52 protein-coding genes (2 of these 52 running past the window's edge) are annotated in these 55788 nt (G+C 61.1%); 21 read left to right on the top strand and 31 right to left on the bottom strand.

The features are described from left to right. The 8 genes from V3C40_RS18275 to mnmG all read right to left on the bottom strand — a co-directional run. On the bottom strand, window positions 1-86 hold the beginning of the coding sequence (locus V3C40_RS18275; protein ID WP_034752697.1) for a F0F1 ATP synthase subunit B. Its footprint begins 385 nt before the window's first position; only the first 86 of its 471 coding nucleotides appear in the window; it begins with the start codon at window positions 84-86; its stop codon lies beyond the left edge, outside the window. Window positions 87-129: 43 nt separating this feature from the next. Beyond that, a complete protein-coding gene (atpE, locus tag V3C40_RS18270; protein WP_034752695.1) occupies window positions 130-408 on the bottom strand; it encodes a F0F1 ATP synthase subunit C in 279 nt (92 codons plus the stop codon). Window positions 409-467: 59 nt separating this feature from the next. After that, entirely contained in the window at window positions 468-1277 is an 810-nt protein-coding gene (gene atpB / locus V3C40_RS18265; protein WP_046681851.1) for a F0F1 ATP synthase subunit A, read from the bottom strand. 51 nt (window positions 1278-1328) lie between these two features. After that, window positions 1329-1697: an ATP synthase subunit I gene (locus V3C40_RS18260; protein ID WP_034752692.1), complete on the bottom strand. Its 369-nt coding sequence runs from the start codon at window positions 1695-1697 to the stop codon at window positions 1329-1331. 270 nt (window positions 1698-1967) lie between these two features. After that, entirely contained in the window at window positions 1968-2855 is an 888-nt protein-coding gene (locus V3C40_RS18255) for a ParB/RepB/Spo0J family partition protein (RefSeq protein ID WP_034752690.1), read from the bottom strand. A 64-nt stretch (window positions 2856-2919) separates the two neighbouring features. Then, window positions 2920-3690, bottom strand: coding sequence for a ParA family protein (locus V3C40_RS18250; protein WP_034752687.1), 771 nt, complete (start codon window positions 3688-3690; stop codon window positions 2920-2922). Window positions 3691-3848: 158 nt separating this feature from the next. Then, window positions 3849-4493, bottom strand: coding sequence for a 16S rRNA (guanine(527)-N(7))-methyltransferase RsmG (gene rsmG, locus V3C40_RS18245; protein WP_331778196.1), 645 nt, complete (start codon window positions 4491-4493; stop codon window positions 3849-3851). Beyond that, window positions 4490-6427 (bottom strand): tRNA uridine-5-carboxymethylaminomethyl(34) synthesis enzyme MnmG, encoded by a 1938-nt coding sequence (gene mnmG, locus V3C40_RS18240; protein ID WP_331778195.1) that lies wholly within the window; start codon window positions 6425-6427, stop codon window positions 4490-4492. The genes rsmG and mnmG overlap by 4 nt, the downstream gene beginning before the upstream one ends. 328 nt (window positions 6428-6755) lie before the next feature. Here mnmG and V3C40_RS18235 point away from each other — a divergent pair, with 328 nt between their 5' ends. The 4 genes from V3C40_RS18235 (at window position 6756) to V3C40_RS18220 (ending at window position 9526) form a co-directional block, all read left to right on the top strand. After that, window positions 6756-7076 (top strand): DMT family transporter, encoded by a 321-nt coding sequence (locus V3C40_RS18235; protein WP_331778194.1) that lies wholly within the window; start codon window positions 6756-6758, stop codon window positions 7074-7076. 11 nt (window positions 7077-7087) lie between these two features. Next, window positions 7088-7447, top strand: coding sequence for an NADH-quinone oxidoreductase subunit A (locus tag V3C40_RS18230; protein WP_139092060.1), 360 nt, complete (start codon window positions 7088-7090; stop codon window positions 7445-7447). 85 nt (window positions 7448-7532) lie between these two features. Further along, window positions 7533-8690, top strand: a complete 1158-nt coding sequence (locus V3C40_RS18225; RefSeq protein WP_331778193.1) for an iron-containing alcohol dehydrogenase — start codon at window positions 7533-7535, stop codon at window positions 8688-8690. A gap of 44 nt (window positions 8691-8734) precedes the next feature. Further along, window positions 8735-9526 (top strand): EAL domain-containing protein, encoded by a 792-nt coding sequence (locus tag V3C40_RS18220; protein WP_331778192.1) that lies wholly within the window; start codon window positions 8735-8737, stop codon window positions 9524-9526. A 46-nt stretch (window positions 9527-9572) separates the two neighbouring features. On the opposite strand, the gene V3C40_RS18215 is transcribed toward V3C40_RS18220, so the two are convergent. The 7 genes from V3C40_RS18215 to V3C40_RS18185 all read right to left on the bottom strand — a co-directional run bounded on the left by V3C40_RS18215 (window position 9573) and on the right by V3C40_RS18185 (window position 18308). Further along, entirely contained in the window at window positions 9573-11633 is a 2061-nt protein-coding gene (locus V3C40_RS18215; protein WP_331778191.1) for a 3-hydroxybutyrate oligomer hydrolase family protein, read from the bottom strand. 76 nt (window positions 11634-11709) lie between these two features. Next, window positions 11710-12690 (bottom strand): branched-chain amino acid ABC transporter permease, encoded by a 981-nt coding sequence (locus tag V3C40_RS18210; protein ID WP_034752665.1) that lies wholly within the window; start codon window positions 12688-12690, stop codon window positions 11710-11712. A 31-nt stretch (window positions 12691-12721) separates the two neighbouring features. Continuing rightward, window positions 12722-13606, bottom strand: coding sequence for a branched-chain amino acid ABC transporter permease (locus V3C40_RS18205; protein ID WP_034752662.1), 885 nt, complete (start codon window positions 13604-13606; stop codon window positions 12722-12724). Between the two features lie 159 nt (window positions 13607-13765). Further along, on the bottom strand, window positions 13766-14974 hold the full coding sequence (locus V3C40_RS18200) for an ABC transporter substrate-binding protein (protein WP_072456017.1): 1209 nt from the start codon (window positions 14972-14974) through the stop codon (window positions 13766-13768). Between the two features lie 76 nt (window positions 14975-15050). Further along, window positions 15051-15779, bottom strand: a complete 729-nt coding sequence (locus tag V3C40_RS18195; protein WP_034752656.1) for an ABC transporter ATP-binding protein — start codon at window positions 15777-15779, stop codon at window positions 15051-15053. Beyond that, window positions 15779-16549 carry an ABC transporter ATP-binding protein gene (locus V3C40_RS18190; protein WP_034752653.1) on the bottom strand — a complete coding sequence of 257 codons (771 nt, stop codon included), beginning with the start codon at window positions 16547-16549 and terminating at the stop codon, window positions 15779-15781. The genes V3C40_RS18195 and V3C40_RS18190 overlap by 1 nt, the downstream gene beginning before the upstream one ends. 133 nt (window positions 16550-16682) lie before the next feature. Next, window positions 16683-18308: a GMC family oxidoreductase gene (locus V3C40_RS18185; RefSeq protein ID WP_331778190.1), complete on the bottom strand. Its 1626-nt coding sequence runs from the start codon at window positions 18306-18308 to the stop codon at window positions 16683-16685. A 1463-nt stretch (window positions 18309-19771) separates the two neighbouring features. Here V3C40_RS18185 and V3C40_RS18180 point away from each other — a divergent pair. Then, window positions 19772-20548, top strand: a complete 777-nt coding sequence (locus V3C40_RS18180; protein WP_331778189.1) for a 5'-methylthioadenosine/adenosylhomocysteine nucleosidase — start codon at window positions 19772-19774, stop codon at window positions 20546-20548. A gap of 165 nt (window positions 20549-20713) precedes the next feature. Here V3C40_RS18180 and putA read toward each other — a convergent pair whose 3' ends face one another. Then, the gene (putA, locus tag V3C40_RS18175; protein ID WP_331778188.1) at window positions 20714-24367 is read right to left on the bottom strand and encodes a trifunctional transcriptional regulator/proline dehydrogenase/L-glutamate gamma-semialdehyde dehydrogenase; all 3654 of its coding nucleotides are present in this window, start codon (window positions 24365-24367) and stop codon (window positions 20714-20716) included. A gap of 207 nt (window positions 24368-24574) precedes the next feature. On the opposite strand from putA, the gene V3C40_RS18170 reads away from it, so the two are divergent. Together V3C40_RS18170 and V3C40_RS18165 are read left to right on the top strand one after the other, a co-directional pair. Next, window positions 24575-25030, top strand: a complete 456-nt coding sequence (locus V3C40_RS18170) for an Lrp/AsnC ligand binding domain-containing protein (RefSeq protein WP_010393827.1) — start codon at window positions 24575-24577, stop codon at window positions 25028-25030. A 203-nt stretch (window positions 25031-25233) separates the two neighbouring features. Next, window positions 25234-26793, top strand: a complete 1560-nt coding sequence (locus tag V3C40_RS18165; protein ID WP_070303219.1) for a methyl-accepting chemotaxis protein — start codon at window positions 25234-25236, stop codon at window positions 26791-26793. Window positions 26794-26844: 51 nt separating this feature from the next. On the opposite strand, the gene V3C40_RS18160 is transcribed toward V3C40_RS18165, so the two are convergent. Next, window positions 26845-27825 (bottom strand): LysR family transcriptional regulator, encoded by a 981-nt coding sequence (locus tag V3C40_RS18160; RefSeq protein WP_034752642.1) that lies wholly within the window; start codon window positions 27823-27825, stop codon window positions 26845-26847. A gap of 206 nt (window positions 27826-28031) precedes the next feature. On the opposite strand from V3C40_RS18160, the gene V3C40_RS18155 reads away from it, so the two are divergent. Then, window positions 28032-28337 carry a hypothetical protein gene (locus V3C40_RS18155; RefSeq protein ID WP_034752641.1) on the top strand — a complete coding sequence of 102 codons (306 nt, stop codon included), beginning with the start codon at window positions 28032-28034 and terminating at the stop codon, window positions 28335-28337. 60 nt (window positions 28338-28397) lie between these two features. Here V3C40_RS18155 and V3C40_RS18150 read toward each other — a convergent pair whose 3' ends face one another. The 5 genes from V3C40_RS18150 to V3C40_RS18130 all read right to left on the bottom strand — a co-directional run bounded on the left by V3C40_RS18150 (window position 28398) and on the right by V3C40_RS18130 (window position 31611). Then, on the bottom strand, window positions 28398-28994 hold the full coding sequence (locus V3C40_RS18150; protein WP_331778187.1) for a chalcone isomerase family protein: 597 nt from the start codon (window positions 28992-28994) through the stop codon (window positions 28398-28400). 112 nt (window positions 28995-29106) lie between these two features. Next, window positions 29107-29373, bottom strand: a complete 267-nt coding sequence (locus V3C40_RS18145) for a YfhL family 4Fe-4S dicluster ferredoxin (protein WP_034752637.1) — start codon at window positions 29371-29373, stop codon at window positions 29107-29109. Window positions 29374-29387: 14 nt separating this feature from the next. After that, window positions 29388-29885, bottom strand: a complete 498-nt coding sequence (gene coaD / locus V3C40_RS18140) for a pantetheine-phosphate adenylyltransferase (RefSeq protein WP_034752633.1) — start codon at window positions 29883-29885, stop codon at window positions 29388-29390. A 100-nt stretch (window positions 29886-29985) separates the two neighbouring features. After that, window positions 29986-30645 (bottom strand): 16S rRNA (guanine(966)-N(2))-methyltransferase RsmD, encoded by a 660-nt coding sequence (rsmD, locus tag V3C40_RS18135; protein WP_152988600.1) that lies wholly within the window; start codon window positions 30643-30645, stop codon window positions 29986-29988. A gap of 69 nt (window positions 30646-30714) precedes the next feature. Next, window positions 30715-31611 carry a DUF6279 family lipoprotein gene (locus V3C40_RS18130; RefSeq protein ID WP_072456027.1) on the bottom strand — a complete coding sequence of 299 codons (897 nt, stop codon included), beginning with the start codon at window positions 31609-31611 and terminating at the stop codon, window positions 30715-30717. 25 nt (window positions 31612-31636) lie between these two features. Between V3C40_RS18130 and glmU the strand changes: the two genes are divergently transcribed. Further along, the gene (glmU, locus tag V3C40_RS18125) at window positions 31637-33013 is read left to right on the top strand and encodes a bifunctional UDP-N-acetylglucosamine diphosphorylase/glucosamine-1-phosphate N-acetyltransferase GlmU (RefSeq protein WP_072456029.1); all 1377 of its coding nucleotides are present in this window, start codon (window positions 31637-31639) and stop codon (window positions 33011-33013) included. 652 nt (window positions 33014-33665) lie between these two features. On the opposite strand, the gene V3C40_RS18120 is transcribed toward glmU, so the two are convergent. After that, window positions 33666-34139 (bottom strand): Lrp/AsnC family transcriptional regulator, encoded by a 474-nt coding sequence (locus V3C40_RS18120; protein WP_331778186.1) that lies wholly within the window; start codon window positions 34137-34139, stop codon window positions 33666-33668. A gap of 161 nt (window positions 34140-34300) precedes the next feature. On the opposite strand from V3C40_RS18120, the gene glmS reads away from it, so the two are divergent. Then, complete coding sequence (gene glmS / locus V3C40_RS18115; protein WP_331778185.1) at window positions 34301-36130, top strand: glutamine--fructose-6-phosphate transaminase (isomerizing); 1830 nt, start codon at window positions 34301-34303, stop codon at window positions 36128-36130. A gap of 67 nt (window positions 36131-36197) precedes the next feature. On the opposite strand, the gene V3C40_RS18110 is transcribed toward glmS, so the two are convergent. Together V3C40_RS18110 and V3C40_RS18105 are read right to left on the bottom strand one after the other, a co-directional pair. Beyond that, window positions 36198-37064, bottom strand: a complete 867-nt coding sequence (locus tag V3C40_RS18110) for a methylenetetrahydrofolate reductase (RefSeq protein WP_331778293.1) — start codon at window positions 37062-37064, stop codon at window positions 36198-36200. A 13-nt stretch (window positions 37065-37077) separates the two neighbouring features. Beyond that, window positions 37078-37959, bottom strand: a complete 882-nt coding sequence (locus tag V3C40_RS18105; RefSeq protein ID WP_331778184.1) for a LysR family transcriptional regulator — start codon at window positions 37957-37959, stop codon at window positions 37078-37080. A 127-nt stretch (window positions 37960-38086) separates the two neighbouring features. On the opposite strand from V3C40_RS18105, the gene msuE reads away from it, so the two are divergent. Genes msuE through V3C40_RS18090 form a run of 3 tightly spaced genes read left to right on the top strand, consistent with a single transcriptional unit; the run spans window position 38087 to window position 40759 of the window. Continuing rightward, a complete protein-coding gene (gene msuE, locus V3C40_RS18100) occupies window positions 38087-38668 on the top strand; it encodes an FMN reductase (protein WP_331778183.1) in 582 nt (193 codons plus the stop codon). A 60-nt stretch (window positions 38669-38728) separates the two neighbouring features. Then, window positions 38729-39706 carry a DUF1852 domain-containing protein gene (locus V3C40_RS18095; protein WP_331778182.1) on the top strand — a complete coding sequence of 326 codons (978 nt, stop codon included), beginning with the start codon at window positions 38729-38731 and terminating at the stop codon, window positions 39704-39706. A 27-nt stretch (window positions 39707-39733) separates the two neighbouring features. Beyond that, window positions 39734-40759 carry a methionine synthase gene (locus V3C40_RS18090; RefSeq protein ID WP_331778181.1) on the top strand — a complete coding sequence of 342 codons (1026 nt, stop codon included), beginning with the start codon at window positions 39734-39736 and terminating at the stop codon, window positions 40757-40759. Between the two features lie 352 nt (window positions 40760-41111). Here V3C40_RS18090 and V3C40_RS18085 read toward each other — a convergent pair whose 3' ends face one another. Next, window positions 41112-42779, bottom strand: a complete 1668-nt coding sequence (locus tag V3C40_RS18085) for a methyl-accepting chemotaxis protein (RefSeq protein ID WP_331778180.1) — start codon at window positions 42777-42779, stop codon at window positions 41112-41114. Between the two features lie 268 nt (window positions 42780-43047). On the opposite strand from V3C40_RS18085, the gene V3C40_RS18080 reads away from it, so the two are divergent. After that, window positions 43048-45471, top strand: a complete 2424-nt coding sequence (locus V3C40_RS18080; RefSeq protein WP_331778179.1) for a DUF3772 domain-containing protein — start codon at window positions 43048-43050, stop codon at window positions 45469-45471. A gap of 10 nt (window positions 45472-45481) precedes the next feature. Here V3C40_RS18080 and V3C40_RS18075 read toward each other — a convergent pair whose 3' ends face one another. Next, window positions 45482-45970 carry a DUF2938 domain-containing protein gene (locus V3C40_RS18075; RefSeq protein WP_331778178.1) on the bottom strand — a complete coding sequence of 163 codons (489 nt, stop codon included), beginning with the start codon at window positions 45968-45970 and terminating at the stop codon, window positions 45482-45484. A 59-nt stretch (window positions 45971-46029) separates the two neighbouring features. On the opposite strand from V3C40_RS18075, the gene V3C40_RS18070 reads away from it, so the two are divergent. The 4 genes from V3C40_RS18070 (at window position 46030) to V3C40_RS18055 (ending at window position 50104) form a co-directional block, all read left to right on the top strand. Next, on the top strand, window positions 46030-46674 hold the full coding sequence (locus V3C40_RS18070) for an ArsR/SmtB family transcription factor (protein WP_331778177.1): 645 nt from the start codon (window positions 46030-46032) through the stop codon (window positions 46672-46674). Next, window positions 46674-47186, top strand: coding sequence for a ClbS/DfsB family four-helix bundle protein (locus V3C40_RS18065; protein WP_331778176.1), 513 nt, complete (start codon window positions 46674-46676; stop codon window positions 47184-47186). The genes V3C40_RS18070 and V3C40_RS18065 overlap by 1 nt, the downstream gene beginning before the upstream one ends. Before the next feature lie 93 nt (window positions 47187-47279). After that, window positions 47280-48995, top strand: a complete 1716-nt coding sequence (locus V3C40_RS18060) for an NAD+ synthase (protein ID WP_331778175.1) — start codon at window positions 47280-47282, stop codon at window positions 48993-48995. Beyond that, on the top strand, window positions 48992-50104 hold the full coding sequence (locus V3C40_RS18055; protein WP_331778174.1) for a bifunctional nicotinamide-nucleotide adenylyltransferase/Nudix hydroxylase: 1113 nt from the start codon (window positions 48992-48994) through the stop codon (window positions 50102-50104). The genes V3C40_RS18060 and V3C40_RS18055 overlap by 4 nt, the downstream gene beginning before the upstream one ends. On the opposite strand, the gene V3C40_RS18050 is transcribed toward V3C40_RS18055, so the two are convergent. Both V3C40_RS18050 and V3C40_RS18045 read right to left on the bottom strand, forming a co-directional pair. After that, complete coding sequence (locus V3C40_RS18050) at window positions 50073-50888, bottom strand: hypothetical protein (protein WP_331778173.1); 816 nt, start codon at window positions 50886-50888, stop codon at window positions 50073-50075. The genes V3C40_RS18055 and V3C40_RS18050 overlap by 32 nt on opposite strands. A gap of 115 nt (window positions 50889-51003) precedes the next feature. Continuing rightward, window positions 51004-51906 (bottom strand): LysR family transcriptional regulator, encoded by a 903-nt coding sequence (locus V3C40_RS18045; RefSeq protein WP_331778172.1) that lies wholly within the window; start codon window positions 51904-51906, stop codon window positions 51004-51006. Between the two features lie 127 nt (window positions 51907-52033). On the opposite strand from V3C40_RS18045, the gene V3C40_RS18040 reads away from it, so the two are divergent. From V3C40_RS18040 to V3C40_RS18030, 3 genes are all read left to right on the top strand, one after another. Continuing rightward, the gene (locus V3C40_RS18040; protein ID WP_331778171.1) at window positions 52034-53455 is read left to right on the top strand and encodes an MFS transporter; all 1422 of its coding nucleotides are present in this window, start codon (window positions 52034-52036) and stop codon (window positions 53453-53455) included. Beyond that, a complete protein-coding gene (locus tag V3C40_RS18035; RefSeq protein WP_034752591.1) occupies window positions 53452-53856 on the top strand; it encodes a hypothetical protein in 405 nt (134 codons plus the stop codon). Before V3C40_RS18040 ends, V3C40_RS18035 begins: the two co-directional genes overlap by 4 nt. Before the next feature lie 88 nt (window positions 53857-53944). Next, on the top strand, window positions 53945-54118 hold the full coding sequence (locus V3C40_RS18030) for a hypothetical protein (protein ID WP_161781496.1): 174 nt from the start codon (window positions 53945-53947) through the stop codon (window positions 54116-54118). A 21-nt stretch (window positions 54119-54139) separates the two neighbouring features. On the opposite strand, the gene V3C40_RS18025 is transcribed toward V3C40_RS18030, so the two are convergent. Together V3C40_RS18025 and V3C40_RS18020 are read right to left on the bottom strand one after the other, a co-directional pair. Beyond that, window positions 54140-54604 (bottom strand): DUF2269 family protein, encoded by a 465-nt coding sequence (locus V3C40_RS18025; RefSeq protein WP_331778170.1) that lies wholly within the window; start codon window positions 54602-54604, stop codon window positions 54140-54142. Further along, window positions 54592-55788, bottom strand: partial view of an SDR family oxidoreductase gene (locus tag V3C40_RS18020; RefSeq protein WP_331778169.1) — the 3' portion only. It continues 114 nt past the right edge of the window; only the last 1197 of its 1311 coding nucleotides appear in the window; its start codon lies beyond the right edge, outside the window — the gene reads right to left on this strand; it ends in the stop codon at window positions 54592-54594. The genes V3C40_RS18025 and V3C40_RS18020 overlap by 13 nt, the downstream gene beginning before the upstream one ends.

Raw genomic sequence — 55788 nt, 5'->3', positions numbered from 1 at the left:
AGCGCTGGAAATACGAACTTCATCGAGAACCAGACCAACACCGCGAAGGTGATCATCTGGCCGATGAGCGACATATTGATGTCCATACCTTTGCTCCTAACTAAAAGTTTCTCCTAGGGTTGGAGCGAATTACTGAGCAACAGCCGTCAGAGCGGACAGGAACGGGTTAGCGAACGTGTACAGCAGAGCAACACCAACGCCGATCATCGAAATAGCATCCAGCAGACCAGCGATAACGAACAGTTTGGTTTGCAGTTGTGGCATCAGTTCTGGTTGACGTGCCGAAGCTTCCAGGAATTTGCCACCCAAGATAGCGAAGCCCAGAGCGGTGCCGATTGCGGCCAGGCCGATGATGATTGCTGCTGCCAGAACGGTCATGCTTTGTACTTGTGCGATCAGAGCTTGCATAAAATTCTCCTAAATTTAAAAACGAAAGATACTAAAAAAACAAAATATAAAGTTAATGATTAATGTTTCTCAACCGCAAGGCTCAGATACACAACCGTCAACGCCATAAACACAAAAGCTTGCAAAGTTACAATCAAGATATGGAAAATTGCCCATGGACCACCCAACGCCCACTGTGCCCACCAAGGCAACAACGCGATCAAGATGAAAATCAGTTCGCCGGCATACATATTGCCGAACAGTCGCAGCGACAGGGAGATCAGTTTTGCAACCAGCTCAACCATTTGCAGCAAGAAATTGACAGGTGCCAGGGCGATCGTGCCGATCAGGCCGCTCGCATGGAACGGTGCCGTGAACAGTTCCTTGATCCAGCCGCCCAGGCCCTTGGCCTTGATCGAGAAGGCGATCACGCACAGCACGACCGACAGCGACATGGCGAAGGTGTGGTTGACGTCGGCGGTCGGCACGGCGCGCAGTTTATGCACGCCAAACCAGCTCAGAATCTTCGGCAACAGGTCAACCGGCAGGAAGTCCATCGCGTTCAGCAACCAGACCCACACAAAAATTGTGATGGCCAGCGGCGCGATGACCTTGCTTTTCGCGTGGAAGGCCCCATTAATAGTGTCATTGACGATTTCCATGACCATTTCGACGAAGTTTTGCAACTTGCCGGGGACACCAGCCGTCGCGCGGCGCGACGCCATATAGAAAACAGCCAGGAAAACAAAGCCCAGAATGGCCGAAATCCAGAACGTATCCAGATTGATCATGCCGTCGGCACTTCTCAGGTGGGCCAGATGGTGACTGATGTATTCTGTGGCGTTGGCCGGGGCAGCATGGCCCGCTTCAATAGCGTGTTCTGTGGTCATAATGAATTTAGATTTGTCGTTTCAGAGCTCAACAGGCCCCAAAACCAATGATTAAACAGCGAGCAATGAAAACCAGTATGCTAAGGTTGCCACCGCGAAACCCAAGATCAGCCATAACCAGGCGGCCGACTGAAACAACACCAGTGCCAATATAAACAGCACCGCTGTGATAAATATTTTCACCACTTCTGCGCGCAAATGCGCCCGGAATGCCTTATTGGCGTCGCTAGAACCGCGAACTACCAACAGGGCATACACCAGGCTACCGATGACTGCGATAGCGCCGCCGTATGCGGCGGACCAGCCTCTGACACTGCCACCGAAAAACAGGGTGACCGTGGCAAAACTGATAGCGATTGCTAGCTGCAAGGCAACTACTTTGTAGACTGGCTTGGCAATACTTTGTTGTGAATCACTCAATTGCCAAGTTCCCAGAAAAATCTACACACGCAAAGACACGGGATTATAGTTGGCTTTGATCTATAGAGTCAAACGTTGCTGCACCGCAGCAGGGCAATTGCTGCGTGAAACTGACGCTTTACCGACTATTCGCCGCCATTTGCACCACTATATGGCAAAGCCGCTTGTCTGGCCGCTCCCAGCCGTGTTATCAAGGAATCACGTGGTGCATCCGGAAAGCATGGCCCGATTGTCCACACCCGCATGGCCCCTGTCTTTGCAGCTTGCTATTTAACCACGCAAGCGGGTCAACAAACCATCCAGTACGTCAAGATCCGCAAAATCAATCACCAATTGGCCACGGCCCTTGTTGCCCATCTTGAACACCACGGGCGTGGCCAGCGCATCGGACAGCTCTTCTTCCAGGCGCGCGATGTCGCCCGACTTTTCCTTTTGCCGCGGCTCGACCGGGTTGGCCGCTTCCTCGACCGTGCGCGTGACAAGCTTTTCCGTTTCGCGCACGGACAGGCGCTTGGCCACAACCTGATTGGCCAGGGTGATCTGGCTGGCCGCATCGACGGCCAGCAGCGCGCGCGCATGGCCCATGTCGATATCGCCGGCCATCAGCATGGTTTGCACGGGAGCGGCCAGGTTCATCAAACGCAACAGGTTCGACACGGCGCTGCGCGAGCGTCCCAGCGCAGTGGCCGCTTGCTCATGCGTAAAACTGAAGTCGGCGATCAGGCGGTGAATGCCCTGCGCTTCTTCCAATGGATTGAGGTCTTCGCGCTGGATATTCTCGATCAGCGCCATGGCCGCGGCGGCCAGGTCGTCCACATCGCGCACCAGCACCGGCACTTCCGTCAGGCCGGCCAGTTGCGAGGCGCGGAAACGGCGTTCGCCGGCGATGATTTCATATTTGACAAGTCCGCTCAAGGTGTCTTGCCCGATCGGGCGCACCAGGATCGGCTGCATCAGCCCTTGCGCCTTGATCGAGGCGGCCAGTTCGTTCAAGGCCCCCTCGTCCATGCGCGTGCGCGGCTGGTATTTGCCCGCTTGCATTTGCGACACGGGCAAGTTCGACGGTTGATTTGTGTCCGGACTGGCGAAGTCGCCGCCACCGCCGCCCAACAGGGCGTCGAGTCCGCGACCCAGTCCTTTTAATTTTTTCGTAGCCATGCTGTCCTAATCGTGTTTTCAGAGTAAGCGCTCACACCATATTGTGCAGACGCTCGCCCCTTGTTTACATATGTTTGATGCGTTCGACCATCTCGGCGCCGAAGGCGATATACGCCTGCGCACCTTTCGAGCTCGGGTCGAAGGTCACGCCGGGCAAGCCGTACGACGGCGCTTCGGCCAGGCGGACGTTGCGCGGGATGATGGTGTTGAACACCTTGTCGCCGAAGTGCTGTTCCAGCTGGGCCGACACTTGTTGCGATAATGTCATGCGTGGATCGAACATCACGCGCAGCAGGCCGATGATCTTCAAGTCCGGGTTCAGATTGGCGTGCACCTTCTTGATGGTGTTGACCAGGTCGGACAAGCCTTCCAGCGCGTAGTACTCGCACTGCATCGGGATGATCACGCCATGCGCCGCGCACAGGCCGTTCAGGGTCAGCATCGATAATGCCGGTGGGCAATCTACCAGGATGAAATCGTATTCGCCGTCCACTTCGGCCAGCGCATCCTTGAGGCGGCGTTCGCGGTTGTCCAGTTCGACCATCTCCACTTCCGCGCCGGCCAGCTCGCGGTTCGACGGCAAGACATCGAAGCGCCCCGCTTCCGAACGCTGGCGTGCCGTCTTGACATCGGACTCGCCCAGCATGACTTCATAGGTCGACGCCTTCAGGCCGGCCTTGTTGATGCCGGCACCCATGGTCGCATTGCCCTGCGGGTCGAGGTCGACCAGCAGCACACGCTGGTTCAACTTGGCCAGACCGGCGGAGAGGTTGACGCTTGTTGTGGTTTTACCAACACCACCCTTTTGATTTGCTACACAAAAAATTTTGGCCATGTATCTTCTAGTTGTAAAGAGATGAAAACTTCATCACGCGCCCCGGCATTCGGCCGAAACGATTTATACTGTTTATTTCATTTATACGATATAAATCGTTTATACGGTTTATATTATTTATACCGTATAAACTGTTTATCTAATTTATTTTTTGACTTTTAAATTCTTGCTATAAAGACCAGATGACGCTCTGCATTTAGCCCTGGTACCTGAATTGCGCGTAATTCCGTCACTTTCCAGTCTGGCGGCAGCCGCTCTCTCTCGTCTGGTGGTGCCACCCCTTTCAAGGCGATGTATTGCCCGCCCTCGGCCAGCACGTGGTTCGACCAGTTGACGAAGTCGGACAGGTCGGCAAAGGCGCGCGAGGTAATCACGTCGAATTTCTGCTGCACTTCCAGCTGTTCCACCCGTTTCGTGTACACGCTGACGTTGCTCAGGCCCAGTTCCGCCTTCACTTGCGTCAAAAAAGCCGTCTTCTTGTGCACGGTATCGATCATCGACACCTTGATATCGGGCCGCGCGATGGCCAGGACCATGCCCGGCAAGCCGCCGCCGGCGCCCACGTCGAGCACATTCTTTGCATCCGCGAACGCCGGCACGGCGGCCAGCGAATCGAGCACGTGCAGGGTCAGCATCTGCAGGGGATCGCGCACCGACGTCAGGTTGTACACGCTATTCCATTTGGCCAGCAAGGCCAGGTAATCGAGCAGTTTTTCCGTCTGATCCGCGCTCAGGTCCAGCCCCAGCGCGGCGATGCCTTCATTCAAAATAGGGGCCAATGCGGCCCGGTCAAACTGCTTCATTCAACAACCTCGTCCTTTAAAGTGGTGGTGTGCGCGGCGCCAAAGCCGCGCTTTTTCAGGTGCACCAGCAGCAGCGAAATGGCCGCCGGCGTCACGCCCGAAATGCGCGATGCCTGGCCCAGGGTTTCCGGGCGCTGCTTGTCGAGTTTTTGCCGCACTTCGACCGACAGTGCGCCGATATCGAGGTAATTGAAACCTTCCGGCAAGGCCAGGTTTTCATAGTGTTCGTGGCGCTCGATTTCCTTGCTCTGGCGCTCGATGTAGCCCGCATATTTGAGCTGGATTTCCACCTGTTCGCGCACGGCGGGATCCATCACGCCGGGGCCGGCCAGGGCCTGGCCTTCCATGCCCGTCATGCTCATCAGGGTGTCGTAGGCGACGTTCGGGCGGCACAGCAGGTCCGCCAGCGAGTACTCGCGCTCGATGGCCTGGCCCACGATGCGTTCCGATTCGGCGGCCGCCAGGATGCGCGGATTGACCCACGTGGAACGCAGGCGCTGCAGTTCCAGCGCCACCGCCTCGCGCTTGGTCTCGAACGCTTGCCATTGGGCGTCGCCCACGCAGCCCAAAGCGCGGCCGATTTCCGTCAACCGCATGTCGGCATTGTCTTCGCGCAGGCTCAAACGGTACTCGGCGCGGCTGGTGAACATGCGGTACGGTTCCTGCACGCCCTGGGTGATCAGATCGTCGACCAGCACGCCCAGATAGGCCTCGGAGCGGCCGGGTATCCAGGCTTCCTTGTCCTGCGTCAGCAAGGCCGCATTCAGGCCCGCCAGCATGCCTTGCGCGGCCGCTTCTTCGTAACCGGTGGTGCCGTTGATCTGGCCTGCGAAGAACAGGCCGGCGACGGCCTTCGTTTCCAGCGACGCCTTCAAGCCGCGCGGGTCGAAATAATCGTATTCGATGGCGTAGCCGGGGCGCAGGATGTGGGCGTTTTCCATGCCCTTCATCGACTGCACCAGGGCGATCTGCACGTCGAACGGCAGGCTCGTGGAAATGCCGTTCGGATAGAACTCATGCGTCGTCAAGCCTTCCGGCTCGAGGAAGATCTGGTGCGATTCCTTGCCCGAGAAACGGTGGATCTTGTCTTCGATCGACGGGCAATAACGGGGGCCCACGCCTTCGATCACGCCCGTGTACATGGGGCTGCGGTCCAGGCCGGCGCGGATGATGTCATGCGTCTGGCTATTCGTGTGCGTGACCCAGCACGGCACCTGGCGCGGGTGCATGGCCGTGTTCCCCATCACGGAGAACACAGGCACGGGATCGAGGTCGCCCGCCTGTTCTTGCATGACGGAAAAGTCGATCGTACGGCCATCGATGCGCGGCGGCGTCCCCGTTTTCAAACGGCCCTGCGGCAGTTTCAGCTCTTTCAGGCGGGCCGACAGCGAGATGGCGGGCGGGTCGCCGGCGCGGCCAGCCGAATAATTATTCAAGCCCACGTGGATCTTGCCGTCGAGGAAAGTACCGGCCGTCAGCACGACGGCGCGCGCAAGAAACTTCAAGCCAATCTGCGTCACGGCGCCGACGACCCGGTCGCCTTCGACGATCAGGTCATCGACGGCTTGCTGGAACAGCCACAGATTCGGCTGGTTTTCCAGGCGTGTGCGGATGGCGGCCTTGTACAAAATACGGTCGGCCTGGGCGCGCGTGGCGCGAACTGCCGGGCCTTTCGAGGAATTCAGGATGCGGAACTGGATGCCGGATTCGTCGGTGGCAATCGCCATCGCGCCGCCCATGGCATCGACTTCCTTGACCAGATGGCCCTTGCCGATGCCACCGATGGAGGGATTGCACGACATCTGGCCCAGTGTCTCAATATTATGCGTGAGCAATAGCGTCTTCTGCCCCATGCGGGCGGAAGCGAGGGCCGCCTCGGTACCGGCGTGACCACCGCCGACAACGATGACGTCGAATTCTGTAGGAAATAACATGATAAATAGGTAACAGTGCAAGTAAAAATGCGGGAAGAGAGCTCCGATTATAGAGTCTTTTTGCAAGCGCAACCTTCCACGGGCCAATTTTTGCTTAATTTTTACTCAGCACGGGCATGTGAACGGCGATTTTTGTTTCACGTGGAACACGCAGCGGTGCCAGGACAGGGCCCGCGCTGGGGCTGCGGCGTCCGGCAATGTTTGCTACAATTGCCGCATCGTTCGCATCCGTGGCCACGCCTGTGGCCATCGTGACGATCATCCAGGAGGACGGCCTCCCCCATCATGGGAACACACCGGGACGGCCCGCTCTGTATAAGGAGCCGCCATGGCCTGGATACTATTACTCATTGCCGGCATGTTTGAAGTCGTGTGGGCATATTCGATGAAACTCTCCGAGGGTTTCACCAAACTCACTCCCTCCGTCCTTACCATCGTCATGATGATCGCCAGCTTCGGCTTGCTGTCGCTGGCCATGCGCACCCTGCCCCTGGGCACGGCCTATACGATCTGGACGGGCATCGGCGCCGTCGGCGCCTTTATCGTCGGCATCCTTTTTCTGGGCGAGCAAGTCAACACCATGCGCGTGTGCGCCGCCGTCCTCATCGTATGCGGCATCGTGCTGATGAAACTGTCATCGAGCCACTGAGAGGAATCCCCATGCTCCTCGAAAACTATTTTCCCGTCCTCCTGTTCATTCTGATCGGCATCCTCGTCGGCATCGTGCCCATGCTGCTGGGCCGCGCGCTCGGTCCGCACAAACCGGATGCACAAAAACTGTCGCCGTACGAATGCGGCTTCGAGGCATTCGGCGACGCCCGCATGAAGTTCGACGTCCGCTTCTATCTGGTCGCCATCCTGTTCATCCTGTTCGATATCGAGGTGATCTTCTTGATGCCGTGGGCGGCCAACGTCAACGAACTGGGCCTGGTCGGTTTCTGGGCCGTCATGGGCTTTCTCGCCGTGCTGACCATCGGACTAGTGTATGAGTGGAAAAAAGGCGCGCTGGACTGGGAGTAAGAGACGGATCTGGTTCCACGTGAAACAGGCGCGGGACTGGAAAGCGGAGTAAGCTTGGCTTCTGTCCTCACTGTCAGGAGTCTGCATGTCCGCCTTCCAGTTTCGCACCGTGCCCCATCTGATCGTTGAACCGGGCGCCGCCGCCCAACTGGGCACGCACATCGCCCACCACTTCCCCAGCGTGCGCCGCGCCCTGCTCGTCACCGATGCGGGCTTTTTGCGCACGGGTCTGGCCGATGCCTCCCTGCACAGCTTGCAGGCGGCCGGCATCGAAGTCCACGTCTTTTCCGACGTGCAAGCCGATCCGCCCGAAGCCGTCGTGCTGGCCGGTGTGGCCCAGGCGCAGATGTTTCACGTGGAACTGATTATCGGCCTCGGTGGCGGCAGCTCGCTGGACGTGGCCAAGCTGATCGCCGTACTGGCGCCAGGCCACCAGGAACTGGCGCAACTGTATGGCATCGGCAATGTTCACGGCCAGCGCCTGCCCCTCGTGCAATTGCCGACCACGGCCGGCACGGGCTCGGAAGTGACGCATATCGCCATCGTCACCACGGGCGCCACCAGCAAGATGGGTGTGGTCGCGCCGCAACTGTATGCGGACCTGGCCATCCTCGACGCCAGCCTGACCCTGGGTTTGCCGCCCGCCGTGACGGCCGCCACCGGCATCGACGCCATGGTGCATGCGATCGAAGCGTACACCAGCCGCCTGCTGAAAAATCCCTTGTCCGACATGCTGGCCACCCAGGCGCTGTCGCTGCTGTCGAACAACCTGGTCACCGCCTGCCGCGATGGCAGCAACTTGCCGGCGCGCCAAGCCATGCTGCTGGGCGCCATGCTGGCCGGCCAGGCGTTTGCCAACGCGCCCGTCGCCGCCGTGCATGCGCTCGCCTATCCCATCGGGGGACTGTTCCACGTGCCACATGGCCTGTCGAATGCGCTGGTGCTGCCGCACGTGCTGCGTTTTAACTTGTCCCATGCGGCCCCGCTGTATGCGCAACTGGCGGCCATCCTACAGCCCGGCATCGTGGGCAGCGAGGAGGCAAGGGCCGTGGCCCTGATCGAGACCATGCAGGACATTGCCGTGGCCACCAGCATCGCGCGCACCCTGCGCGAGGTGGGCATCGCAGCCGGTGACTTGGACCGCCTGGCCGATGAAGCCATGCTGCAGACGCGCTTGCTGGGCAACAATCCCCGGCCCGTTACCCGCGGCGACGCGCGCGCCATCTATGCGGCCGCACTGTGAGCCAGCAGACGGAGTCCGCCACCCCACCCTGCTACACTGCCGCCATGACGCCTCCCGACATCCCCATCCATCCTGACAGCACCAGCTTTCCATACGGTGCCTGTGCCGGCTGCCACGACAGCGCGCCGCTGCCGTTCGCCTTCGAGTATGCATATCAGCCCATCGTCGACCTGGCCACGCGCAGCATTTATGCGCACGAGGCGCTGGTGCGCGGCCCCAACGGCGAAAGCGCGGCCAGCGTGCTGGCGCAAGTGAACGACGACAACCGCTACCGCTTCGACCAGGCTTGCCGCGTCAAGGCCGTGGCCGGTGCCGCCAGGCTGGGCATGCAGGGATTTCTGTCGATCAACTTTCTGCCCAACGCCGTCTACCGTCCTGAAGTGTGCATCCGCAGTACCCTGGAAGCGGCCAAGCTCCATCGCTTCCCTACCGACAAAATCATCTTTGAAGTGACGGAGGGCGAACGGGTGCAAGACCGTCCGCATCTGGTCGAGATCTTCCGCGCCTACCGGCGCTTCGGCTTCCAGACGGCCATCGACGATTTCGGCGCCGGCTATGCGGGCTTGAACTTGCTGGCCGAATACCAGCCTGACATCATCAAGATCGACATGGATTTGGTGCGCGGCATCGATACGCATGCGCCGCGCCAGGCCATCGTGCGGGCCATCGCCAGCCTGTGCCATGAACTCGGTATCCGCGTGCTGGCCGAAGGCATCGAGACGCGCGCCGAGCGCGATTTTCTTTCCGACTGCGGCATTTTCCTGATGCAGGGCTACTGGTTTTCCAAGCCGGTCTTCCAGGGACTCGGTCACATCGCCGAGTCGGCCTGGGAATAAAAACGGCCACGTGAAACGTGGCCGCAGCTTATACATACGATATAGCCTAGTTGGGAATATCGACGACAGTCCTCGTCACGCTGATGACATTGCCGGGCGCCGGCGCCGTAGCGATCGCTGGCACGTTGACATTCGTGATCAGGGTCGACGCATCGGCACGCGTCACCGTGCGCACCACCTGCGATGGCGGCAGAGCTTGCTTGGCATTCAAATGCGCATACATGGCGTCGAGTGCCCGGTTCAGGTACACGTGCAGCGGCACGATCAGGGTCGGCAAGGCATTGCTGAAGGAATCGAAGTGGTTCGCATTGGTCACCTCGATATAGCGCAGCTTGCTATTACCCCCTTCCACGGCGGCGTTCAGGCCCAGATAGGCACGCGACGCGTGATTGACGGGAATCAGGGTATCGCTGCGGCCGTGCACGATGATGGCCGGCTTGCCGTTCAATTTGCCGCTGGCCGCGACCTCGGCCATGCCTGCCCGCACGCGCACGCTTTGCGTGGCCAATGTTCCCTGCAGGTTGGCGCCGCTGACGGTGTCGCGCCCCGTCGCCAGGCTGCGCAGGCACAGGAAGCCGTCGAGCGACTGGTCCGCCAGGCTGTTTGACGGCGACACGCCGGCCGTGTAGACCTTGGCGCCGCCCACGCTGTTCTCGTACACGACATTGCCGAGGATGCCGTTTTGCGCGGCGAAGCTGGCCGCCTTTTGTGCCGACGTGAACGCGATCGGATTGCCGCTGCCGTCCGTCTGCGCAAACGTGAAACCGCACACTCTATCAGTCACGGAGAATTTTCCATAGGCATACGCATACGTGACGGCCACGAGGATGTTCGTGCCCGCGTGCGCTGCCTGCAGCGGATCGGAATCAAGCAACCAGCCATACGCGCGCAAGCGCTGCTTGGCGTCCGCCTGCTGCGCCGCCAGGTCGGTGCCGTTCAATAAGCCCTTGGCGACGAGCGCCGTGCAGCGTTCCGCATTGCCGGCCACGGAAGCGATGCACGGCTGATACAGGGCAGCATAGGTGGCGTAGTCGAACAGCGCACGGCCGGGATTGGCGACCGCCGCCCCGCCCTGGCGCACGGTGTAGGCGCTCGATGCCGCCGGCTGGACTTGCGGCTCGCTGGCCGCCACGCCGCTGATCAAGCCCTTGCTATCCTGCTCCGCCGCTAGCAAGGCCGAGCCGGCGCCGTTGGAAATGCTCGAGGCGATAGTGATGGTGTTCTTCGGCGTCAGCCGCACGATGCGCGAACTGCCGTCGCGGGCCAGCACGCCGTAGCGCTCGTTCAACACGTAATACGCCATCTCGACGGCCTGCAAGGTGACCTTGCCCCAGTCCTTCTCCGGATTTTGCTGCGAGTGCGCATGCTTGAAGGCGATGCGGTTCGGGTTGGTGCCAGTCCAGGCCAGCCGCTCGGCGTCGCTCAGGTCCGGCGCGAAGAGCGCATTCTTGCCGGCGGTCACCCTGCCAGCGCGCAGGCCGTTCTGCAGGTTGACGCTGTCGTCCTCGAACACATACAAGCCCGTGCCGGAACCCTTGTCGGCATACGCCACGGCGCAGCCTTTTTTCAAGCCCCATTCACCGGAGCTGCCGATGGCGCCGTAGATGCCGCGCGAGCCGCTCGACGTGCCCGTGACGATGCAGGCATGGTCGGGGTCGAAGCTGGCCGGTACCTGCACCATCAGGGTGACATTCTTCTTGCCCGTGCCATCATCGGCATAGGCGATGTATTCACTGCCCGCGACCAGGCCCTCGCCCGTACCCACGTTGCCGGACGCATCCACGTTCGGTCCGTACAGGGTGCCGTAGCCGCTGTTGGCGGCAATGTCGAGCACGGCCCGGTAATTGGCGTAGATGGCATTGCGGCGCAGTTCAAGCGGCGTCGGCTGTTCCACGTTCGCATACGCGGGAGTTGCTCCCGCCAGCCCCGTCTTGCCCAGGCCAGCCGTCAGCAGATCGTTCGTCTTGCCGTCGTAGTCGGCCCGCGTGATGGTGCCCAGGTAGCCGGGCATCTGGTTCAGTTCTTCCGGCGCATGGTTGCTGCCGCAGGCTGCCAACGCCAGCACGGTGCACAGACTGCTCCCCGCGCGCATGATCGTCATTTGCATGGTGGTACTCTCCGTTGAAGTAACAGTGGACGCACAATGAAAAACGCCGGACGATCCGTCCGGCGTTGCTTGAAAATCAGACCGCGGCTTTGGCAGCCCTGCCGCCGAAGCGCGCGATGGCTTCGCCGACAATACCTCGCCGGAACATCAGCACGCAGATGACGAAGATCACGCCCGTCACCATGCCCACCGATTCGCCCAGGGTGCCGAACCATTCGATGCCCGTGTGCGTGGCCAAATAGGTACCGACATCGCCCAGCTTGTTTTCCAGCGCAATAATCAGCACGGCGCCAAGGATGGGGCCGGACAAGGTGCCCATGCCGCCCACCAGAGTCATCAGCACAACCAGGCCCGACATGCCCCAGTAGACATCGGTCAGGGTTTCAAAGCCCAGCACCAGGGTCTTGGTGGCGCCGGCCAGTGCGGCCAGGGAAGCAGACAACACGATGGCCATCAGCTTGTACTTGTTGACGTCGTAGCCGAGCGAGATGGCGCGCGGTTCGTTTTCCTTGATCGCCTTGAGCACCTGGCCGAACGGCGAGTGGATGGTGCGCACGATCAGGGCGAAGCCGGCGACAAAAATGGCCAGCACGACGTAGTACAAGACGGTGTCGTTGCCCAGATCTATCGTGCCGAGCAAGGTTCCACGTGGAACACCCTGCAAGCCATCCTCGCCGCCCGTGAACGGCAGCCGCAGGGCCAGGAAGTACACCATCTGCGCCAGCGCCAGGGTGATCATCGTAAAGTAGATACCCTGGCGGCGGATCGCCAGGCCGCCGATCACCAGGCCCAGCAAGGCACCCGTGGCGACACCAGCCAGCAAACCGAGTTCCGTTGGCCAGCCCCAGGTGCGCAGCGCGTAACCGGTGACATAGCCCGCGCCGCCGAAGAAGGCCGCATGGCCGAACGATAGCAAGCCCGTATAGCCGATCAGCAAGTTGAAAGCGCAGGCAAACAGGGCAAAGCACAGCAACTTCATCAGGAAGACGGGATAGCCGTAAAACGGGGCCGCCAACGCCAGCAGCAAGGCAATGGCGTAGCCTACATTCTTATTCATCGTGGTAGCTCCAATACATGACTGATGAGGATTACTTTTCTTTGCCGAACAGGCCGGCGGGACGCAGCAGCAGCACGATGACCATCACCACGAACACCACGGTGGCCGAGCCTTCCGGGTAGAACACGCGGGTCAGGCCCTCGATCACGCCCAGGCCCAGGCCTGTCAGGATGGAGCCCATGATGGAACCCATGCCGCCAATCACCACCACGGCAAACACGACGATGATCAGGTTCGAGCCCATCAGCGGCGAAACCTGGATGATCGGCGCCGCCAGCACGCCGGCGAAACCGGCCAGCGCCACGCCGAAGCCGAACGTCAACGTCACCATCAGCGGCACGTTGATGCCGAACGCTTCGACCAGTTTCGGGTTTTCCGTGCCTGCCCGCAGGTAGGCCCCTAATTTGGTTTTTTCGATGACGAACCAGGTGGCCAGGCACACGGAGAGCGAGGCGATCACGACCCAGGCGCGGTAATTCGGCAAGATCATGAAACCGAGGTCCGTCGCGCCGGCCAGCGCTTCGGGCACGGCATACGGCTGGCCCGAGACGCCATAGAAGGAGCGAAACACGCCTTCCATGATCAGGGTGATGCCGAAGGTCAGCAGCAAGCCATACAGGTGGTCGAGTTTATACAGCCAGCGCAGCATGGTCTTTTCGATCAGGATGCCGACCAGGCCGACGAGGATTGGGGCGATGACCAGCATGGCCCAGTAATTGATGTCGAAATAGCTGAGGCCCATCCAGGCCAGGAAGGCGCCCATCATGTACATGGCGCCGTGCGAGAAATTAATAACGTTAAGCAAGCCGAAGATGACGGCCAGACCGAGGGACAACATGGCATAGAACGAGCCGTTGACAAGACCCAGCAGCAGCTGGCTCATCATCGCTTGTATTGGAACGCCGAAAATTTCCATGGCATCACAGTATAAAAAGCACCGCCGGATAGCGGTGTGGTATCAAGGGAAACGCGCCACCGCAAACGGGTGCGGCGGCGCAAGGCGAACCCTGCGGGCAAAGCATGCAGGACAGAGCGCCCGCGCGCAGGCGGGCACTCTGTGGAGGTTGCTACAGCGTTACTTCCACAGCGAACACTTCGACTCGGCCTTGGTCACATATGCTTGCGCGCCGGGCACGGTGGCGACCACCTTGTAGTAATCCCATGGGTATTTCGACTCGGACGGTTTCTTCACTTCCATCAAATACATATCGTGCACCATGCGGCCATCGGGACGCACTTCGCCATTCTGGGTGAACATGTCGTTGATCTTGGTCTTTTTCAGGTAGGCCATGACCTTCTCGGTGTCATCCGTACCGATCGCCTTGACGGCTTTCAGGTAGTTGGCCGCCGCCGAATAGTCGGCCGCCTGCAGCATCGATGGCTCTTTCTTCATCTTGGCGAAATAACGTTTCGACCAGGCGCGCGTGTCCGCATTCAAGTCCCAGTACCAGCCATCCGTCAGGTACATGCCCTGCGTCAGGTTCAGGCCCAGCGAATGGATGTCATTGATGAAGATCAGCAAGCCGGCCAGTTTCATCGATTTCGTCAAGCCGAACTCGTTCGCCGCCTTGATGCTGTTGATGGCGTCGCCACCGGCATTGGCCAGGCCGAGGATTTGCGGCTTGGCCGATTGCGCCTGCAGCAGGAAGGACGAGAAATCCGAAGCACCCAGCGGATGCTTGACGCTGCCCAGCACCTTGCCGCCGGCCGCCTTGACGACTTCGGCCGTATCTTTTTCCAGCGAGTGGCCGAACGCATAATCGGCCGTCATGAAATACCAGTTCTTGCCGCCCTGCTTGACGATGGTGCCGCCTGTGCCGCGCGCCAGCGCCACCGTGTCGTAGGCGTAATGCACGGTGTACGGCGTGCACTCTTCATTCGTCAGGCGCGAGGAGCCGGCGCCGATGGCGATGAAGATTTTTTTCTTTTCCGCCGCGACCTTGGCCATGGCCAGGCTGGCGCCGGAATTGGTGCCGCCGATCAGCATGTCGACGCCCTGCTGGTCGAACCATTCGCGCGCTTTCGAAGCGGCAATGTCGGCCTTGTTTTGATGGTCGGCGGAAATGAATTCCACCTTTTTGCCGGCCAGTACGACGCCGGCATCGGCGATCGCCATCTTGATGGCTTCCGCGCCGCCGAGGCCGTCGACGTCGGAATACACGCCCGACATGTCGGAAATAAAACCGATCTTGATGGTGTCGCCCGATACCTGGGCGTGCGCGGCGGCGGAAAAGCCCAATGCGCAAAGAGTGGCGGTGGCAATGGCGATAGCGTTACGTTTCATAGTGTCTCCGTTGGGATTATTGTTTGCTATTCAGACGATTGCTGGTCGATGACGAGTAAAACGCACTACATGGGGACTACACGCCAAGCAGCTCGGTCAATACCGGCATCTTGGCCTCCAGTTCGGATGCAGCAAAAGTCTCGACGATCTGACCGTGCTCCATCACATAAAACCGGTCCGCCAGCGGCGCGGCAAACCGGAAATTCTGTTCCACCATGACAATGGTGTAGCCCTTCGCTTTCAGGGTGGTGATCATGCGCGCCAGCCCTTGCACGATGACGGGCGCCAGGCCTTCGGATATTTCATCAAGCAGCAGCAAACGCGCGCCTGTGCGCAGGATGCGCGCCACGGCCAGCATCTGCTGTTCCCCGCCCGACAGGCGCGTTCCCTGGCTATGCCGACGTTCCTGCAAGTTCGGGAACATGGCGTAGATTTCCTCCACCGACATGCCCTTCTCGCCGCTGGCCAGGGTCGGCGGCAGCAGCAGGTTTTCCTCGGTCGACAGCGAGGAAAAAATACCGCGCTCTTCGGGACAATACCCGATGCCCAGGTGGGCGATTTTGTGCGTGGCCAAACCTATCGCTTCGACGCCGTTGACTTTGATGGAACCCGTGCGCGCGCCCGTCAAGCCCATGATGGCGCGCAAGGTGGTCGTGCGGCCGGCGCCGTTGCGGCCCAGCAAAGTGACCACTTCTCCCTGCGCCACTTTCAGGTTCACGTCGTGCAGGATGTGCGATTCACCATACCAGGTGTGCAGTTGCGTAATTTCCAGCGCAGGTGCGCCGCCATTCACTTGTGTCGCCATCAATGCGCCCCTTCCAGTTCCGCGTGGGTGGTGCCCATGTACGCTTCCATCACTTGCGGATTGCGCGACACTTCCGCGTAACTGCCTTCGGCCAGCATGGCGCCGCGCTGCAGGACGGAAATCTTGTCGCAGATGCCAGAGACCACGCTCATATTGTGTTCCACCATCAAAATCGTGCGGCCAGCCGACACTTTTTTGATCAGTTCCGTCACGCGGTGAACGTCCTCGTGGCCCATGCCCTGCGTCGGTTCGTCGAGCAGCATCATTTCCGGTTCCATCGCCAGGGTCGTGGCAATTTCCAGCGCCCGCTTGCGCCCGTAGGGCATGTCGACCGTGATGGTATCGGCAAACTCCGTCAGGTCGACCTCGGCCAGCAAGGCCATGGCACGGTCGTTGAGCTGGTTCAATGCCCGTTCGCTTTGCCAGAAGTGGAACGAGGTACCGAGCTGGCGCTGCAAGCCGATACGCACATTCTGCAGCACGGACAAATGAGGGAAGACGGCGGAAATCTGGAAGGAGCGGATCACGCCCATGCGCGCGATCTGGGCCGGTTTGGCGGCCGTGATATCTTTCCCATTGAACAGGATCTGTCCGGAAGTGGGGACCAGGAATTTGGTGAGCAAGTTAAAACACGTGGTCTTGCCGGCGCCGTTCGGACCGATCAAGGCGTGGATATGGCCGCGCTCTACCTTCAGGTTCACGTCGCTCACAGCGGTGAAACCCTTGAATTCCTTGGTCAAATTTCTTGTTTCCAAGATTACGTTTGACATCGTGTCTCCTAGTTGTACTTTTTGTACTACTTAGTCATTTTTATAATACACAACTTAAATTTAACGCACAATACAGTATAACTACGGGGATTTTTCGCCAGCCCGAATGGCGCAAACTCGCAAGTTTGCCCCGCTATTTCCAGGCCGCGTGTATCATTTGCGCCGCTTTTTCCGCGATCATCACCGTGGGCGAGTTCGTGTTACCAGAAGTAATGTACGGCATGATCGAGGCATCGACGACGCGCAAGCCCGCCACGCCGATCACGCGCAACTGGCTGTCGACCACGCTCGAGGCATCGCTGGCCAATCCCATGCGGCAAGTGCCCACCGGGTGGAAGATGGTGGTGCCGATCTGGCTGGCCGCCTGCGCCAGTTCTTCCTGGCTCTGGAATTGCACGCCGGGCTTGTATTCTTCCGGCGCAAATTTTTTCAGGGCCGGCGCTGCGGCGATGGCCCGCGTCAGGCGCAAGGCGTCGGCCGCCACGGCGCGGTCCTGCTCCGTACTGAGGTAATTGGGCATAATCTTTGGCGCCGCATAGCTGTCGGCCGATGCGATCTGCACGTGGCCGCGCGACGTGGGGCGCAGATTGCAGACGCTGGCCGTAAACGCGGGAAACGCGTGCAAGGGTTCGCCGAATTTGTCGAGCGACAAGGGCTGCACGTGGTATTGCAAATTCGGCGTGGCTTGCTGCGGATCGGACTTGGCGAACGCCCCCAGCTGCGATGGCGCCATCGACATGGGCCCGCTCTGGAACAACGCATATTGCAAGCCGATCTGCATCTTGCCCAGCATATTGCCCGCCATGATGTTCAGCGTTTTCACGCCCTGCACTTTAAAGACCATGCGCAACTGCAGGTGGTCCTGCAAATTGCCGCCCACGCCAGGAGCGTCCAGCACGGGCGCGATGCCATGCTGCTGCAGCAAGGCGGCTGGGCCGATGCCGGACAATTGCAGCAATTGCGGCGAACCGATGGCGCCCGCCGTCAGCAAGGTTTCCCGTTTAGCCGTCGCCTGCCACTGCGTGCCGCCGCCCGTAAATACGATGCCCGTGCAACGGGGCCCCGACTCCGAAGTCTCAAGCAACAGGCGTTCCACGTGGCAGCCCGTCATGATGGTCAGATTCGGGCGGCGCGATGCCGGTTTCAAAAATGCTTTCGAGGTATTCCAGCGGATGCCGCGGCGCTGGTTGACGTCGAAATACGCGCTGCCGCTATTGTCGCCGCCATTGAAATCGCTGGTTTTCGGGATGCCGACTTGCTGCGCCGCATCGCGGAACGCGTTCAGGATATCCCATGACAGCCGCTGTTTTTCCACGCGCCACTCGCCGCCCACGCCATGGTTTTCCGAGGCGCCGCCGTAATAATCCTCGCTTTGCTTAAATAGCGGCAAGACCTTGTCCCAGCGCCAGGAAGCGTCGTCCGTCAGGTCGGCCCAGTGGTCGTAATCGCCGGCCTGGCCCCGCATATAGATCATGCCGTTGATGGAAGAACTGCCGCCGAGCACCTTTCCGCGTGGATAGATCAGGCTGCGCCCGCCCAGTCCCGCGTCCGCCTGCGTGGAATACAGCCAGTCCGTGCGGGGATTGCCGATGCAATGCAGATAGCCGACGGGGATGTGGATCCACACGTAATCGTCCTTGCCGCCCGCTTCCACGAGCAAAACGTTGGCGTCCTTGTCGCGTGTAAGCCGGTTGGCCAGCACGCAACCTGCCGTGCCGCCGCCCACGATGATGTAGTCGTATTCGCCTGCCGATTCCAATGAAGCTCCTTTCGGTATGCCATCAAGCTGTCGCGCGGCGTGTCTCCCCACCGCGTTCCGCTACCAGAGTCTGTCTTTCTTCATGCATGCATGGCTGCTGAGCCGCCTTGAGATTACCACCAGTGCCGAACCAGGGCGACATTAATCGTTGCCTGGGATACGAACAAGCGTCACGGCAAGGTAAAAAAGCATCAAACCAGGGGCGGCAAGCTGTGGATAACCGTATGGATATCCACAGGGACGATATGTGTGTAAACGAAAATTTTTTTCAGCGGCTTTTTTTTGTCCAGAAACCGTCCCAGGCAGATACAACCCTTACTCAGCGCTTATCCGCACGCCAAGCGATTGTTTACAAGGATAAATCGGGACTTATCCACAGAAGATGCCGCCGTTAACTACTATTACTATTCTTGTATACGAACTTGTTAAGGTAAACCCGACAGCGCACGCTTTGCCTGCCCTACGCCTTAGCGAACCTCCGCAAGCCTGTCTTCAAAAAAAGCTGAGCAACAGCGTTGGCTGACAAAAAAAATCGAGCCGACAACTGAGCGACGAAAACCGGCACGGCCGGCATCACGCACACAACACTGCCAAACCGTTTTGCAAAATGGAAACGTCAACAGACCTGAACAGGCACAGTGCCAGCAAGCGGTTCGATGTCGAAAAAAGGGGAATGTGAAACGATTGTGGATAAGTCACTTGATATCCACAGGATGACTTGTGCGTAAACACGAACTTTTGCACAGGCCCGCATTTTATACAATTTTGCTCCTCGCGTGATACAGCGATTATGCACGCTTTATTTTGCGTGTAAACGATTGATCCTGTTGAAAAAAAGCGACTTATCCACAGAAAAAAACGCGTTTACTATTACTACTATTTTTATATATAGATCTATTGTAAACCGACAAAAAAAGCGGAAGTCCGGGGATATTTCCAAAAAGCACGCCAAACCGTCAAAAAAAAAAACCAACGGCGACATCGCGACCCACTGCCAAACCGTCTTCCAGGAATCAACTCGACGCTCATGTCAGTGAAAGAACAACGCTCGTGCCCGCTCACTGTTGATTGGCAGACATAGGTATATGCCAACGAAACACGTCAAACATGCCACTACAGCAAGAAAAGCCACGATGTTTGGGTGCTGGTGTGGATAAGTGCCTGCATATCCACAGGATGAGATGTGGGAAAAGTCGATCTTTGTCCACAAGCCAATTTTTATCCCAAACAAGTCCTCCGTGGATACAATGCTTGTGCGCCTACTTTTTTGTGCGCTAAGTCGATGATTTTTCGATGGTATACCGACTTATCCACAAAAAAATGGCCGTTTACTATCACTACTATTTTTATGTATACATCTTTATTTAAAACACAGAGACAAACGCGAACGGTGGAAAAGTCGCCGAAACGGCTGTTTTCACCATGTAAACCGTTTTGCAATCCCAAAAACCTGTAAAAACAGCATGCATACACATAAAAAAATGCGTTTAGGCATCATCAGTGCCTTGCACGAAGAACAGCAGGGGCTGGTAGAAGCCATGCAAGGCCCCCAGAGGCATTCGCACGGCATGCGCGACTACACCCTGGGAACCCTGTGGAATATCGACGCTGTGTGCGTCCTGTCGCGTCTGGGCAAGGTTGCCGCTGCCATGACAGCTTCTATCCTTGTGGAAAAGTACGGAGTTACCCACATCGTCTTCACCGGCGTGGCCGGCAGCGGGGATAAACACGTGAAAGTGGGCGATATCGTCGTGGCCGAAGCGCTGCTGCAGCACGATATGGACGCTCGCCCTTTGTTTCCCCGCTTTGAAGTGCCATTGACTGGCCTGCAGCGCTTTGCCACGGACCTGGAACTGAGCACGCAACTGGCAGCCGCGGCGGAAGATTTCCTGCGTGACGATGTGTCCAGCGTGCTCAAGGCGGCCGATATCGCGGCATTTGGCTTGCAGCACGCGCGAGTGCACCGCGGCCTGCTCGCCAGCGGCGACCAGTTCATCAGCAACGCCGCGCATCTGAACCAGCTCAAAGTAGATATCCCCGACTTGCTGGCCGTCGAAATGGAAGGCGCCGCCGTGGCGCAAGTGTGTTTTGAACTGGGCGTGCCGTTTACGGTCATGCGCACCATTTCCGACAACGCCAACGAAGAGGCGGCCGTCGACTTCATGCGTTTCGTGCAAACCGTCGCTTCGCCGTATGCGTATACGGTAATCCAGCAATTGTGCCAGCGTCTGGCTGGCTGATTTTCAGCTAGCGTGCATAAAAAAAGGGCAGAACCACTGGTTCTGCCCTTCTTATTTCGATACAAAGGAGCCTGAAAAATGTTCAGGGCTAGGCGCCTTGCCGCAGGCAGTACGAATGTACGGCCAGGCAAGGCAACAACGCCATGGACTTTTTCTCAGGTTCCTTTAGACACTGAGCATCATCAGGCTGGCATTCCCACCCGCCGCCGTCGTATTCACGCACAGCGCCCGCTCCGCGACCAGGCGCCACAGAGGGATGGCACCCTCTTGCGTGGTGGCGATGGTGCCCACCAGCGCCCCTTCCCGTGCCGCCAGCAGCGGTTTGAGCTGGCCATCGAGGCTAGGCTCGATCATGGCGATGTGGAAATCATGCTTGACCGACTCCAGGCTCGTAATGATCTGGATGCGGTCCTTCAGCGCGGCCGGCAAGTCGCCCGGGATCAGTTCCGGCGATTGTGCCAGCACCAGGGCCTCGTTACCGGTGGCCAGGACGGCCGCCAGCTGGTTCATCAGCGTGCCTGAGGTCGCTGCCGCGCACAGAATCGTGCCGCGCGCGGCAAAGCTCAGGGTATTGCGCTCGCCTGTCGGGCCTGGCAAGACGGTGGTGCTGCCCAGCAAGGTGGTGCGTGCGTATTCCTGCGCCAGTTGCTCTACCTTGTCGTGGCCATGCATCTTTGCCCACACGGTCAGCGCGTCGAGTGCTGGCGGCGCCTGGCGTTGATGCTGCGCGCCGGCCGGCGCATTGCGCTGCAAGCGTTTCAGGTACAGGGGGCCGCCCGCCTTGGGGCCGGTGCCTGATTTGCCTTCGCCGCCGAACGGCTGCACGCCGACGACGGCGCCGACGATGTTGCGGTTCACATAAATATTGCCTACGTGCGCGCGCTTGGTGATGAAATCGATCGTTTCATCGATGCGTGTATGGATGCCCAGGGTCAGGCCGTAACCGCTGTCGTTGATTGATTGCACCAGTTGCGGCAGCTCGGAGCGCTTGTAGCGGATCACGTGCAGCACGGGGCCGAAGACTTCCTGCGTCAATTGCGCCAGCGACTTGATTTCCAGCACGGTCGGGGCGACGAACGTGCCTTTGACGGTCGGCAAATCGAGCGAATAATGGTCGATGGCCATGGTTTTCATCTTGTTGATGTGCGCCAGCAAGTTACCTTGCGCTTCCGCATCGATGACGGGACCGATATCGGTGGCCAGGCGGTCAGGATTACCGACGCGTAATTCCTGCATGGCGCCCTTGAGCATATGGATGGTCTTGTCGGCGATTTCCGTTTGCAGGAATAGCACGCGCAAGGCCGAGCAGCGCTGGCCGGCGCTGTCAAAAGCGGACGACATCACGTCTTGCACCACTTGCTCCGGCAAGGCGGACGAATCGACGATCAGCGCATTCTGGCCACCCGTTTCGGCGATCAGGGGAATGTCGATGCCTTCGGCCACGGCACGCGCGGCCAGGTTGCGGTTGATCAGTTGCGCCACTTCCGTCGAGCCCGTGAAAATCACGCCTTTCACACGCACGTCATTGCACAGGCCGGCGCCGACGACTTCGCCGCTGCCGGGCAAGAATTGCAGTGCGCCGCGCGGCACGCCCGCCGCATGCAGCAATTGCACGGCGCGGTGCGCGATCAGCGGCGTTTGCTCGGCCGGTTTGGCCAGCACCACGTTGCCTGCGGCCAGGGCGGCGGCCAGCTGGCCCGTAAAGATGGCCAGCGGGAAGTTCCAGGGGCTGATGCAGGTGACGGGACCGAGCGCCAGGGTATTTGGCGCGTGTTCCACCTGCGCCGCGTAGTAGCGCAGGAAGTCGACGGCTTCGCGGATTTCCGCGATCGCGTTCGGCAGGGACTTGCCCGCTTCGCGCACGGCCAGGGCCATCAGCTCGATGTGGTGTTCTTCGAACATGTCGGCCGCGCGCAGCAACGCTTGCGCGCGGATCGAAGGCTCCGTGGTTTGCCAATCCATGGCGTAGGCGCTGGCGCTGGCCAGCGCCGTTTCCACGTCGGCCGGACCGGCTTCCATGACCTTGCCCACGACATCGTCGTGCTGGGCCGGATTGTGCAGCATGTGCGTGGGGCCATTCAGGCTGACGGCGCCATCGATCAGCGGCGCTGCCTGCCATGTCTGCTGTTGCGCCAGTCCCGTGGCCAAGGTGCGCAAAGTATCTTCATTCGACAGGTCCAGGCCGGCCGAGTTCCTGCGTTCGCTGCCAAACATGTCCAGCGGCAGCGGAATCGACGGATGCGGCAAGCCGCCCTGCAGGCGCGCCTGCTCGAGCGGATCGCGGATCAGGCTATCGATGGCCACGCTTTCGTCGACGATCTGGTTGACGAACGACGAGTTGGCGCCGTTTTCCAGCAGGCGGCGCACCAGGTAGGCGAGCAGGGTTTCATGCGAGCCGACGGGCGCGTAGATGCGGCAAGGCTTGTCGAGATTCTCGGGGCCGACGACCTGGTCGTACAGGGTCTCGCCCATGCCGTGCAGGCACTGGAATTCATAGTCGGTGATGCCGTCGCGTTTCGCCCAGGTATAAATGGTCGACAGGGTTTGCGCGTTGTGCGTGGCAAATTGTGGATAGATCAGGCTGCTCGCGGCCAGCAGTTTTTGCGCACACACGAGGTAAGAGACGTCCGTGTAGACCTTGCGTGTGTAGACGGGATAGCCTTCCTGGCCATCGACTTGCGCGCGTTTGACTTCCGCATCCCAATACGCGCCCTTGACCAGGCGCACCATGAACTTGCGGCCGCTGCGGTGCGCCAGGTCGATCAGGAAATCGATGGCGAACGGGCAGCGTTTTTGATACGCCTGCACCACGTAGCCGATGCCGTCGAAGCCGGCCAGATCCGCATCGAAAGCCAGTGCTTCCATCAGGTCGAGCGACAGTTCCAGGCGGTCCGTTTCTTCCGCATCGATGTTGAAGCCGATGTTGTACTGTTTGGCCAGCAGCAGCAGCGCTTTGACTTTCGGCAGCAATTCTTCCATGACGCGGGCGCGCTGGGCGCGGCTGTATCGTGCATGCAGGGCCGACAGTTTCACGGAAATACCGGGACCGTTGCGGATGCCGCGGCCGTTCGACGCCTTGCCGATGGCGTGAATTGCAGTTTCATACGAGGCGTAGTAGTTGGCCGCGTCCTGTTGCGTCAGGGCCGCCTCGCCCAGCATGTCGTACGAGTAGCGGTAGCCGCGCGTTTCATTCTCGCGGCTGTTCTTCAGCGCTTCCTCGATGGTCTGGCCCGTCACAAACTGGTTGCCCAGCATGCGCATGGCCAGGTCGACGCCTTTGCGGATCAGCGGTTCGCCGCCTTTGGCGATGAGCTTGGTCATGGCCGAACCGAGGCCCGATTCGCTGCTGGTACTGACCAGTTTGCCTGTAATCAGCAAACCCCAGGTGGCCGCGTTGACGAACAGCGACGGCGATTCGCCCAGGTGTTTCTTCCAGTCACCTTTGCTGATTTTGTCGGCGATCAAACGGTCGGCCGTCTGACTGTCGGGTATACGCAACAGCGCTTCAGCCAGACACATCAATGCAACACCCTCTTCCGACGATAGCGAGAACTCGTGCATCAGTGCATCGACGCCGGATGCGCGTGTGCGTTTTTGGCGCACGTTCGAGACCAGGCGGTGCGCCAGCGCTTGTCCTTCGGCCGTCGTTTCGGTGCTGCTGGGGCGCACTTGTTGCAACAGCCACTGCACCGCGGAAACCTCGTCGCGCCTATAGGCGGCGGTGATGGCGGCGCGTTGTGGAGTCGCTTCGGGCAGGATTTCTGCCTGGAACGCAGCAAAAGGAATCGGGGTAAAAGCCGAGGGGCCTGCAGGGTGCATAAGTGCTCTTTACAAGGAAAAAGGGGACGAAAACTGACGTAATTCTTGCTCTTTTTTGGTGCAAAAAAATACAGAAAGTCGGACGTTAAGATGATTCGATTGTAAAGGGGATTCTTATGGATTAATTCTGGTAATACAGGGGACTAGCAATAGATAGTTTTTGATGCGACAATTTAACCAAATAATATTAATTTGGGGGTGATGGGAATGCTGGACAAGATCAGTAAGAAAATCCTGATGGAATTGCAGAGCGATGGACGCATCAGCAATGTGGAGCTGGCCGCGCGCGTGAACCTGTCGCCTGCCGCCTGCCTGGAGCGCGTGCGCAAGCTGCACGAATCCGGTTACATCATGGGCTATACGGCCCAGTTGAACCCGCAGCTGCTCGACGTGTCGCTGCTGGTGTTCATCGAAGTGGTGCTCGATCGCACGACACCGGAAGTGTTCGACGCCTTCAAGCATAGCGTACAAATCATTCCAGAGGTACTGGAATGTCATATGGTCGCTGGCGGTTTCGATTACCTGGTCAAGGCGCGCGTCAAGGACATGGCCGCCTACCGCGAATTCCTGGGCAAGACGCTGTTGCAGAAAGGTGTGCGGGAAACCCACACTTATGCCGTCATGGAAGAGGTCAAAAACACCACCAAATTGCCAATTAAGTGACCCTGGTGTAGCCGCCCCGTTTTTCTGATTGAGCTATCGGAACAAATGTTGTAGGGTAGAACTACAATTCTGCTATCCGGTAGCCGGCCTGAAAACACGCGCAGACGTTGTGTTCAGGGTGCAAGGTGGGCAATCGTGCCCACCCGCATACGGCCACAGCACGTCCCTCCCGGGACGTGACGGGTTCGCGCAGCGGGGGACAAATGAAGCAGTTGCAGCATCAGCTGGTGCGTTTCTTTGTATTCACGATCCTGGCAATGGCCGTCGCCTGTTGCCTGGCCTATCTGCTGCTGTTGTCGGGCGGCGACCATCCTTATTTGATTGCCTGCGTGGCCGCCGCCATCGGCGCCGCGCTGCTGGCGTTCGCCGGCCGTCCGCGTGGCGAACCGGGCTTGCACCAGTTCGCCGACACGGTGGGCAATGCCATCGATGCCATCATGATCGGTGCGGCGGAAACCTCGTATTTTGTCGATTCCGTCAAACAGAAGGTGGAACTTGATGTCCGCACGGCCAGCGACATTGCCGACAGTTCCGTACAAAATGCCGCGATGACGGAAAAGATCGCCGCCAATGCGGAACGTGCCGCCAAGGTGGCGGCCGGCGTGCGCGTGGAAAGCGTGGCGGCGCGTGCCGAAGTGGACCAGGGCTTGCGCCGCATCAATACGGCACGCGAGGAAGCGCAAGGCGCGTCCAGCACCATGCTGAGCCTGCAGGAAAAATCCAAACGCATCACGGGCTTTACGGAAGCCATTTCCGATATTTCCGCGCGCACCAACTTGCTGGCGCTGAACGCCGCCATCGAAGCGGCCCGTGCCGGCGAACATGGCCGCGGTTTTGCCGTCGTGGCCGGTGAAGTGCGGCAATTGGCGCAGCGCACCAAGGAAGCTTCCGATGAAATCAGCGTGATGGTGCGCGAAATCAATGAACAGTCGGAAAAAGCCGCGCGCGGCATGAGTTCGCTGGCGGCCGGTGTCACGGAAGCGGCGCGCAATGTGGAAAGCGTGCATGCTTCACTGAGCCATATCGAGCAATCGTCGGGCGAATCGGAAGACGAGATCGGACAAATCGCCCGCGCCTCTCGCGAACACGTCGACACGACGCAAGTGATCGCCGACGCCATCCTGCAAATCCGCGACAGCATGCTGTCGACGAATGCCGAATTGCCGCGCGCCACGCAATCGGCCATGGCCTTGGCCGAGCGGGCCGAAGTGATCGCCGGCGCCCTCGGTGAATCGAGCGTGGCCACGCCGCACGACGAGATCCGCGAGGCGGCCCAGCGCGCCGCGCGCGAGGTGGGCAAACTGTTCGAGCAAGCGATCGCGTCGGGCCGCATCACGCGCGAAGCCCTGTTCGACCGCCACTACCGCCCGATTCCGAACACCAATCCGCCCAAGCACAACACGAAGTTCGACGCTTTTACAGACAAGGTGCTGCCCGACCTGCAGGAAGGCGTGCTGGCCGCCCTGCCCCATTTGGCGTATGCGGGCGCCGTCGACAACAATGGCTATTTTCCGACGCACAACAAGAAGTTTTCCCAGCCGCTGACGGGCGACTACGCCACCGATATGGTCAATAACCGCACCAAGCGCATCTTCAGCGACCGCACGGGCAAGCGCTGCGGCAGCAACACCAAGGCCTTCCTGTTGCAGACGTATAAACGCGACACGGGCGAGGTCATGCACGATTTGTCCGTGCCCATCCACGTCGAAGGCAAGCACTGGGGCGGTTTTCGCATCGGTTACCGATCCAGCAATCATGCATAGCAAAACGCCTGATGAGAGATCATCAGGCGTTTTTTCTTGTGCCGGCGACGCTTATTCGATATGGGGCTTGGGCGCCACGCCGCCGCCGGCCGCCGTGGCCGTGCGCAGGGTGGGCGTGTTCATGCTTTCCAGATGATTACGCAGCCATTTGTGGGCGGGGCTGCGGGCGTCGCGCTCGTGCCACAGCATGTCCAGGTGGACGGCCGGCAAGGTCAATGGCAAATCCTTGTACAGCAGGGACTCCGTCATGCCCGTCGAGGCGATCAAATGGCGCGGCAAGACCGTGATCAGGTCGGAATTGGCGACCACTCGGCCTGCCGTGAAGAACTGGTTGACCGTCAACAGGATGCGCCGTTCGCGGTGGATCTGCGACAGGGCTTCGTCGATCAAGCCATGCGCGCGGCCGGAAAAGCTCACCAATAAATGGTTGGCTGCGCAGTAGTTATCCAGGGTCAATTCTTTGTCGGCGAGTGGATGGCCGCGCCGCATCACGCACACATACTTGCCGGAATACAAGCGCTCGTGGCGGATGGGCGAACCCGTTTCGCTCGACAATTGCGCTGCCACGCCGGGAAAGAAGCCCACGGCCAGGTCGATATCGCCGCGCAGCAGCATCGGGCGCGGTTCGCGCGTCGTCAGCGGCATCATGCGCACGTTGACGCCCGGTGCTTCCCGTTCGATCGAGCGCATCAGCGAGGGCAGCCAGAACGCGGCCGTCGCATCGGCCATGGCCATGCGGAAAGTGGCGTGGGTCTTCGACACGTCGAAGGTTTCCGGCGTGACGGCCGCTTCGAGGCTGGCCAGGGCCGAGCGCACGGATGGCCATAGTGCTTCGGCGCGGGGCGTGGGTTTTACGCCGTAGGCCGTGCGGATCAGCAATTCGTCACCGAGGCTCTCGCGCAGGCGTTTGATGGCGTTCGATACCGCCGGCTGCGTCATCGCCAGGTGGCCGGCTGCGCGCGTCAGGTTTTGTTCCGTCATGACGGCGTCGAAAACACGCAGCAAGTTCAGATCCAGCGTCAGAAAACTCATGGAAAGCCCAAGATAAAAGTTGAATTGATTACTTAAAATTGATTACTTAGGAGTGTAAACCGCGCCGGGCACGAATATTTTCACTCGTTAAAAAATATTACAGTTTTCCATTCACGATTCATATAATTGGTATCAAGAAATGGAATTAGATTTATATGTTGCACTGCACTATAGTACTGGCAAATTCTATAATGCACTGGAACACTATGTCTACCTTCGCCTCCGCCCTGTACGCAGTATCCGCACCCGTGCTGGAGATTTCCCTGCTCAACGCCCTGCAACTCGTGCTGGTGATCGTCGCCGTGGGCGCGTTCGCCCTGCTGTTCAAGCCTTTGCTGGTGGGGATCGCCCGTGCCATGATGCTGGTGGTGCGTCCCAAGCTGAGCCGCGAAGAGCGTCTGGCGCGCCAGCAGATGCGCGAAGCGCAAGCCTTGAAGCGCACTTTGGGCAAGATGGATGGCGTGTCGCCAAGCAACGCCGCCGAATTGCGCGCCCTGTCGACGCGCGCATAAGCTCGCTGTTGCAGATGACAAGCCGGCATACGCCGGCTTTTTTTACGCCCGCGTTGTGCTTCAGGCCATATCGCCCAGCAAATGTGCGCGCAACAAAGTGTCGGCCGGATGGGCGCCGATCCAGATTTTTAGCAGCGCATTGTAAAAGGCCAGGTCCGGCACCATGTCGCCCACCTGCTTGCCGTTCAGTTTGCACAACGTTCCCTCTTTCGGCAGCCAGTCCACAGTGAGAATATCGCCCTTTTTCAGGCCGGGCACCATTTCGAACATGGCGCCGAACTGCATCGTCTGGCTCAGCAGGCGTGTGCGGTCGGCCTGCTCGGAACTGCGCTTCAAGCCCTGCATGAAGGCTTGTCCCAGTTCGTCGGAAGTGATGTCGCGCAGCATGACGATTTCCAGGCGGCGCGGTCCGGGCAGCGCCAAAATGTCGGCCAGCTGGGTTTTCTTTTCCGGCAGGTACAGCGCGATCGTGTAGACCTTGAAGATGACCTTGTAGCGCACGCCGGCGCCGTTGAGTTTCAACTCGCGGCTGGCCAGCTGTACCGTGTCGTCCAGCTTGACGCCGCCCACCTCGACGGCCAGCGCCGTTTGTGCCAAGGCGGCGCACAGGCAGGCGGCTGCGAGGGAACGGCCGAAACGGGATGTGCGTATTTGCATCTTCTACCTCCGTGGAAACCATGGGCTGTGGATAAGTCAGCACACAGTGTAGAACAGTTGGCAGAAGCTGGCGCCACGCAGAAGTGGTCCAGAAGTGGCGCGGGAGAAAAGCTTAGGTTTTGGCGGCAGGCAGCTCAGCCTGCAGGCGTTCGTACTTGGCCATCAATTGCTCCGGGCTTTCGCGCCAGGCGGGATTGAAGGGGATGCAGCTGACGGGGCACACTTGCTGGCATTGCGGCTCGTCAAAGTGGCCCACGCATTCGGTGCACTTGTTGGGATCGATTTCGTAGATTTCCGCGCCCATGTAGATCGCGTCATTCGGGCACTCGGGCTCGCAAATGTCGCAATTGATGCATTCGTCGGTGATCAGTAATGCCATGATTTCACTCTTACTTATTGCGATGAGGCAGCGTTGGCGGCAATCTTGTTTTGCAGCCAGCGGTTCACCGAGGGGAAGACAAACTTGGAGACGTCGCCGCCCAGCGCCGCGATTTCGCGCACGATGGTGCCCGAAATGAACTGGTACTGGTCGGACGGCGTCAGGAACATGGTTTCGACATCGGGCAACAGGTAGCGGTTCATGCCCGCCATCTGGAATTCGTATTCGAAGTCGGAAACGGCGCGCAAGCCGCGCACGATGACACGCGCCTCATGCTTGCGCACGAAATCCTTGAGCAAGCCGGAAAAGCTTTCCACTTGCACATTCGGATAGTGGCCAAGCACTTCGTTGGCGATTTCCAGGCGTTCGTCGAGCGAGAAAAACGGTTGCTTGTTCTTGCTGTCGGCCACACCGACGATCAGCTTGTCAAACAGACCCGATGCGCGGCGCACCAAATCTTCATGACCACGCGTGAGCGGATCGAATGTTCCTGGATAAACGGCTACAACCATTGCGGCTCCCTGACGATGCACCAATATAGACGCGCATTATGCCTGAAATTGGTGCTGCGCCTCGGGCTAGGGAGCCTTTTTGCCTCATTTATAGGCAGATTCAGGCAGTTGCCGGCACTTTGTTGTAAGTTAGCAAATGATAATAAACGGTGCCCGCCTTGTCGGCGCGGATGACTTCCCACGGCGCCATCCATTCCGGTTTTTCCAGTGCGCTCGCTTCATCGAAGACCAGCGGCAAGCCCGATTCCGCGTAGACGATGCCGCCTTCCTTGAGCAGATTGGCGCACAGCGGCAGCACTTTTGCGAGGAAATCCTGCTGGTAAGGCGGATCGAGGAAGATCAGGTCGAAGCGCTGGCCGCGCGCTGCCAGGCCCTGCGCCGTCAGCAGGGCGTCGCCGCGCAGCAGCTGGACATTATCAGCGCGCAATTTCGTCTTGTTCTCTTCCAGCTGGCGGATCACGGGCGTGTGCGTGTCGACCATGGTGACGGACGCGGCGCCGCGGCTGGCCGCTTCGAAGCCCAGCGCGCCGCTGCCGGCGAACAGGTCCAGCACCTGGGCGTTGGCCCAGTCGCCGTCGCGCAAATGATTGATCCAGTTAAATACGGTTTCGCGCACGCGGTCCGGTGTCGGGCGCAAACCGAGTGCCTGCAAAACAGGCAGCACGGAGCGTTTCCACTGGCCGCCGATGATGCGCACCTGGTTCGGTGGCGGCGCGTGGTGGACGGGGACTTTGGCGGGTTTTTTAATCTTCTTTTGCATGGGGATTTCTTCAATTCGATGGCGGCCACTATAGCATATGGCCCCCTCCCCCCTGCTGGCGCTGCCCCGCTATTTGGGTTGCGTGGCCAGGGAATTGAAATCGTCGATCCAGCCCTGCATGCGCTTGACGGCGTGGGTCTTTTGCGCCGGCGTGGCGATCTTGATCACCGTCATGACCATCTGCGCCGTGCTGCTTTCGTAGGCATCGAAGAAAGCCTTGCGCTCCGAATGTTCCAGGCGCTCGAAACTGTCCTTGATCAGGGTCGTGACCAAGCCCACGGTGGCGTCCTTGCCGAGTTTTTCCTGGTGGACCTTCTTGACCAGGTTCAACACATTCTGCTGGCGCCGCATGCGTTCGTCGAGCCAGATCTCATTGTTCAGCGGACGCGCGTCGGACGCCTTGCGGATGATGGCTTCCTGCTCGCTGCTGAAGCTGCCGAACCACAGTTCGAATTGCTCCATGGCTTTCTTGTAGCGCAGTTGCTGGCGCTTCTCCTGGTCGCCGCTCAGATATTTCTTGCGGTAATCATCATTGTTCGACTTGAACTTCTTTTCCATCTGCGCGATCTGCTCGGGCTTGAGCGAACGGGCCAGGTCGGCCAGTTCGGGCGCCGCTTTCAGCAGCAGCGCCTGGGTGCGCTGCTTGATCTCGCTGTAATCGGCCATCAGGTCCGCCTGCGTGATATTGCCTTGCAGCTGCTTCTGGCCCGTGCGCAGGATTTCCACGTAATCCTTCAATTGCGTCTTGCGGTGCCAGTCGAACAGCTTGTCGATATCCTCGCGCACCCAGCCTTTCTGGTCGCGGTCCAGGTCGACATACGCGTTCAGCCACCAGTACAGCACGGTATCGCCATTGTTGTAGGCCAGGCGCAAGCCGCTGCAGCCTGCGACGATAATGAAAAGCATGGCCAGCACGGCGTAACGAAAGCGGCTGGAGAATGGGGCCTGCGTGTTAAACTTTTTCATATTCTTAACTTATAAAAGACGGTCTATGAACGTTGTCATTCTCGCTGCCGGTATGGGCAAACGCATGCAGTCGGCACTGCCCAAGGTATTGCACTCGTTGGCGGGCAAGCCATTGTTGTCGCACGTCATCGACACGGCGCGCGGCCTGGCGCCGTCCCGATTATGCGTGATTTACGGGCATGGGGGCGCAGCGGTGCTGAAGTTGCTCGACGGCTACAAGGTGAACCATGCCGTGCAGATCGATGCCGCTGAGCAGGCGCAGCAGCTGGGCACAGGCCATGCCGTGCAGCAAGCGCTGCCTTTGCTGGACGACAGCGTGCCGACCCTGATCCTGTACGGCGACGTGCCGCTGACCAGCGCCGCTTCCCTGCAGCAGCTGGTGCAGGCGGCTGGTAACGATAAGCTGGCCATTTTGACCGTGGAACAGGACGATCCTTTCGGCCTGGGCCGCATCGTGCGCGAGCACGGCGCCATCGTGCGCATCGTCGAGGAAAAAGATGCCACGCCAGCAGAGCGCGCCATCAAGGAAATCAACAGCGGCATCATGGTCGCGCCCACCGTGGCCCTGAAGCAATGGTTGTCGGCCTTGTCGAATGACAATGCGCAAGGGGAATACTATCTGACCGATATCGTTGCCCAGGCAGTCGCTGACGGCGTGGCCGTCACCTCGGCGCATCCTGCCGCCGTGTGGGAAGTGGCGGGCGTCAACAGCAAGGTGCAGCTGGCCCAGCTGGAACGCATCCACCAGAACAATATCGCGCAAGCGCTGCTCGAGCGTGGTGTGACCCTGTTTGACCCGGCCCGCATCGACGTGCGCGGCGAACTCATTTGCGGCCGCGATGTCACCATCGACGTCGGCTGCGTATTTGAAGGCAGAGTCGAACTGGGCGACGGCGTGCGCGTGGGCGCCAACAACGTCTTCATCAACGCCACGGTGGCGCCCGGCGCGCACATCAAGCCCTTCTGCCATATCGAGGACGCCATCGTCGGCGCCGCTTCCATCATCGGCCCGTACGCGCGCCTGCGCCCGGGCACGGTCCTGGCGGAAGACGTGCACATCGGTAACTTCGTCGAGGTGAAAAACAGCCAGATCGCCGCGCACAGCAAGGCGAATCACCTGGCCTACATCGGCGACGCCACCATCGGCTCGAAGGTCAACATCGGCGCCGGCACGATTACCTGCAACTACGATGGCGTGAACAAGTTCCGCACGGTGATTGAAGACGACGCCTTCATTGGCAGCGACAGCCAGCTGATCGCGCCCGTCACCGTCGGCAAAGGCGCTACCTTGGGCGCCGGCACGACCTTGTCGAAAGATGCGCCAGCGGGCAAGCTGACCGTCTCGCGCGCGCGCCAGGTCACGATTGACGGCTGGACGCGTCCCGTGAAAATCAAGAAGTAAGCGCACCGCCCTCGGTACGCATGACGCCGTCAGCCTGTCCGGGCTGACGGCGTTTTTTTACGCCTGTGGATAATCCTGTGGAGAGTTAGCTGACAACCCGGGATAAGTCCGACCATTTTTCCCATCCCGTATTTTCTCCGTATTGTTGTGTGTGGATAAGCATGTGAACAAGCATGCGGACAAGTGATGGATAAGCCCGGTATAAGCTGCGTATAAACGGTAAAGAACCTGTGGAAAAGACGGGATAAGTTTTCTGGCCCAGCTTGCCGTTCCAGCGTACAAGCCAGTCCGGGCAGGCTGAAAAAGTATCGCTGGTTTTTTGCTTGCCTGGACTGTGGATAAGCTTGTGTGCAATCTGCGGATAAGTGATGGATAACTTATAAGTCATTGTATTATAAGGATATTCAAGAGTTATTCGTCAATGCTGGCTGTGGGTAAAGCTGTGCAAAAGCCTGTGCTTAAAGCATGGACAAGCGATGGATAAGCCGGGATAAGTTTTTACACGGCAGTAGCTACACATTTATTGAACGGCCTCCTGCGAGGCCGGATGTGGCAGCCGTGAAAATCCGCGATTTTTATACTGTGGATAAACTTGTGTATAAGCACGTGAAAAGCGAAGGATAAGCAGGGATAACTTCTCTGTCCGCTTGCTTCATACCGCGATGCGCGTCTCGAATTTGCTGCGAAAGGTGGAAAAATAGCTTTTCACGTTGCGCACATTCGCGTGCGCGGCAAACAGGCGGTGCGCCAGCGCGTGGTAGGCGGGCATGTCGGCCACTTGCACCATCAGCACGAAGTCGGGCCCGGGCGAGACGCGGTAGCATTGCAGCACGGCCGCTTCCTGCGCCACCAGCTGCTCGAATTCCGCCATGCGCTCCGCCGCCTGTACGTCGAGCGTGATTTCCACGATGGCCGTCAAGCGCGCGCCCACCAGCTGCGGCGCGACGATGGCCACTTGCCGCTCGATGACGCCGCTTTCCCGTAAATGCTTGACCCGCCGCAAACACGTGGGCGCCGAGACGTGCACCGAGCGCGCCAGTTCACTGTTGGTTTGCGATGCATCAATTTGCAAGGCGTTCAGGATGCGATGATCGATTTCGTCGAGGGTAATGTTGTCTTCGCTCATGGTCTTGATGAATTAGATAATATATCGAGTTTAAATGAAATAATATTTCATCATAAAATAGAGGTGAAATATTCAGTCAAATATACACGGATTTAGAAAGCATATTTCACGCGCTCTGCATTAGCATGCATGCATTGATGAATTTTTAGACAGAGGTTTCCATGTGCGGCATCGTCGGCGCAGTAGCGCAACGTAATATCACTCCCATCCTGGTCGAAGGCTTGAAGCGCCTGGAATACCGCGGCTACGATTCCTGCGGCATCGCCCTGCATGCGGATGGCCGCTTGCAGCGCTCGCGCTCCACCTCGCGCGTGGCCGAGCTGGAAAAGCAGATCGCCGAAGAAGGCTTGAGCGGTTTTACGGGCATCGCCCATACGCGCTGGGCCACGCACGGCGCCCCTGTCTCCTTCAATGCCCACCCGCACTTCTCACCAACGGAAGAGAACGCCCGCGTGGCGCTGGTGCATAACGGTATCATCGAAAACCACGACGAACTGCGCGCCGAACTGACGGCCCTCGGCTACGTCTTCCAGAGCCAGACGGACACGGAAGTGATTGCCCACCTGGTCGAGCACATGTATAACGGCGACCTGTTCGAGACCGTGCAGCAAGCCGTGAAACGCCTTGATGGCGCGTATGCGATTGCCGTGTTCTGCCGCGACGAACCACACCGCGTGGTCGCCGCGCGCCAGGGTTCGCCCCTGATCGTCGGCCTGGGCAATGGTGAAAACTTTGTCGCGTCCGACGCCATGGCGCTGGCCGGCACGACGGACCAGATCATCTACCTGGAAGAAGGCGACGTGGTCGACCTGCAACTGTCGCGCTGCTGGATCGTCGACGTCGATGGCAAACCCGTCGAGCGCGAAGTGAAAACCGTGCATGCGCACACGGGCGCGGCCGAGCTGGGCCCGTACCGCCACTACATGCAGAAGGAAATCTTCGAGCAGCCGCGCGCCATCGGCGACACCTTGGAAGGTGTGACGGGCATCATGCCGGAACTGTTCGGCGACGGCGCCTATAAAATCTTCAAGCAGATCGACCGCGTGCTGATCCTGGCCTGCGGCACCAGCTCGTACGCGGGCATGACGGCGAAATATTGGATCGAGTCGATCGCCAAGGTACCCGTCAGCGTGGAAGTGGCCAGCGAATACCGCTACCGCGACAGCGTGCCGAATCCGAATACACTGGTGGTGACCATTTCGCAAAGCGGCGAAACGGCCGACACCCTGGCCGCCCTGAAACACGCGCGCAGCCTGGGCATGCTGCACACCTTGACCATATGCAACGTGGCCACCAGCGCCATGGTGCGCGAATGCGCCTTGGCCTACATCACGCGCGCTGGCGTGGAAGTGGGCGTGGCATCCACCAAAGCGTTCACGACGCAGCTGGCCGGCTTGTTCCTGCTGACCTTGTGCTTGGCGCAAGTCAATGGCCACCTCTCCGAAGAGCAGGAAGCGGCGCACCTGAAAGCCATGCGCCACCTGCCCGTCGCGATTGCTTCCGTGCTGGCGCTGGAACCGCAAATCATCGCCTGGTCCGAAGAATTCGCGCGCAAGGAAAACGCCCTCTTCCTCGGTCGCGGCATGCACTACCCGATCGCCCTGGAAGGCGCGCTGAAACTGAAGGAAATCTCGTACATTCACGCCGAAGCGTATCCAGCCGGCGAATTGAAGCACGGCCCGCTGGCCCTGGTGACAAATGAAATGCCGGTCGTCACCATCGCGCCAAACGACGCCCTGATCGAAAAGCTGAAATCGAACATGCAGGAAGTGCGCGCCCGCGGCGGCCAACTGTACGTCTTCGCCGACGTCGATTCGCGCATCAGCTCCGGCGAAGGCCTGCACGTCATCCGCCTGCCTGAGCACTACGGCGATTTGTCGCCGATCCTGCACGTGGTGGCGCTGCAATTGCTGGCGTATCACACGGCGCTGGCACGCGGTACGGACGTGGACAAGCCACGCAATCTGGCCAAGTCGGTGACGGTGGAGTAAGCAGGGCCGATGGTGTATTGCTCTGGTGGCGCAATGTCACCAGAGCGGCGGTCGTCGCACAGGATGCTCAAAGGCCTGGGTCGGTACGAGCACGGTATTGCTCTATCCACTTCACCGACTGTACGATGCCGCCAAATGGAAAGAAATGCAGGCTGACCTCGCCATGTGCTGCTGTCAGGCCGGCGGCCAGGCGATCTACAAACAGATCGGGGCCTGCCGTGCCGAACAGCTTGCCGATCGAGACGCCGTATTTGGACCACATCGATGCGCAGGCGCCCACGCCGCATACTGCGGCATAGCGCGCCAGCACCGCGATGCTCGCGGGGCCTGGTACGCCCACGCGCACGGGATGGTTGATGCCATGCGCGCGCAGCGCTTCCAGCCACGTCAACACGATGTCGGCATCAAAGGCGAACTGGGTGACGATCAAGGGCGTCATGCCGCGCATCTCGATGTTGTGGCACTTGCGTTCAAGCACCTCCCACTGTTCAGCCTTGCTCATCACCGGATGGCCTTCCGGGTGGCCACCCACGCCGATCACCTTCATGCCCGCGCGCTCGAAAACGCCTGTGTCGATCAGCGCGGCACTGTCGGCAAACGGCCCCATCGGTGTGGGTGGATCGCCAGCGATGACGAAGCAGCGCTCGACGCCTGCTTCAACGGCCGCGCGCTGCACGAAGGACTCCAAGCCGGCGAGCGAAGCGATACGGCGCGCTGACAAGTGCGGCATGGGCTCAAAGCCGAGTCTGCGCACAGCCCGCGCCGCGGCCAGCCGCGCGTCGTCATCCTCGCGAGCCAGGTAGGGAATGGCAATGGTGGACCCGGGCAATATCCGGGGCGCCGCCGCGCTCAAAGCAGCAATGTCCTTCGTACTGGCTTCCATCGAATAGGCGTGCGTGATGTTGCTGACCGGCTTGCGCATATCGTGATGCATCAAGGGTTTTACCTTAGCTTCCTTGCGCCATGGCGATGAAGGCCTTGACGTAGTCGATGGCGGTGTCCGTCTCGCGTGCCCCCAGGAAGATCTGCTTGGCGATGCCGCGCGGGCCCAGCCGCACAGGCACCACGTCCATCTTGGTAGCGTATTCCTCGACCAGCCAGCGCGGCAGGGCGGCCACGCCGCGGCCGCTGGCCACCATCTGCAACATGATGTCGGTCGTTTCGATGGCTTTGTGGCGCTTGGGCGTGACGCCGGCCGGCAACAGGAACTGGTTGTAGATGTCCAGGCGCTCGATGTCCACGGGGTAGCTGATCAGCACTTCCTGTGTCAGCTGCTGGGGCTTCACATAGGCTGCCGACGCCAGGGCATGACCCTTGGCCACGACGAGCACCTGCTCGTAGTCGAACACGGGCTCGAATGCCAGCCCCGGCTTGTACAGCGGGTCGGGCGTGACCAGCAAGTCGATCTCGTAGCCGAACAGCGCGCCGATCCCGCCGAACTGAAACTTCTGCTTGACGTCCACATCCACGTCGGGCCATGCGGCCAGATAGGGAGACACTACCTTGAGCAGCCACTGGTAGCAAGGATGGCATTCCATGCCGATGCGCAGCGCGCCGCGCTCGCCCTGCGCGAACTGGCCCAGGCGCTCTTCGGCCAGGTCCAGTTGCGGCAGCACCCGGTTCGCCACCGCCAGCAAATACTGGCCGGCCTGCGTCAGGCGCAGGTTGCGCCCTTCGCGCAGCCAGACGTCGGTGCCCAGTTGCTGCTCCAGCTTCTTCATGCTGTGGCTCAAGGCCGACTGGGTCAGGTTCAGCACGCCTGCGGCGGCCGTCAAGGACCCTTGCTTTTCGACTTGCTGGACGATGCTGAGGTGAATGCGTTCAAGCATTGGAATGAGCCATATTCATGGATGTATGAAATAAGACCATTATACTTCATCGATCCCCGCCGTTATCATCCCTACCCTTGCTGCTGGCATTTGTCGGCCCGCCCGCATCACCCATTTGAAAGCAAACATGACACGTCCACTTCGCTTAGTCGCCGTTTCCGGCGGGCTGCAACGCCCTTCCAAGGCAGCAGCCCTGGCCGAGCACCTGATGGACCTGATCGCTGAGGAAGTGCTGTGCGAACAACGCCTGGTCGAACTGGGGCAGCTCGCGCCGCAGCTGGCCGGCGCAACCTGGCGCTCCCATCTGCCCGAGGCGGTGGAGCGGGAACTCGCGGCGGTCGAGCAAGCGGACATCCTGGTGGTGGCGACACCGGTCTATCGCGGCTCGTACACTGGCCTGTTCAAGCACTTCTTCGATTTCATTGACCAGGACGCCTTGATCGACAAGCCCGTCTTGCTGGCGGCCACCGGCGGCAGCGAGCGCCATGCCCTGATGATCGACCACCAGTTGCGGCCGCTGTTCAGCTTTTTCCAGGCACGCACATTGCCGCTGGGCGTCTACGCGACCGACAAGGACTTTACCAACTACCGCCTGCAGGACGAGGCCCTGATCCAGCGCGCCACCTTGGCGGTGCAACGGGCATTGCCCTTGATCGGCTTGACGCGCCATGCGAGATCCGCCACCGCTGAAGAGCTGGTCGCGGCCTGATACGCATCACCACGGTCAATCAACATATTCACCTTTTCGCAGACATCAGGACAGATCACCATGAGCAAAGATTTTGTATTCAGCATCAAGAGCATTGTTTTCGATGAAAACTATCACCCATCGGACAGCACGCGATTGACGACCAACTTTGCCAATCTGGCCCGGGGAGAGCGTCGCCAGGAGAACTTGCGCAATACCTTGAAAATGATCGACAGCCGCTTCAACAATCTGGCGCATTGGGACAACCCGAAGGCAGACCGCTACTCCGTCGAGCTTGAAATCATTTCCGTCGCGTTGAATATCGATGCCGAAGGCGACAATATTCCATTGATCGAGATATTGAAGCCGAACATCATCGATAAAAAAACCAATGAGCGCATCGATGGCATTGCCGGGAATAACTTCTCCTCCTACGTGCGCGATTACGACTTCAGCGTGCTGCTGCCAGAGCACAACAATAATAAATCCACGTTTGGCACGCCGGACAACTTCGGCGATTTCCATGGCAAGCTGTTCAAGCACTTTGTCAGGTCAGACACCTATAAAGCGCACTTCAGCAAGCCGCCCGTTATCTGCATCAGCGCCTCGAGCAGCAAGACCTATCAGCGCACTGAAAACCAGCACCCCATCCTGGGCGTCGAGTACCAACAAAATGAGTTCTCGTCGACCGATGAATATTTCGAAAAGATGGGGATGCAGGTGCGCTATTTCATGCCGCCCAACAGCTCCGCGCCGCTGGCTTTTTATTTTATCGGCGACCTGCTGGGCGACTACAGCAATCTTGAGCTGATCGGCACCATCAGCACGATGGAAACGTTCCAAAAGATCTACCGGCCCGAAATTTACAACGCCAATTCCGCGGCGGGGAAGTTGTATCAGCCCAGCCTGAAGAACCAGGATTACTCATTGACGCAAATTGTCTATGACCGGGAAGAGCGCAGCCAGCTGGCGGTCAAGCAGGGCAAATATACGGAAGAGCACTTCATCAAGCCATACAAGAATATTCTTGAACAATGGTCTGCCAACTACGCGCTCTGATTAAAAAAATAAACGAAAGCATTCATCATGAAAAAATTATTGCCTACTTCCACTGCCGGCAGCTTGCCCAAACCTTCCTGGCTGGCACAGCCTGAAAAGCTGTGGTCGCCGTGGAAATTACAGGACGAGGAATTGATCGAGGGCAAACAGGATGCTCTGCGTTTGTCACTGCAGGAACAGCAGCAGGCAGGCATCGATATCGTCAGTGACGGCGAGCAAACCCGCCAGCATTTCGTCACCACGTTTATCGAGCATCTGAGCGGCGTGGATTTTGACAAACGCGAGACCGTCAGGATACGTGACCGCTACGATGCGAGCGTGCCGACCGTCGTGGGCGCCGTGAGCCGCACCAAGCCGGTTTTCGTGGACGACGCCAGGTTTTTACGCCAGCAAACCAAGCAGCCGATCAAATGGGCCCTGCCAGGCCCGATGACGATGATCGATACGCTGTATGACAGCCACTACAAGAGCCGTGAAAAACTGGCCTGGGAATTTGCCAAGATACTCAATCAGGAAGCGAGGGAACTGGAGGCGGCCGGCGTCGACATCATCCAGTTTGACGAACCCGCATTCAATGTCTTCTTTGATGAGGTCAATGACTGGGGGATTGCCACCCTGGAAAGGGCGATCGAAGGACTCAAGTGCGAAACGGCCGTCCATATTTGCTACGGCTACGGCATCAAGGCCAATACGGACTGGAAAAATACGCTGGGGTCCGAGTGGCGTCAATATGAAGAGTCTTTCCCGAAGCTGCAGAAATCGAATATCGACATCATCTCGCTCGAATGCCACAACTCGCGTGTGCCCATCGACCTGATTGAACTCATTCGCGGCAAGAAGGTGATGGTCGGGGCCATCGACGTGGCCAGCAATACGATTGAAACGCCGGAGGAAGTCGCCAACACCTTGCGCAAAGCGCTGCGCTTTGTCGATGCCGACAAACTCTATCCTTCGACCAACTGCGGCATGGCGCCCTTGGCTCGCCGGGTAGCAAGAGGCAAGTTGAATGCGCTCAGCGCAGGCGCGGCAATCATTCGCGGAGAGCTTTCCTAGCCGGCTGGTGAAGTTACGCCTGCGCCTAAGCCAGGCGCAGCAGCATCACCCGCAAGCGCTCCCCCATCCGTGCCCGCAAGGCTGCGTTCAGCAGCGGCGCCACCTGCGAAGAGCTTTCTTGATGCGCGCCAGCAGGGCATCGGCATACTCTTCCGCCTGTTGGTACCTGGCGAAGCCGAAACGGGCCACGTCGCGCAGCATGGCGTCGCGCGTGATGTCGCGGCGGCCGGCGGATTGTGGTCTTTAATTGGAAGAGTATGAACGCCGCAGTTGATTTTTAAAGTGAACATAAAACTGAATTTAATACGATTAAATTCAATCTTATGTTCATGTGATCCGTCGTCGCGCTATTCTAGAATTCCTCCCACTGTGCCGGCGCGCAGGCGCGTTGCGGCGCCGCTGTCACGGCCACGCGCATTGCCGTGCCGGCCGCTGGCCGCGCGGCAGGCGTTGGCAAGGTCGCCGCTGGCACGCCGCCCAGTTTAAATGCGCTCACCACCTGCGCCAGGGTGGCCGCCTGCTCCTGCATGGCCGCTGCTGCTGCCGCCGACTCTTCCACCAGGGCCGCGTTTTGCTGGGTGACGTTGTCCATTTCGCTGATGGCCTGGTTGATTTGCTCGATGCCGGCCGTCTGTTCCGCGCTGGCCGAGGTGATTTCTTCCATAATGTCGGTAACGCGGCGCACGCTGTCGACCAGATCGGTCATGGTGTTGCCGGCTTGATGCACGAGCTCGCTGCCGGCCGCCACGCTTTGGGTCGAGTCGTCGATCAGGGTCTTGATTTCCTTGGCCGCGGCAGCCGAGCGGTGCGCCAGGCTGCGCACTTCCGTGGCCACGACGGCGAAGCCACGGCCCTGCTCGCCCGCACGCGCCGCTTCCACGGCCGCGTTCAAGGCCAGAATGTTGGTCTGGAAGGCGATGCCATCGATGACGCCGATGATGTCCGCGATCTTGTTCGACGAGGCGTCGATTTGCCGCATGGTCGCCACCACTTGCGCGATGACGGCGCCGCCCCGTTGCGCCACGCCGGAAGCCGTGTCGGCCAGCACATGCGCCTGGCGCGCATTGTCGGCATTCTGCTTGACGGTCGAGGTCAGCTCTTCCATGGATGACGCCGTCTCTTCCAGCGAACTGGCTTGCTGCTCCGTGCGCGCAGACAGGTCCAGGCTGCCCGCCGCTACTTCGGACGAGGCCGAGGCGATCGTTTCCGTGCCGGCACGCACCGTGCCCACCGTTTGCGCCAGGTTGTCGTTCATGCGCTTGAGCGCCTGCAACAACTGTCCCATTTCATCGCGCGACTGCACTGTGATGTGGCTGCGCAAATCGCCCGCGGCCACCGTGTTGGCCACTTGCAGCGCCGTGGCGACGGGGCCGGTGATCGAGCGCGTGATGCCATACGCCAAGGCCGCTGCGATGGCCAAGGCCGCCAGCGACATGCCGATTAGCAAGGTGCGCGTGTTGGCATAGGTCGCATTGGCATTGTCGCCCGCCGTGTTGGCCAGGGTGTTTTGCAAGCTGATCTGTTCAGCAATCAATTGCTTGTAGACGAGCAAGACGGGGCGCAGCTGGCCGTACAGGTAGGCGCTGCTGTCGTCCGGCGTGCCGCTCCTGATCAGTTCCAGCAAGGCCTCCTGCCCCTGCGCGTAGCGCGTGTTGGCATCGTTCATCTTGGCCAGCAGCGCGCGTTCACGCTCCGAATCGAGCATGTTCGCGAGCTTGCCGAGATTGCCGGCCGCCGCCTGGCGCGCGGCCAGGATGGCGTCCGTTTGCTTGCGCTGGTCGGCCGGATCGGCGCTGAGCATCATGTTGCGCAAGGCAATGGCGATGTCGTTGATGTTGGCCGATACGCTGTTGGCGAGCTCAATCTTCGGCATGCTGTCATGCACGATATGGCCGGTGCCCTGGTTGATCTTGCCCAGCATGGCAATGCCCAGGCAGGAGATGATGATCAGCATGGCGCCGATGGCGCCAAAGCCCACGGCGAGGCGGGTGCCGATGGTCAGGTTGGATAAAAACTTCATGGCGGTCTCAATACGGAGGGAATGGTCAAAAGGTCGGCGGCTGCGGATTGGGGGCCGCGCCGCCAAGCGGAGGACGATCCTAGACCTTTTCAGGTGATATTTCCATAGGGCAATATGCCTAGTCGCCCCCTTGGATGCACGCCGGTTCCGCCTGTTCTGCGGCTTGCGCGTGTTTTCAGCTATATTGGCAGGCACCCGCCGGGCAGCAGGCCATGACCGGCGTCGCCGCCGATTCGGCAATTTTTTCCATTTTCAGCCTTAGGTCCGCATGACTTCTTTCCGTCTCCGTTTCTTCCCCTTCCTGCTGGCGTTGTTGCTGGCCTGCTCGCTGGCCCCGCCGCCCGCCTGGTCGCAGCCCGTCGACGATGCCGCCACGGCCGACCAGCGACTCGATGGCTTGCGCAAGCAGATCACCGGTATTCAAAAGGCGCTCGATGGCGAGGCGGAGCTCGATGACGCGACCCTGTCGCAGATGCGCGCCGATGCGCTGGCGGCCAGCGCCGAGGCGGACAAGGTGGCCGACGCGCTCGCGCCCACGCTCACCAGCGTGCAGGCGCGGCTGGCCGAGCTGGGCAAGCCGGCGGCGGGGATCAAAGATGCCCCCGACGTGGCGGCGCAGCGCAGCCAGCTGGACCGCACCAGCAGCGCGCTCGATGCGCAAGTAAAACTGGCGCGCCTGCTGGCCGTGGAAGCGACGCAGGCGTCGGAGCAGGTGTCGACGGTGCGCCGCGCGCAGTTGCAGGCGCGCCTGGGCGAGCGCACGGCGTCGATACTCGCCGGCTCGTTCTGGAAGCAGCTGCATGCGGAATTGCCGCAGAACCTGCAACGCCTGCGGGCGCTGGAGCTTGAATTGGCGAATGCGGCAAGCGCCACGCCGTGGTCGGCCTGGGGCGGCTTGCTGGCCGCCATCGTGGCCGTGATCGGCGCCAGCGTCTGGATTTCGCGCTATTTGCTGGTGGTCACGTCCACGCGCGTGCCGCATGGCCGCTTGCGCCGCTCGCTGCATGCGCTCGCTGTGCTGGTGCTGGCGCTGGCGACGCCAGGACTGGTGGCGGAATTGCTGGCCATGGGCTTGCGCTGGGAGGGCGGCCTGTCCGAAAAAACCTCGACTTTCCTCAGCAGCTTGATCGGCATCATCTGTTTTGCCGGCTTTACGGCAGGGCTGGGCCACGCGCTGCTGTCGCCGCGCCGCGTGTCGTGGCGCTTGCTGCCCCTGCCCGATGCGCTGGCGCACCGCATGCGCAATTTCCCGTCGATGTTTTCCTTCATCGTCGTGCTTGTGTGGGCGACGGAACGGGTCACCATCGTCATCAATGCGGGCCTGTCGACGGCCGTGGCCGTCAATTGCATCGTCGCCCTCGTGATGAGCACGACCATCGCCTACGGCCTGATGCGGGCCGAGCGCTGCTGGCGCCAGTTGCGCGAGGCCGATCCCGCCACCCTCGTCACGCCGCTGTGGCTGCGCTGCGTCACGGTGCTGCTGTGGCTGGCGCTGGCGTCGAGCGTCATCAGCTTGCTGGTCGGCTATGTGGCGTTCGGCAGCTTTGTCGCCAAGCAAATCGCCTGGGTCATCATCGTGGTGTGCAGCACCTATTTGCTGACGGTGCTGGTTGACGATATCTGCATGCTGCTGGCGTCCACGCCGCCGCCGCCAGACGCCGCTCACCCCGTGCTGGCCACGCCCAAGGCGCGCGACCAGGCGGCCGTGCTGCTGTCGGGCATCGGCCGCGCCATCGTCGTGCTGCTGGCTCTGATGTTGCTCTTGGCGCCATTTGGCGAAGGTCCGGGCGAGCTGTTCCAGCGCGTCGGCAAGCTGCAGGATGGCCTGGCCATCGGCGAAGTGGCGATCCGCCCGGCCGCCATGATCCAGGCGCTGCTGGTGCTGGTTGTCGGCTTTATCGCGCTGGGCCTGTTCAAGCGCTGGCTGCAAAACAGTTATTTGCCGACCACCAATCTCGATACGGGCATGCAAGTGTCGTTCATCACGCTGTTCGGCTACATCGGCGGCGTGCTGGCCGTGGCGCTGGCCCTGTCGGCGGCCGGCATCGGCCTCGAGCGCATCGCGTGGGTGGCGTCGGCCTTGTCGGTGGGTATCGGTTTTGGCTTGCAGGCCGTGGTGCAGAACTTTGTTTCCGGCCTGATCCTGCTGGCCGAGCGCCCCGTGAAAGTGGGCGACTGGGTGTCGTTAGGCGGCGTAGAGGGCGACATTCGCCGCATCAATGTGCGCGCCACGGAAATTCAATTGGGCGACCGTTCCACGGTGATCGTGCCGAACTCGGAATTCATCACCAAGACGGTGCGCAACGTGACCCTGGCCAATCCGCTGGGCCTGGTGCAAGTCAAGCTGCCGCTGCCGCTGGGCACGGATGCGCAGGTGGCGCGCGCGCTGATCCTGTCCGTCTTTGTCGACAATCCCGACGTGCTCGACACGCCGGCGCCGAATGTGCAGCTGGACGGCATCGACAATGGCCTGTTGTTGTTCAACGCCACCGGCTTTGCCTCGTCGCCGCGCCTGACGTCGGGCATCCGCAGCGCGCTGCTGTTCGAACTGCTCAAGCGCCTGGACGAGGCGCACATCGCGATCGCCAAACCCAGCACGATGGTGCTGAGTACGGTGCCGGCGCAGCCCGAGGCGCCGGCCATGTCAGCCGTTGCGCCGGCGCCCACACCGGTGCCGCCGCTGACGAGCTAGTCGGCACAAGTCAGCGCACGGTCGACCACAGCAGGGCCGCCAGGTACAGGCCGACGCCGAACGCCGTGTGCGCCATCAGGCTGCGCAGGCGGGCGGCGTTTGGGTGCGGCGTCTTGCTGGCGGCCATGCCGGCACCCATGCCCGGCTGCAAGATGCAAAACGGCGCGGCCACGCTCACGAGGCCCGCCAGCAGGGCCGGCGCGAACGTCGGCTGTTGCACCCACTCCTGTCCCACCAGCGCCAGCAGCACGGCCGCAAACAGCACGCCGATCACGTAATGGGCCGTCCAGCCCAGGATGGCTTCATCGCGCACGGGCGCCGCCTGGGCAATATTGGTGTGCGTCACCGTGCCGCGCGGCAGATGGCCGAGCCAGCGCCCCACCATCGCAAAGTTCAGCGAGGGAATGCACCAGAAGCGTTTCAAGGCCACTGCCCACACATCCATCACCGCCGTCGCGCCCACGCCGATCGCCAGCGCATCGAGCCAGAGTATTTGCATTACCGCTCCTAACATTCAATTGATTGCTTGAATGTTATAAGGGTGCTAGCATCGTGTCAATGAAAAATGCCGATATCGAATTGCTCACCGGTTCTGCCGGGTTTGCCCATATTTTAGGCAGCGCGCCGCGTTTGCGCCTGCTCGAGCAGATCGCGCATGGCGAATATGCGGTGGAGCAGCTGGTGGAGTTGACGGGCTTGTCCGTGGCGAACACGTCCCAGCATTTGCAGCAGTTGCGGCGTGCCGGTTTCGTGCAGGCGCGGCGCGACGGCAAGCGCGTGCTGTACCGGCTCGGCAGCGGCCCCATCGTGCAACTGCTGGCCGCGCTGGACGTGTACGCGCAGCATCAGCGCAGCGAGTTGCAGGCGCTGGGCCGCGGCGACCACGTGGAAGCGATCACGGGCGACGAGCTGCTCGAGCGCATGCGCGAAGCCAGCATCACCGTGCTCGACGTGCGGCCCGCGCAGGAGTTTGCCGCCGGCCACTTGCCCGGTGCGGTCAATATTCCTATTGATGACTTGCAGCGCCGCCTCGGCGAATTGCCCGCGAACGCAGAGATCGCCGCCTACTGCCGCGGCCCGTATTGCGTGCTGTCCGTGCAGGCCGTGGCTGCCTTGCGCCAGTACGGCTTGCAGGCGCGCCGTCTCGGCAGCGGCTACGACGACTGGCAGGCGGCCGGCTTGCCTGTCGTCAAGGCGGCGTGATGGCGGTCCCCAACAGCAAGTCGGAACTGATCGAGGCGATTACCACCACGTATGCGAAACTGGCGCAGGAGCTGGCGCGCGTGCCGCCGGCGCTATCGCGCGAGCCCGTGCTGGAAGGACAAGTGGCGGGCACGCGCATGAGCGTGTGCGATCTGCTCGCCTACCTGGTTGGCTGGAATGAGCTGGTTTTGCACTGGCACGCGCAGCTGCGCGACGGCAAACGCATCGAGGACATCGCCTTTCCCGCCGAAGGTTTCACGTGGAACGCTCTGGGAAAACTGGCGCAGCGCTTCTATGCCGACTATGCTGAACTGAGCATGGACGACTTGCTGCAGCGTCTGGAGCAGGCGAAAAACCAGTTGCTGGCGCTGGTCGAAAGCCATGATGACGCGCAATTGTATGGCCAGCCCTGGTACACGCATTACACGATGGGACGCATGATCCAGTTCAACACGGCGTCGCCGTATGCGAACGCGCGCACACGCTTGCGGGCCTGGCTCAAGACCTTGTAGCGGGATCGGCAGGCTTGCACGATTGCATCAGTACGCTCGGAAAACTTTTCAGGCAGGATAGTGGTTTCAAGCGCAACCGATTGAAGGATCACCATGCTGACCATCGCCCTCGCCCAGATGAATCCCACCGTGGGCGACTTCGACGCCAATGTCGCCGCCATTGTCGCGCGCATGCAGCGCGCCAGCGAGGAAGGCGCGGATCTGCTCGTCTGTCCCGAACTGTCGCTGTGTGCGTATTACCCGGGCGACCTGTTCGAAGACGCCGCCTTCCTGCGCGGCATGCAGCAGGCGCTCGATACCGTGCTGCAGGCGTCCACGCGCTGGCCGGCACTGCTTACCGTCATCGGCACGGCGCGGCCGAACTCCGGCGTCGGCAAGCCCCTGTACAACGCCTTGCTGGCGATGCGCGACGGGCGCATCGTCGCCGAATACTACAAGCAGCTGCTGCCCACCTACGGCATCTTCGACGAGGGCCGCCATTTTGAACCGGGCCCGCCCGGCGCGTGCACCTTGACTATCGCCGGCTGCAAGGTCGGCTTCATGATTTGCGAGGATGGCTGGAATGACGATGGCCGCGCCTACGCCGTCAACCCCTTCGACGCCCTGCACGCGGCGCGGCCCGACCTGATCGTCAGCATCAACGCCAGCCCGTCCGACATCGGCAAGCGCGCGCAGCGCCACGCCGTGTTTGGCGCCGCCTGTGCGCGCGTGAACTTGCCCTTGCTGTTCGTCAACCAGGTGGGCGGCCAGGACCAGCTCGTGTTCGACGGCGCCTCGTTCGCCATGTCGCCGAGCCAGGGCGTGCAATTCGAAGCGGCCCGCTTCGTCGAAGATTTTCCATTGCTGCGCTTTGCCGATGGCCGTTTTACGCGTACCGACGGTACCGCGTTTCCCGTGCCCGACCCGGACGGCATCCCCGCCGTGGAATTTGCGCGGCGCCAGATCGTGCTGGGATTACGCGACTACGCGCGCCGCTGCCGCTTTACGCAAGTCGTCGTCGGCTGCTCGGGTGGCATCGATTCGGCGCTGACGCTGGCCCTGGCCGTTGAGGCGCTGGGTGCCGACAACGTCGTGGGCATCACCATGCCATCCGTGTTTTCCAGCGCCGGCTCCGTCACCGATTCCGTCGCCCTGTGCGCCAATCTGGGCATCGCCCTCTACACGCATCCGATCCGCGACATCGTGGCGCAATACGAAACCGGCTACGCGCAAGCCTTCGACGGCAAGCTGCAGGGACTGCCGCTGGAAAACCTGCAGGCGCGCGTGCGCGGCACGATCCTGATGGAATACTCGAACGCGTTTGGCGCCCTGCTGCTCACCACCGGCAACAAGAGCGAAATCTCGGTCGGTTACTGCACCCTGTACGGCGACACGAATGGGGGACTGGGCCTGATCGGCGACCTGTATAAAACGGAGGTGTTCGCCCTGTCGCGCCACATCAACGCCAGCGCCGGGCGCGAACTGATCCCCGTCGCCGTGCTCGATAAACCGCCGTCGGCGGAACTGGCGCCGGGCCAGCGCGACACCGACAGTTTGCCGCCGTATCCCGTGCTCGATGACATTCTCAAATGGCATATCGAGGGACGCCGCCTGCCTGCGGCCGAAAGCGCACAGGCGTTGACCGTGGTCGACCAGCTGCGCGAGACGGACGAGGGACGCGCCCTCGTGACGCGCATCCTCGGCATGGTCGCCCGCAACGAGTACAAGCGGCGCCAGGCGGCACCCATCATCCGCGTGCGTTCGCGCGCCTTTGGCAGCGGGCGTCAATTGCCGATTGCCGCCCACTACCCCACCGGAGACGACGCATGACCCCATCCTACCCTGCCGATGCGGCCATCCTGATCGGCCGCTTCCAGCCTTTTCACAATGGCCATGCGGGCTTGCTGCAAAAGGCCCTGACGACGGCCGCGCAGGTGGTGGTGGTGCTCGGCTCGGCCTTCCATGCGCGCAGCCCGAAGAACCCGTTTACATGGCAGGAGCGGGCCGCCATGATCGCCGCGACCTTGCCCGAGGCGCAGCGCGCTCGCGTGCATTACGTGGCCGTGCGCGACTACTACGACGATGGCCTGTGGGCCGACGCCGTGCGGCACGCCGTGGCGGGCGCCGTGCCGAAGGCGCAGCGCGTGATGCTGGTGGCTTGCTTCAAGGACGCCACCAGTTACTACCTGCACCACTTCCCCCATTGGCAGCTGCTGAACCTGGAGATCGACCCTGGCGCGCCCATCGGCGCGACGGCGATTCGCAACGTGCTGTTCGAGGCGGAAGACGTGGACGTGTCGCTGAGCGCCGTGGCCCAGCTGCTGCCGGCGGCCATCGGCCAGTATGTAAAGGCGTGGACCTTGCTGCCGTGGTACGCGCCGCTGGTGCAGGAATACCGCGCCATCGAAGCGTATAAAGCGCGCTGGCGCGCGGCGCCGTATCCGCCCATCTTCACCACCGTGGACGCGCTGGTGCAGACGGGCGGCCACGTGCTGCTCGTGCGCCGCGGCGGCTATCCGGGCAAGGACTTGTGGGCGCTGCCCGGCGGCTTCCTGGAGCCGCGCGAACGCCTGCTGCAGGGCGCCCTGCGCGAACTGGCGGAGGAAACCCAGCTGGGCGTGCTGGCGCCCACCCTCGTCGAGGCCTTGGTCGGCGTGGCCGTGTTCGACCACCCGGACCGCAGCCAGCGCGGGCGCACCATCACGCATGCGCATTACTTCGATTTGAAGACGCGCCAGCTGCCGGCCGTGACGGCGGCCGACGATGCGGCGCTGGCGCAGTGGGTGCCCGTGGCCGCGCTGCCGGCCATGGAAGAGCAATTCTTCGAAGACCATTTCCATATCCTGAACCACTTCCTCAAGCTCACGCACGAGGGGCGCGGAGAGGGGGCATCCCCCTCCCCGCGCGTCAGGACGTTACGCGTTCCCAGCCATGCCTGACGGCCGCCTTGAACTTGTCCCACGCCGATTGCGGATACGTGTGCTCCCACGTGGAACGCAGGTCCGCTTCTACGTCATCCCATGGGCGCCCCCGGTAGCTGTCGCTGCTTGCCATCGAATGGCCATAGCGGTAGGCGGGATCGTAGTCCTCGAAACGCGCGCCGGTGGCGACATAGGTGGCGCTCCAGTGGCTGCGGTAGTACTGCTCGTCGTCGTAATTGGTGCCGGGCAGGTTGTCGGCGCTGGGATAGCGGCGCACGTTAGCGCCCGCGCTGGATGGCGGCGGGGCCATGTCGCTGGCAAATTGCTGCGACCCTGGCGCCTCGTTCATGCTGCCCTGCTGCGATGAGGTATCCGACTGCATGCTGGCGCCCTGGCGCATTGCGCTGGCGTCTTGCGGCGCGCCTTGCCAGCCGCCGGCGCGCCAGTGGTCGGCATGCGCATCGATGTCGAGCGGCGCATAGCGTTCGACGATGTCGGTGGCGCGCTGGATATCGGCGTCGCTCGCTCCTTCCAGCGTCAGCACGACATGTCCGCGCCGCACGGCTTCCGCATAGATGTGGCGGTCGGCGTGGCTGCCGAACAGGTCGGTGAAGAAATGCTTGACGCTGTCGAGCAGGCTGTCGCTGTCGTCGCGGCGGATGTTTTCGGTGGCGGAAAAATCGTCACTGCCCGCATCATGCAGGCGGATGCTGGCGCCGGGGAAGCCAGCCGTGATCAGGTCGTGCCGGGCGCGCTCGGCCATATCGCGCACGGCGAAAACTGCTGCCAATGTATGTGCCATGATGGTCTCCAATCGGTGAACAACGTCCTTCCAGTGTAGGCCGGGAAAAACGAAAGTGGCGCCCGTTTGCCCTTTGGAAATCGTTGTATTCAACAAGTATTGACGACGTGAAACCTCAGTCCGGCGTGCCCACGAAGGCGCGCAAAAAGTCGATAAAGGCGCGCACTTTTTCCGCGATATGCTGGGTGTTCGGATACACGGCATACACGCCCTGTTCCGGGAAGACGACGTCGGGCAGCAGGCGACGCAGGCGTCCCGCGCGCACTTCCCCCTCCACCTGCCACTGCGGCAGCAGGGCCACGCCGCAGCCGCCCAGCGCAAAGCCCAGCAGGGCCGAGGCGGAGTCGGAATGGATGGCGGCGTCGTCCTGCGCCGTGAAGGCGGCGGGGCCGTCCGGTGTCTGCACGTCCCAGCGCAACGGCGCGGCCAGGCGGCTGTGCGCCAGCCAGCGCGCGCGCTGCAAGTCGTCCAAGGTGGCGATGCCCTTCGCAGGCAGGCTGGCCAGGTAGGCGGGCGAGGCGACGGGCCAGATCGCGTACGGCTCGATCAGCGCGGCGCGGTAGCTCGAATCGTTGAGGGAACCCATGCGGATGGCCAGGTCGTACCGACCCGAGATCAGGTCTTCATGCGAGGACGACGACGAGTGCTGGATCTGCAGCTGCGGGTGGGCGGCGGCAAAGGCGATCAGCGCGGGGATTACCGTGCGGCTGCCGTATTCGACGGTAGTGGTCAGGCGCAAGGTGCCGCGCAAGCCCTGGTGGCCCTGGCGCGCCGTTTCGATGGCGCCCTGCGCTTCGCTGAGCACGCGCTGGCAATCCTCATAAAAGCGCCGACCCACGTCGGTCAGCGCCAGGCTGCGCGTGCTGCGTGTGAGCAGAGACACGCCCAGTTCCGCCTCCAGCTGTTTCAAATTAAAACTGACGACGGCCTTGCTCTGGCCCAGCACGGCGGCGGCCGCCGTCAGCGAACCGGCATCGACGATGGCGATAAAAATACCCAGGCGGTCAAGACTGATCATAGATAAAAATAAGAAGAGATGCGGGTTGCAGGGCTTTGTCAAAATAGATTTGACAGTGTAATCGGGGCTGGCCCGTTACGCAAATGGCGGTTGGCGCTTAAGCTGGCCGTTTGCCATTCGGAGCACCATGGACTATCGCAAAAAGGTCGCGGCCATCTATCTGCTGGGATTTTTCGTTGACCTGATCAACATGTTCATCACCAGCGTCGCCTACCCCGACATCGGTCATGCCTTGCACGCTTCGGTGGCGCAGCTGGCCTGGATCAGCACCGCCTACATCCTCGGTCTGACCATCGTCATCCCTGCCAGCGCCTGGCTGGCTGCCTATTATGGCAGCAAAACCGTGTTCATGGCATCGTTGCTAACTTTTTTAGTCGCCAGCATCGGCGCCGGCCTGGCGCCATCGATCGAGGCGCTGATCGCCTGGCGCTGCGTGCAGGGCCTGGGCGGCGGCTTGCTCATTCCGCTGGGGCAAAGCATGACCTACCAGCTGTACCAGCCTGCCGAGCGGCCGGGACTATCCTCCGTCATCATGCTCGTGGGCTTGCTGGCGCCGGCCCTGTCGCCTGCGCTGGGTGGCGTCATCGTCGACAGCCTGTCGTGGCGCTGGATTTTTTATTTGAACGTGCCGTTTGCCGCGCTGGCGCTGCTGCTGGCCGCCTGCTGGCTGCGTCCCGACCCGCCGCGCGGGGCCGTGCCCCGTCTCGACGTGGCCGGCCTGCTGGCGGGCAGCACGGCGATTTTGCTGCTGTTGCTGGGCTTGACCATGCTGGGCACGCCGGACGAGCTGCTGGCCGGCGCCGGCGTGCTGGCGCTGGGTGCCGTCTGCGCCTGGGGCTACGTGCGCGGTGCGCTGCGCAAGTCGACGCCGCTGCTCAACCTGCGCCTGGCCACCGAACCGCTGCTGCGCATCGCCATGCTGATGTATCTGCTGGTGCCGGGCGTCTTCATGGGCGTGAGCCTGCTGGCCATGCTGTACCTGCAGGGCGTGCTGGGCATGCCGGCGTCCAAGGCGGGCGCGCTGATGCTGCCGTGGGCGCTGGCCTCGTTTGCGGCCATTTCGCTGACCGGCAAAAGCTACCGCCGCGTGGGGCCGCAACCGCTGTTCATCTTTGGTGCCCTGCTGCAGGCGGCGGGCATGCTGATGCTGCTGCGCGTGGCTGCGGCCGATCAGCTGTTCTGGCTGGCCGGCGCATATGCCGTGATGGGCTTTGGTGGCGGCTTGTGCAGCAGCACGGCGCAAAGCACGGCCTTCTTGCGCACGCCGGACGCGCAGCTGAGCCAGGCCAGCGCCGTGTGGAATATCAACCGCCAGCTGGGCTTTTGCCTGGGCGTGGCGCTGCTCAGCGTACTGCTCAATGGCTTGCTGGCGGCGCAGGGCATCAGTAGCCTTGACGACCCCGCCCAGCATCTGCGTGCGGCGCAGGTGTTCCACTGGTGCTTTGCGCTGGCTGCGAGCGCCTGCGTGCTGCCTTTGGTACTGTGCCTGCGCATCGACAACCGCGCCGTTCTCGACCTTTTACATCACCATGGAGTAGCAAAAAAATGACTGCAACGAATCCCTATTTTGACGACGTTTTATCCACGCATGTGCTGATCCGCGCATGGCTCTCTGGCGAGGCGGCGGCGGAAAGCTGCGCACAATTGCTGGCGCGTTTTTCGCCCGGCTTTACGATGGTGGCGCCGAGTGGAATGCGGCTCGATCACTTTGGCTTGACCAGGTTTTTCCAGGGCGCCGGCGGCAGCCGCCCGGGCCTTGCCATGCGCATCACGGACTTGCAGCTGATTCAGGAAAGCGCCGCCGGCGCCACCGTCTCCTACCGCGAATTCCAGTCGCTGCCGGGGGCGGAAAACACCGAGCGCTGGTCCACCGTCGTGTATGACAAAACGCCCGATGGCGCCTTGCTGTGGCGCCACCTGCATGAAACGTGGGCGGTGCGGGCGGATTGATCCTACAACGTGGCGGCGGGCGCGCCGATGGACAATGGCGCCATGGCGGCTAGGCTGACAGGGTTCCCTCGTTCATCAGGAGCGCCTCATGACCAAGCAAAAATCGCAGGCCGGCCAGAACCGCCAATCGGCCGGCCCCACGGAAGACAAAAGCAGTACCGACAATGACGTTGGCAAGCGCGGCAAGGATGCGGCCAGCCATACGAAGGCCGGTTCCGGCAAGGGTGCCGGCGGCGGCAAGAAGCAGGGCCGCAAGCACTGACGCAAACCCGGTGATGCGTGTTCAAGCCGGCTTGGCCGTCATCAGGTAAAACACGACGATGAGGGCGAAGAAGGCGGGCACGCCCAGCGCCGTCCAGATGCGCAGGTAGCGCCAGTACAGCGCCGGCAAGGCTAGCCCGTCGCGCGCGCTGGCCTGCGCCATGTCGCGCATGCGCATCTGCAGCCAGACGACGGGCAGCCAGCAGGCGCCCGCGACCAGATACAGCACCACGGACCAGACGATCCAGCTGCTGCCCAAGGGATAACCGGCCAGGTGGGCCAAGTAAAAGCCGCTCAGCGGCTGGAACACCACCGTGGTGGCCGTAAACAGCCAGTCGGCGCGCACCACGTGGCGGTTGACGACGGCGATGGCGCGCACGTCGCGGCTCAGGCTCGTGAACAGCAGGTAGAAGGCCGAGCCGATGCCGGTGCCGAACAGCAGGGTCGACGAGACGATGTGCAGCCATTTGACGATCAGGTATTCCATGGATGTTCCTCCAGTTGGTACAGCAGCCACAGGGCCGCCAGCATGGGCAGGTTTTTCGTCAGGGGGCCGTATGGATGCCAGAGGAATTCCGGCAGGAATACGGCGATCCAGACGGTATAGAACACGATGAGCGCGGCCTGCAGCGGCCATAGCCAGCGCCGCCACGGCGGGTGCAGCGCCAGAGTGGCCATGCCCAGCAGCAGGTCGAACAGGCAGGCGCCGGCCAGCAGCGGTGGCGCCCAATCTGTGGGCACGCCGCTGCGTTCGAGCAGGTCATAGCTGTCTTCGACTGGATAGATGCCGGACGAGACGATGGCCGTGGCGATCCACACGATGGCAATCGACAGGCGCAGCACGGGCAGCAGCCAGTCCAGCTGGGCGCGCACGGCCGCGCCGCGCGCGTCGCTGATGAACTGCGCCACGGGCCGCGGCGCGCGCCCCAGCAAACGCCGCGTGAGCCCCGCATCGGCTGTATTGCCCCGTTCGAGCATGCCTAGGGTGGCGCGGTCCGGCATGGCAAAGCCCAGCAGCCTGGCCAGCAGCAGCACGGGCGGCATCAGCCACCGGGGCAGCGGCACGACGCGCAGCCGCCCCAGCCCCATGGCCGCGCGCAGGGCCGCCAGGTAGGCCGCAAACGGCAGCGCCTGCGGTCCCACGACGGGCACGCGGCGCGTCTTCTGGCCGCCCAGCGCGCCCGCGCCGCGCACCAGCGCGACGATCAGGTCGCTTAAGTCGTCCACGTGCACGGGTTGCACCGGCTGCGGCGCGCGGCCGAAGCGGGGATACACGGGCAGGCTGGCCAGCATGCGGAACAGGCGCGAACTTTCGCCATCGTCACCATACACGAGCGAAGGCTGCACGATGACGGCGCGCAGCGGCAGGCCGGCGAGAAAATCGTCGGCCGCCTTCTTGCTCAGATGGTAGGGCGAGACGGCGCCTTCGTCGGCGCCCAGGGCCGACAGCTGTATCACCAGTTGTACTTCGCTCTCGGCACAGGCGGCGAACAGGGCGCGCGGCGTCTGCGTGTGCAGGGCCGCAAACGTCTGCGTGCCATGCTCGGCGATGATGCCGACGCAGTTGATGACGACGTCGATGCCGGCCAGGCGCGGCAGCCACGCGGCCTTGGCCGTGTCGCGCGCAAAATCGGCCTCGATCAGGCGCACGCGCCGCTCCTCGCCGCTGCG

The organism is Janthinobacterium sp. LS2A (genome assembly GCF_036543145.1).
GTDB classification, from domain to species: Bacteria; Pseudomonadota; Gammaproteobacteria; order Burkholderiales; family Burkholderiaceae_D; genus Janthinobacterium; species Janthinobacterium aestuarii.
This window is presented reverse-complemented; position numbering and strand designations above follow the sequence as displayed.

What these genes read in the sequence shown, in the direction of transcription:
- atpE (WP_034752695.1), bottom strand. Translation starts at nt 408, where the DNA reads ATGCAAGCTCTGATCGCACAAGTACAAAGCATGACCGTTCTGGCAGCA.
- atpB (WP_046681851.1), bottom strand. Translation starts at nt 1,277, where the DNA reads ATGACCACAGAACACGCTATTGAAGCGGGCCATGCTGCCCCGGCCAAC.
- V3C40_RS18255 (WP_034752690.1), bottom strand. Translation starts at nt 2,855, where the DNA reads ATGGCTACGAAAAAATTAAAAGGACTGGGTCGCGGACTCGACGCCCTG.
- V3C40_RS18250 (WP_034752687.1), bottom strand. Translation starts at nt 3,690, where the DNA reads ATGGCCAAAATTTTTTGTGTAGCAAATCAAAAGGGTGGTGTTGGTAAA.
- rsmG (WP_331778196.1), bottom strand. Translation starts at nt 4,493, where the DNA reads ATGAAGCAGTTTGACCGGGCCGCATTGGCCCCTATTTTGAATGAAGGC.
- mnmG (WP_331778195.1), bottom strand. Translation starts at nt 6,427, where the DNA reads ATGTTATTTCCTACAGAATTCGACGTCATCGTTGTCGGCGGTGGTCAC.
- V3C40_RS18235 (WP_331778194.1), top strand. Translation starts at nt 6,756, where the DNA reads ATGGCCTGGATACTATTACTCATTGCCGGCATGTTTGAAGTCGTGTGG.
- V3C40_RS18230 (WP_139092060.1), top strand. Translation starts at nt 7,088, where the DNA reads ATGCTCCTCGAAAACTATTTTCCCGTCCTCCTGTTCATTCTGATCGGC.
- V3C40_RS18225 (WP_331778193.1), top strand. Translation starts at nt 7,533, where the DNA reads ATGTCCGCCTTCCAGTTTCGCACCGTGCCCCATCTGATCGTTGAACCG.
- V3C40_RS18220 (WP_331778192.1), top strand. Translation starts at nt 8,735, where the DNA reads ATGACGCCTCCCGACATCCCCATCCATCCTGACAGCACCAGCTTTCCA.
- V3C40_RS18215 (WP_331778191.1), bottom strand. Translation starts at nt 11,633, where the DNA reads ATGCAAATGACGATCATGCGCGCGGGGAGCAGTCTGTGCACCGTGCTG.
- V3C40_RS18210 (WP_034752665.1), bottom strand. Translation starts at nt 12,690, where the DNA reads ATGAATAAGAATGTAGGCTACGCCATTGCCTTGCTGCTGGCGTTGGCG.
- V3C40_RS18205 (WP_034752662.1), bottom strand. Translation starts at nt 13,606, where the DNA reads ATGGAAATTTTCGGCGTTCCAATACAAGCGATGATGAGCCAGCTGCTG.
- V3C40_RS18200 (WP_072456017.1), bottom strand. Translation starts at nt 14,974, where the DNA reads ATGAAACGTAACGCTATCGCCATTGCCACCGCCACTCTTTGCGCATTG.
- V3C40_RS18195 (WP_034752656.1), bottom strand. Translation starts at nt 15,779, where the DNA reads ATGGCGACACAAGTGAATGGCGGCGCACCTGCGCTGGAAATTACGCAA.
- V3C40_RS18190 (WP_034752653.1), bottom strand. Translation starts at nt 16,549, where the DNA reads ATGTCAAACGTAATCTTGGAAACAAGAAATTTGACCAAGGAATTCAAG.
- V3C40_RS18180 (WP_331778189.1), top strand. Translation starts at nt 19,772, where the DNA reads ATGCATACACATAAAAAAATGCGTTTAGGCATCATCAGTGCCTTGCAC.
- putA (WP_331778188.1), bottom strand. Translation starts at nt 24,367, where the DNA reads ATGCACCCTGCAGGCCCCTCGGCTTTTACCCCGATTCCTTTTGCTGCG.
- V3C40_RS18170 (WP_010393827.1), top strand. Translation starts at nt 24,575, where the DNA reads ATGCTGGACAAGATCAGTAAGAAAATCCTGATGGAATTGCAGAGCGAT.
- V3C40_RS18165 (WP_070303219.1), top strand. Translation starts at nt 25,234, where the DNA reads ATGAAGCAGTTGCAGCATCAGCTGGTGCGTTTCTTTGTATTCACGATC.
- V3C40_RS18160 (WP_034752642.1), bottom strand. Translation starts at nt 27,825, where the DNA reads ATGAGTTTTCTGACGCTGGATCTGAACTTGCTGCGTGTTTTCGACGCC.
- V3C40_RS18155 (WP_034752641.1), top strand. Translation starts at nt 28,032, where the DNA reads ATGTCTACCTTCGCCTCCGCCCTGTACGCAGTATCCGCACCCGTGCTG.
- V3C40_RS18150 (WP_331778187.1), bottom strand. Translation starts at nt 28,994, where the DNA reads ATGCAAATACGCACATCCCGTTTCGGCCGTTCCCTCGCAGCCGCCTGC.
- V3C40_RS18145 (WP_034752637.1), bottom strand. Translation starts at nt 29,373, where the DNA reads ATGGCATTACTGATCACCGACGAATGCATCAATTGCGACATTTGCGAG.
- coaD (WP_034752633.1), bottom strand. Translation starts at nt 29,885, where the DNA reads ATGGTTGTAGCCGTTTATCCAGGAACATTCGATCCGCTCACGCGTGGT.
- rsmD (WP_152988600.1), bottom strand. Translation starts at nt 30,645, where the DNA reads ATGCAAAAGAAGATTAAAAAACCCGCCAAAGTCCCCGTCCACCACGCG.
- V3C40_RS18130 (WP_072456027.1), bottom strand. Translation starts at nt 31,611, where the DNA reads ATGAAAAAGTTTAACACGCAGGCCCCATTCTCCAGCCGCTTTCGTTAC.
- glmU (WP_072456029.1), top strand. Translation starts at nt 31,637, where the DNA reads ATGAACGTTGTCATTCTCGCTGCCGGTATGGGCAAACGCATGCAGTCG.
- V3C40_RS18120 (WP_331778186.1), bottom strand. Translation starts at nt 34,139, where the DNA reads ATGAGCGAAGACAACATTACCCTCGACGAAATCGATCATCGCATCCTG.
- glmS (WP_331778185.1), top strand. Translation starts at nt 34,301, where the DNA reads ATGTGCGGCATCGTCGGCGCAGTAGCGCAACGTAATATCACTCCCATC.
- V3C40_RS18110 (WP_331778293.1), bottom strand. Translation starts at nt 37,064, where the DNA reads ATGCATCACGATATGCGCAAGCCGGTCAGCAACATCACGCACGCCTAT.
- V3C40_RS18105 (WP_331778184.1), bottom strand. Translation starts at nt 37,959, where the DNA reads ATGCTTGAACGCATTCACCTCAGCATCGTCCAGCAAGTCGAAAAGCAA.
- msuE (WP_331778183.1), top strand. Translation starts at nt 38,087, where the DNA reads ATGACACGTCCACTTCGCTTAGTCGCCGTTTCCGGCGGGCTGCAACGC.
- V3C40_RS18095 (WP_331778182.1), top strand. Translation starts at nt 38,729, where the DNA reads ATGAGCAAAGATTTTGTATTCAGCATCAAGAGCATTGTTTTCGATGAA.
- V3C40_RS18090 (WP_331778181.1), top strand. Translation starts at nt 39,734, where the DNA reads ATGAAAAAATTATTGCCTACTTCCACTGCCGGCAGCTTGCCCAAACCT.
- V3C40_RS18085 (WP_331778180.1), bottom strand. Translation starts at nt 42,779, where the DNA reads ATGAAGTTTTTATCCAACCTGACCATCGGCACCCGCCTCGCCGTGGGC.
- V3C40_RS18080 (WP_331778179.1), top strand. Translation starts at nt 43,048, where the DNA reads ATGACTTCTTTCCGTCTCCGTTTCTTCCCCTTCCTGCTGGCGTTGTTG.
- V3C40_RS18075 (WP_331778178.1), bottom strand. Translation starts at nt 45,970, where the DNA reads ATGCAAATACTCTGGCTCGATGCGCTGGCGATCGGCGTGGGCGCGACG.
- V3C40_RS18070 (WP_331778177.1), top strand. Translation starts at nt 46,030, where the DNA reads ATGAAAAATGCCGATATCGAATTGCTCACCGGTTCTGCCGGGTTTGCC.
- V3C40_RS18065 (WP_331778176.1), top strand. Translation starts at nt 46,674, where the DNA reads ATGGCGGTCCCCAACAGCAAGTCGGAACTGATCGAGGCGATTACCACC.
- V3C40_RS18060 (WP_331778175.1), top strand. Translation starts at nt 47,280, where the DNA reads ATGCTGACCATCGCCCTCGCCCAGATGAATCCCACCGTGGGCGACTTC.
- V3C40_RS18055 (WP_331778174.1), top strand. Translation starts at nt 48,992, where the DNA reads ATGACCCCATCCTACCCTGCCGATGCGGCCATCCTGATCGGCCGCTTC.
- V3C40_RS18050 (WP_331778173.1), bottom strand. Translation starts at nt 50,888, where the DNA reads ATGGCACATACATTGGCAGCAGTTTTCGCCGTGCGCGATATGGCCGAG.
- V3C40_RS18045 (WP_331778172.1), bottom strand. Translation starts at nt 51,906, where the DNA reads ATGATCAGTCTTGACCGCCTGGGTATTTTTATCGCCATCGTCGATGCC.
- V3C40_RS18040 (WP_331778171.1), top strand. Translation starts at nt 52,034, where the DNA reads ATGGACTATCGCAAAAAGGTCGCGGCCATCTATCTGCTGGGATTTTTC.
- V3C40_RS18035 (WP_034752591.1), top strand. Translation starts at nt 53,452, where the DNA reads ATGACTGCAACGAATCCCTATTTTGACGACGTTTTATCCACGCATGTG.
- V3C40_RS18030 (WP_161781496.1), top strand. Translation starts at nt 53,945, where the DNA reads ATGACCAAGCAAAAATCGCAGGCCGGCCAGAACCGCCAATCGGCCGGC.
- V3C40_RS18025 (WP_331778170.1), bottom strand. Translation starts at nt 54,604, where the DNA reads ATGGAATACCTGATCGTCAAATGGCTGCACATCGTCTCGTCGACCCTG.